The organism is Methanobrevibacter sp. (genome assembly GCF_017431965.1).
GTDB lineage: Archaea > Methanobacteriota > Methanobacteria > Methanobacteriales > Methanobacteriaceae > Methanocatella.
Genome location: NZ_JAFRKB010000039.1, coordinates 1 through 57,671, shown reverse-complemented (window position 1 = coordinate 57,671; position 57,671 = coordinate 1). Strand labels below are relative to the sequence as shown.

Genomic DNA, 57,671 nt, shown 5'->3' with positions numbered 1-57,671 from the left:
TTCTCTGAATCATTCTGACTTCAGATGGGACCGGTTCATATAGTATAACCAAATCAACTGCAGGAATGTCAATTCCCTCTTCTGCAACACTTGTTGATAAAAGCACGTCATATTCGCCCATCCTAAATGATTTGATGATAGCCTTTTGTTGTTTTTGAGTTAAACCTTTTTCACCATCTTTAGACGCCTGCCCAAAGAACTTTGCAGATTTGATTCCCTCTTTTTCAAGCTTTTGATGAATCATCTCCAATGTATCCCGATATTGGGTGAATACAATAATCTTAGATGATGCTTCATCTTCATTATCAGTGAATCTTGTTGATTGAAGTTTTGTCTGACCGTCACCAGAACCAAGTTCCTTTTTAAGAATTTTAGTAAGCTCCCTTAATTTTGGATGTTCCCATCCATGCTTTTCGGCTTCTTTAGCAAGTTTCATAGCGCGACTAAAATTATCATCCCACATCAATGATTTTGCAGCTTTGGTGTTCTTTTTTCGAAGCCTGGCAACATATTTGTTGAAAGTGGAAACACCCTGAGTTTCGATTAACTCCTGAGCATGCTGAAGATTGATGACAGCACTTAAAATTGAAACGGCTTGGAACAGGTCTTTATTAGGATTGGTTGTTCTTGCAATCTCACCCTGCACTCTTCCCCTAGCTTTTAAAATATCACTTTTGCCAACAGAAACCGTTTTAATAATGCCCATATTCTTTAAAGCTTTTAATCTAATCTTTAAAGCTTTATCAACATTGGTTTTAATCTTTTCTAATGCTTCACTCATTTTAACTCTAACCCATTCTATTTCAACTGGATTAAAGTAAGGCCTTACATCGGAATCATCTTCCGTTTTAACAACAATGCTTTGAATGTATAAATTCTGGCAAACCTCTTTGATTTTTAACTTATCTGAACCGGGCGAAGCGGTCAAACCTAAAATTAAATTGAATTTAGACTCCTGAACATATCTTGATGCAAGATAAACATAGGAATAAGATCCAACACCATGATGGCATTCATCAAAAACGACTAATGAAACACTGCTCAAATCATAGCGTCCATTAAGCAAGTCTGATTCGACAGTTTGCGGAGTTGCAGAAATGATTCTGGACTCTTCCCATCTTTTAACCCGTTCATCTGTTTTAACAGCACCTGTTATTGAAGTGCATGGAAGGTTTATGAATTCCTTAAAGCTAGCTTCATGCTGAATTGCCAAAGGTTTGGACGGGGCTAAAACAAGCACTTTAGAATTTTTTACTTTATATAACCTATCGGCAGCAACCAAAATAGCTATAATTGTTTTACCTAATGCTGTTGGTGCAACAATCATAGTATTTCCATTTTTTAGTACATCACCGGCGAGAATTTGTTGATAAAGTCTTGACTCTATTGAATTCTCCTTAATGAGTGGATGATTAATATAGCTAGCCATGATAAAAATATTGTATTTATATATTTATAAAGGTTTTAAAAGAGCATTTGAAAAGTAATATAGAAAATATGCTCGAATTTTGCTTAAGCATTTCGGTGAATTGATATAGTTACCACTGCTGTCGTGGCAAATAAATCATTGAAATTCAAATTTTAACTATTAACATAACCTTAAAAAAACATTTGAAACTAATCTTCTATATTTTTCCCTTGTTTATGTCAATGGCCCTTGATGTTAATTCTTTAAATGTTTCTAAAAAGCTAGAATCAATATCAGATAATCCTAATTCATTTTCCCATTTTTCATTAATTTCGCCCATTATTGGAATGAGCTTTTCGCCTTGCTCTGTTAAATTTAATACAAAATAACGTTTATCTTCCGGTGATTTCTCACGTGCGATATATCCATTAGATTCCAATTTCGTAATGGCTTTGGTAATAGCTCCTTTAGTTAAATATAAATCTTTAGCCAAATCTTTTTGGCTTATTCCTTTATTACCATATATTTTTATAATGCAAGATGCTTGAATTAAACTAATATTATACTTAGCAAGTTCATGATTTAGAAAGTCCTTATGGTTTTTATGGAAAACAAATAATGTATCCGCAAAATAATTTGACTCTAAAAAATTGTCCTTTTCTGATGTCATGAATATAATTTTTAGTTCAAGTATTAAAAGATTTTCGGGAAACCATTATGCCCATAATGATTGGTATAACTGCCTTTGAATTAATGACCCGAACTGATGGATTTGCCAAGGAATGTTTTATTAAGTTACTTTGAAGTAACCTGATAACTTTAAAGTTACAAAAACGATTTATATAGGCTTAATTAAACTATTACTATCAAAATAAAGGAGATATCAAAATGAGCGATGTTATAAAATTTTTAACTGAAAACCCATTAATATATTTAGCAACTAGCGGACTTGACGGAAATGCAAAAGTAAGACCAATATTATTTTACTTCGAAGAGGATGGAAAACCATACTTCTGTACTGCAAACAACAAACCAATGTATAAGGAATTAGATGCAAATCCTAATTGTGAAATCGTTACTGCAACACCTGAATTCGTATGGTTAAGAATTTCCGGTGAAGTTGAATTTACAGACAGCGTGGAACTTAAACAAAAAGTAATTGATTCAAATGACCTTGTAAAAGCTTTATACGAAACCGGTGAAAACCCAGTTTTTGAAGTATTCACCATCAACGGGAAAGCTACAATTGCAGACTTTTCAGGTGAACCGCCAAAAACCTACGAATTATAACTCGTTAACAACTGATTTGAATTTGGTAGCGGCTTCGCCAATAGCCACTATCATTTCACAATCTAAATTCAAAGCTTTTTTAATTCCCTCTCGGACATCATTTTTATTGGCTCCAAGAGTTCCTTCTTTTTCAAAATCGCTAATGTGATTTAAAAATATCCTATCATTTAATCTTGAATTTTCCTTTAATTTTTCAAGAGCTACTTTTTGGGATGCGCGAGATGCAGGAACAATGAACTTTGAAAATTTCAATACGCTATTGAAAATCTCAAGATCGCCCACATCCCCTGACTCGGATGAAACTGTAATTACAGTGGTAAAGTCTCCAAATAGCTTTTGGAATTCCTTTAATACAGTTTGAACGCCTGCAGGATTATGGGCATAATCTACAAAAACAGTTTTACCATTGATTTTCCCCACTCTTTCCATTCTTCCCTCAACACCTGTGAAAGTGGAAATGCTTTCTAAAATCTTATCATACGGCAATTTCAAAAATTCATGAGCCGCTATTATTACTCCAGTTACATTATAAACATTGTGAATTCCATCGATTGCCATTTTAACATCCAGTTTTCCTTCAGGAGTATATAAATCAAAAGTCCTATTAGCCAAATCCACGTTTGTTGCGATATAGTCCACCTGTGGAGTTGTAATGCCGCATTTACAGAAGTAGTAGCCGCAGCCTGAAATAATTTCCTTAACGGTGATTTCATTTCCGCATACACATTCTTTAATGCCAATTGAATCCGGTGTTTCATCAACTCCGAATGTAATTACCTCACCGTCATAGTTCAGCTCTCTTAAAAGACCCATGATTGTAGGGTCATGACCATTGACAATTAGTTTTTTATGATTTAATTCTTTGATGAATTCGCCTTTAACATTAGCATAATCCATGAAGCTTCCCAAATCATTTAAATGATCGGGAGTGATGTTGGTAATTAAACCGCCAGACATGTTAGTGTTTTTAGCAATTCTTCCGACAGTTCCCGGTACACCAAATGTTCCCACTTCCAAAATTCCAATATCTCCATCCAATCTTGACTGTAAAATAGGAATGAATTCTGCATTGCCTTGCATTCCTTCCAATTTATGTTCACATGGTTCAATTCCATTGTCTGAAGCAATCCTTTTAAGTAAAGTGGTGGAAGTGGTTTTACCATTGGTTCCGGTAATTCCAAATACCTCTTTTTCCGGTTGGAATATCTCTATAATATCATTTAATTCTAAAATAGGCTTATTGATTCTTTTATACATTTCAGAATCCTTAGGCAAGCTTGCAGGAGGAATTATATAATCACTTCTATTGAAAAATGCATCAGGTGTCCTGCCATAGAATACATCGAAATCATAATCTTCCAGAACGCTTGCAAACCTGCATTCACTTTTTTGTGACAAATCAGTCCCAATAACATTAAATCCTCTTTCTTTAAGTATTCTCGCTATTAAATTGCCATTAGCACCACAAACACCGATTACTCCAAATGTGGTACCTTTTTTAAAGTCGGATTCATTCATACTTTCTACTTCCTTCTTCAAGCCCTTTCATAATTTTATCTACAGTAGTCAATCTGTCGTATGCTATAAGCGGACCCATATGTAAAATAATATCTCCAGGTACGGAATATTTAAATGTAAGTTCCGCAGCCTTTTCAATTGTTTCGACAGCAACCTTTTCAATATTCGGATTGTCAATGGCATCCAATATCTCCTGTGCCGCATGCATTTCAACTTCTTGTGTGACTTCGTTAAATCCACTGGCAATAACAGCTTTCAAATCATATTGCCCAACTAATTGACCTACTTCCGATTTATCCCTTACAGATAATGTATCAAAATGATCCAAGAATAAAACAACACTGTCATCCTTAAAGTAATCCAAGGTGATTTTCATTCCATCATATAAGAATGCAGAGTCTAAAATTACCTTTCTGCCATTATATGTTCCCACATCATCCATATGAGCAGGGAGTCCTTTGAAATCAGATAATGCCTTAATGATTTCTTCTTTTTTGACTCCGTATGTGATTGCTACTGCACTGGCTGCAACTGAATTTTCAAAAAAGTAGCTCATCATATGAAATGGAGTGGTAAAAGAATCATCGGCATATTCGACAGTTAATGATTCATCACCAATGCTTCCCTTAAAATCAACATCCTCATCTAAAGCATAATATATTGCATCGCTTCTGTGAGGATTAATTATATCAAAGCATGAGCGGTTTGCAATAAATGTTTCGCTCATCTTTTCCAAAATCAGTTTTCTTTGCTGATATTTTTCAAGAGAACCCCCGAATTCGGACAAGTGGTCTTCAGCAATGTTGGTCAAAAGACCAATTTTAACGTTTAATTTATTTAAAAGACCAATTGTTCCATGAGGAAGTTCAAAAATAGCAATATCACAATTTTTAGATTTTTCAGTGACTATTCCATCAATAATAGCTTCAGATACTAAATTATTAACTAAAGATGAGCAGGACCATACATTATATCCCGCAGATTTGAAAATACTTGTTGTGATGAATGTGGTTGTAGTTTTACCCATTGTTCCAGTAATCCCAATAATATCTACCGGAATCAAATCTTGAACAATTTTGGAAAATTCTTCATTTGTGAGAATCTTAACATCAGAATCATTGATTAACTTGGCTATGGGCGCAGAATCAGGTAAAGTCGGAGGTTTATAAACAGCTTCAATGCCATCCAAACTAGGATTTTGATTATTTAAATCTAAAATAACCCCTTCACTTTCCATTTGTTTTAAACTTCTTTGAAATTCTATTTTAAAAGATGATAAATCTTTTAAATCAGTGACAATAACTTTATGGCCCAGATAATTTAACAATCTTGCAACAGGCCTACTAGCATTTCCAGCGCCAACTACCAAATAATTCATCAACAATTCCTCACAAATCCTATCAGTATAATATCTAGATTTTATTCAATTTAAAGTTTTAATTTTTTAAAAAAAAGAAATAAAGAAATCCTATTCAAACTGAATAAGATTTTCCACATCATTATAAACAACATCCAGTCCACACATTGATGGAACATAGTTAGCCGCTTTTGCTGAATTTACACCAATAACCTCAAAGCCCATGTCTTCGATAGGAGCTACAACCATACAGGTATCGCAGACAACGTTACCGCCTGCACGTTCAATAATTTCAGTATAGCCCATCCTATCGGCTGTTGCTTTTACACTTACTGATGTGCAAATCCATAATTTATTTTTAATAGTTTTGCCTTGAACAACGTTAGCCACTTTTTTAATTTCTTCAAGAGATGCATGAGGACAACCTAGACAGATTAAATCAGGTTCCCTATCGGTTGTAGACAATTCTTCACGGGTTTTTAAAATTTCTTTTTCGGAAATAAACATTATGTCCTCAACTTCTTCAACATCCACTTGTTTATGCTCAGGAGTGACATTTTCCATATGATAAAGAGCAACTGAACCTGATGAAGCTAAAGCCGCACCTAAAGTTTTTAAATCATTATTATCAGGAGTATTTTTAAGCTTGAAGTATGGAACTCCACTGCCTACAACTTTTCCAATGATATAACCCAATGCGCCGAAATCCGCTCCGTTAAGCTCGCAATTGACATTTACAACCAAGTCTGCATTTCTATTCTGATCCAAATGGAATCCATATAAAGGAGTTTTTCCCACTATTGCAGCCGCAAGCGCTGCAGGACCTCCTTCACGATTGGTTCTAGCACCAATTACAGAATTGACATATGCTACGGCAGATGATTCTGACCAGGATACATGATCGGCAAATCTTGGAACATTTCCCACCAAATAAGGGGTGCATGTACAGGTTTTAGAAATTCCCAATTTTCCATAAGCATCAACAATCTTATTTTGTTTAATGGAAAACTCTTCTGGAAAACCTAATTCTTTCCAATTATCCAAATCAGTTCCCGGAGGGTTTAAGGATGCGTTTACACTTGCAACGCCCAAACCGTCACCGGCCAAATCTTCAAGATATTCCAATCCGGCCTCTCCGATAGTTTTATAAGAAACACCGGATACCTGTGCTGAGGTGATGTCAACCAATTTAGAAGCGCCATAAATATCCCCTAATGCAACCAAGATATCCATGCTTTTCCTAATGGTTTCTCCGAACTCCCCATTGCACATTTGCTCTTCTTTTTTAGTCAAAAACATATTAATCATTACTTAATTGATATTCAACCATCTCATTAACAAGGTGTAAGAAATTATCCTTGCTTTCATAAGGAATCATGGCTCCAGCAGCAATATCGTGTCCACCACCTTGGCCTCCGAAATTGTTAGATGAATCCTGCAGGGCACGACCTAGATTTACACCTCTTGCAACCATTTCCCTTGTAGTTCTACCGGAAACCTTAATATCATTGTGAAGTCTAGATAGTCCGATTACAGGTTTGGAATTATCCAATAATTCCACAGATAGACCAATACTAGCTATTGTTCCCATTACAGATTTTAATACTTTGTCTTCAGAGTATAAATATTGAATATCGGAAAGCTGAACTGCACCTTCACGCTTAATCCATTCCAGGCCCTTAACAATTTGGTCACGGTATTGCCTTTGTAATTTTAAAGCGGCATCAAGAGCTTGGTCTTTTTCGCCAAGGGCGATGCTTAAACCTAACCCCTGCTTTTTGTTTTTACCGCATGCATCAAGAATGTAGGAATACTCCTCCAAATCGCGTAGCATTGGAACTTCTTTTGGAACTGTATAACAATCACCGAAAATATCCGGATTAATATTCATGAGTGCATCTTTTAAAAGATCCTTTTCCTCATCTTCCAAATCTGTGAACTTAATTCCGTAAGACAAATTCATTCTTTCCAAAAATTCTTGGGCACCTTCAAAATCTCCACTAATTCCCGGAAGAGGCGGTGAAAATGTATAAGCAAGAGATTTGAAAATAGGTTCGGAAGATTTTGATACAATTTTTAAATCTTCATGAATCTCCAAAACTCCGCTTTCCAAGGCATCATCAAGAATCAACTTATTTACACCGGTGAATCCGCCTTGACCTTGCATATCACCAAATGCACCAACTAAAGCAAAGTAAGCCAAATGCTTTTTCCCAAGTTCGCGAATAGCCAAATAGCTTGAACCCGCACCACATAAATCTTTACTGCCATCTATTCCAAATAGATGTGGATTTATATGAACAACGTTGCTTTCCGCTTCAGTGTCGTTAGGCTGATGGTGATCAGCGATAATCACATCATGCTTATAAGTATTGAACTCATTGACAAATGTACTGCCCATGTCTGAAAATATAAATAAATCATATTTTTCATGTCTTAGCTGATTTACAATATCTTCTTTAAGACGTGGAATAATAGTAGTGTGGAATTGAACATTTTCTTCAGCTAAAGCATTAGCTATAACTGCTGCGGATGAAATTCCATCAGCATCGTTATGAGAAATTATTCTAATAACACTGTCCTTTTCTATGTGCTCACGAAGCACATTAGTAGCTTCCTCAGCCCTATTTAACAAGGAGTGCTGCTTCTTTTGGATTGTATCTCCAACCTTCTGGTAATTTTCCTTCACTTACATAGTAAGAAGCTAATTTTCTGATTCTTGATTCGATAATAGTTAAACCTCTTTTGGAGTGTAAGTCTTTAGGATTTTCTTCCAAGTGGTCTCTGATATTAACAGCTCTTCTAATTAAGTTTAATAAGTCTTCTGGGTATTCTCCAGTTTGTCCATTTCTTTCTAAGATTTCAGTGATTCTTTCACCGGTCACATCTTTTACAGATGGAATTCCGTATTGATCTCTTAATACAATACCAATTTCAGAAGTACTTTTTCCTTCTTTGTTAAATTTTAAAATCATTTCTTCAATTTCTGCGTCAGTATAAGTTACCCATTCTGGTCTTGCCATAATATAACCTCTTTTATAAATTTTTAAATAAGTATGAAATAGCTATTCTTGATTAGAATACCATTCAATAAATTTTTTTAATGAATTTTTTCTATGTGAAAATTGGTTTTTCTCATCAGTTGTAAGTTCACCAAATGTTTTACCTTCACTAGGAACATAAAATAATGGATCGAAAGCGAATCCTAAATCTCCTCTTTCTTCAACTGCGATTTCACCTGATACCTTGCCTAAAAAAGTCTTGGGCTCAGAATTGGGGGCACAGTACCCAATAACTGACCTGAATTCGGCATAACGGTCATCAGTGTCTGCTAATAACTTCAAAATTCCCTGATTTCCTATAGTATCTTGAACAAAATGTGAATAGACTCCAGGAAAATCATTTAAAGCTTTAATGAATAAACCAGCATCTTCAACAATCACAGGTCTTCCAAGTTTACGACAAGCATATTTTGCGCCTGATATGGCCACTTCCTCAAGAGTTCCTTGAGGTTCTGTGTAACCTAAATCAATATGCTCTAACTTAATGTCATAATCTTTGAAAATATTCTCTGCTTCTTTAACTTTATGTTCGTTACCAGTTATAAATGTTATCATAAAAATAGTTTGAATAAAATTTTTTATATAGTTAACTAATGAGTATACCTGCCGCGTGATTCAATCTCAGATATCTTATTGGCGACCACATCATTATCATATCCTTTTAAAACAGCATCAAAATACTTTAATGCCAAATTATAGTCAATGCTTTGAAGTGATTTCTTTAAAACAAGCAAATCAACTGCCTTATCTTCATCCAAATCAGAATACCTGCCGAGACCGAAATCAAGGAAAACCAGCTTATCGTCCTGAAGCATTATATTTGAAGAGGTAATGTCACCATGAATAATGCCTGCACTATGAAGCCTTGAAATTTGTGAACCTATCTCAAAGGATAATTTCTCGTCGATTACATCCTTGACCATCTTACCATCAATTTCTTCCATCAATATTGACTTGTTTTCCAAATCGACATCATAAAGCACAGGTGTTTTAACCCCTGCCCTTTTGGCATCGGACAATAATTTCGCTTCCTCTTTAGTTCTTGCTTTTCTAATCTTATTGTCAATTTCAGGTGCCCTATAGTTTTTTGAAATCCTATCTTTTAGGACGGCCTTTTGGCCCAAATAGCTTGACTTTACGATATTTGACTCCGCACCCTTGGCGATCAAATCATCACTTAATTTCAGATAGGATTTGGTATTGTCAATCCATGGAATATCAACTTCGTCGGTTCTAAACTTTTGTATGATTCCGGTTTGGGACAGATCCATAGGCCCAAATTCATTATACATCAGAAGACCCAGCCATGCAATCATGACCCCATTATCACCGCACAATTTCATCTCCGGCATGTAAAATTTGGCACCGTGCTCCTCTGACATTGTCTTAAGCATTTCACGTAATCGGGAATTGGCTGAAACACCACCGCACAACATCACTTCATCCTTTTGAGTGTGAGACAATGCACGTTCAGTTACTTCAACAAGCATGGCAAAAGCTGTTTCCTGAAGTGAAAAGCAGATATCTTCCATTGGAGTGCCTTTTTGAGCCTCCCTTAAAGCGGCTGAAAGCAATCCTGAAAATGAAAAGTCCATTCCCTTTACAACATAAGGCAAATCAATATACGAACCTTTTTTGGCCAATTTTTCAACAACCGGCCCGCCAGGATGGCCAAGTCCAGTTTCACGACCGAAATGGTCAAGGCAATTTCCAATAGCTATGTCCAAAGTTTCTCCAAAAATCCTATATCTCCCACTTTCATAAGCAATTACCTGACTGTTTCCGCCACTTACATAAAGTGAAACGGGATTTACAGCTCCAGTATCAAGTTTTCCAACTTCAACATGTCCAATACAATGATTTACACCGATTATTGGTTTATCTAAAGATAAAGCCAAACTTCTGGCTGAAGTTGCAACAATTCTTAAGGCCGGACCCAACCCCGGACCCTGTGAAAATGAAACCAAATCAATGTCAGAGTAGGAAAGGCCGGACTCCTCAATAGCTTGAGGAATGAGTTTAGGAATCCAATGGGCATGATGCTCCGCAGCAATCCTCGGATGTATCCCTCCCTCTTCAGGAAACAATTGCTTTCCAGCCATGGCTATTATATTCCCATCACTGTCAACAATGCCTACACCGGTCTTTTCCGCAGTTCCTTCAATACCCAGACTTATCAAAATTATCAACTGAAAAATTTAATTAATTAGTATTTATTACTTAAAAATATAAAAATATTTTTTAAATTTAAAAAACATAAGTGAAAGTATGGGATTTTATAGTGCAAACACTCCAGAACAAAAAAGAGTTAAAAAGTTAACTGGAGACGTTAATATAAGTGATATGTTTAAAAAGGAATGTCAAACACGTGGAATTGCAATTTACAATGCATATAACATTCAAAAAAGGTTAGTCCACGAAGTAGAACAGGAACAATTAGTTGGCATAGACCAAGTGGATGAAAGATTGATGGAACTTCTAGAAGAAAGGGGAAAAGTTGAAGTACCCTACAGATACGTCGATTTGATAAGTAATGAAGACAGTGCTTCAAAGGGAGTAATACCACCAATGCCTAAAAATGAATCACTTCCTCCAAAAGACCAAATTAAAATCCCCCCAAGGGCTAGAGATGGTCAGACTTTCCCTAGCGACAATGAATTGCCTGAAAGGGAAATGCTAATCAAAATAATGAATCAGAATAAAAAAATTATTAATCAAAATAAGATTATCATAGAACAATTAAAAAAATTAGGTGACAAAGATGATTGATGGAGTTACAACATACGGATCTGATGAATTAACTAAAAAATTACAGGAATGTGATGACCCTGTATTTTTACTTACAATTGGTACAACTGAAACTTCATTGATACCTGGTCTTTCCGGTGCAGGCCCTTCAGCGGATTTAACTGAATATACTCCTGCTTCAGATGCGGAATTTATGGTTTTGGGCGATGTAAGATGCTGTGAAGCTCCAGCTGAAACCGTTGTAGGTGATGCTGCCGCACCAACTCCAGCAAGACTTACAAAAGCAGCACTCCAACTTGCAAATATCCCATTTGTTATTGTTGATGCCGGTTCTAAAATTAAGCCAGATGTCAAATATGTTAATTTAGGAAAAGAATATGGCAGAGACATCAGAACTGGAAAAGGTGTTTTAAACCCATTAGAAATATTTGAAAATGCAAAGGATTTAGGTTCCGAGTTATCAAGAAGACATGAAATGCTTATAATTGGCGAAAGTATTGCTGCCGGAACTACAACCGCTTTGGGAGTACTGAGAGCTTTGGGTTATGATGCCAATGAAAAAGTTAGTGGAAGCATGCCCCATAATCCCCATGACATGAAAACAAAAATTGTAGATGAAGGATTAAAAAATGCAGGCCTCGACCCGGAAAAAGAGGATATTGATGCAATTCAAGCCATAGCTGCAGTAGGCGACCCTACACTTCCTGCAATAGCCGGAATTGTTTTAGGTTCAGATATCCCTATCATCTTGGCAGGAGGAACCCAAATGGCTGCGGCTTGTGCGATTATAAAATCTGTGCAACCTAATTTTGATTTTTCAAGAATTAACCTCGCCACTACAGTGTTTGTTGCAGGTGATGAAACTGCAGACCTATTCGGAATTTTAAAACAAATCGATGATAACATTACCGTTAATGTTGTAGATCCCGAATTTGGGAAATCAGAACACGAAGGGCTGAAAAATTACTTGAAAGGATTTGTTAAAGAAGGTGCCGGAGCCGGAGGAGCCATGTATACAGCACTTGTTTTAGGAAATTCCGTTGAAAAACTTAGAAAAAAAATAGAAAAAGTATGTAAATAGAGATTAAACAATCTCTATAATATTATTTTTAAAATATGTGGGCAATTGAACCCATAAATACGACTATACCTACTATCCAACAGTAGTAAGCGAATATATCCAAACTTCTTTTTTGAATCAATTCAAGCATCCATTTGATGGCCGCATAACCTGCGATGAAAGCAGCAACAAAACCTAAAAATATCGGCAAAAAGTTAACATCCATTGCAGAGCCTATGTCCTTTAACTGCACCAAAAAAGCACCAAGAATAGCCGGAATGGATAATATGAAACTGAATTTTGCTGCAAATTCCTTATCCAACCCTATTACAAGACCTGCCGCTATTGTTGTACCAGAACGTGAAAGTCCAGGTAAAATCGCACATGCCTGACCTAAACCCATAAACAATGCTTCTTTTGCACCGATATTATTAAAATTAACTTCACCACTAGTCATTCTTTGAGACAAGTACAAGATAGTACCAGTTACAAACAAAAAGAATGCAGGAACATAAAGAGCACCAGCAAATAATGCTTCTACTGAATCTTCAAAAAACACTCCAACAAAACCTACAGGAATGGTTGCCAAAATCACATACCATGCAAGTCTCTTATAAGGGTCATCAATAAAACCTTGCTTAAATCTTCCCTGAAGCAAATCTCCAATGCTCAACCACCATGACTTAAGCATTTTGATAATGTCCCCACGGAAGAACCATAAAACTGCAAGCAATGATCCTAAATGAAGGAAGGTGTCAAAAGCAAGTGAGCTTTCAACCCCTAAAATATTTTGAATAAACACTAAGTGTGCTGAACTACTGACTGGTAAAAATTCAGTTAATCCTTGAACAATACCAATAATAATTCCTTGGATAATATCCATAGACTACCTCGCTTAAATGTAAGATAACCAACCGTATTTGTCTTCAACTTTTGCTTCTACAATATCAAAGAAAGCAGATTGTAATTTTTCAGAAATTGGTCCTCTTTTACCTATACCAATGGTTCTGTGGTCAATGGAACGAATCGGAGTAACTTCTGCAGCGGTTCCAGTGAAGAATACTTCATTAGCAGCGTATAGTCTTTCTCTGGAAATAACCTCTTCAACAACCTCATAACCTAAATCACGAGCAACGGTCATGATGGAATCTCTTGTAATACCTTTAAGGTTTGATGAAGACATTGCAGGAGTGAATAATTTTTCACCTTCCACAATGAAGATGTTTTCTCCACTACCCTCAGATACATGGCCTTCGTAATCAAGCATGATTGCCTCATCAAATCCATTATCAATAGCTTCCAATTTTGCTAATTGAGAGTTCATGTAATTTGCACCACATTTAGCAAGAGCAGGGAAAGTGTCCGGTGCAGGTTTTCTCCATGAGGAAACACCAATATCCACACCATTAGCCATTCCTTCTTCTCCTAAATATGATCCCCATTCCCAAGCAGCAATAACTACATTAACAGGACAGTTTAATGGGTTTACACCAAGTTCACCATATCCTCTAAACACGATTGGGCGTATGTAGCAACCATCTAAATCATTTACACGAACAGTCTCTAAAATCGCTTCTTCAATTTCTTCTTGAGTATAAGGAATATCAATCTTATAAATTTTTGCAGAATCAAATAAACGTTGTACATGTTCTTTTAGGCGAAATACTGCTACGCCTTTTTCGTTTTTATATGCACGAATTCCTTCAAAAACACTTGTACCATAATGGACAACATGAGAAAGTACATGAATGTTTGCATCTTTCCAATCTACCATGTTTCCATCTATCCATATTTTACCAGCTTTGTCATCCCAAGCCATTTTATCACTTCAATTTTTTTATTGTAATATTAATTATATATTTATTAATTAATTAACTTTACCCATAAAAATTGGAAATACCGAAATGCTTATATAATAATAAAACCATAATAATATTTGTTGGTTCCGTGGTCTAGTGGTATGATACCTCCCTTACAAGGAGGGGATCACGAGTTCGAATCTCGTCGGAACCACTCATTCTATTTTTCAAAATTTTTTAACAATAGTCAACTTTTTCATTGATTTTTTTGGGATATTTTTCATGAAAATTACCAAATTTTACATTTATTTCATTAAAGAAAATTATAGATATCCAAATGAATGTATAAACAATGTGAAATAATTTAAAATAATGAATAATGTCAATTAAAATTATTAACTGAATGATTAAAAATAATAAATAATAAAATTTAAATAGTTTTTGAATTAAAATTATAAATATCGAAAAAGGAGACTTAATTATGGTAGTTAAAATTGCTATTATTAAAAGTGGTAATATTGGTACTTCACCAGTAATTGACCTATTGTTAGACGAAAGAGCAGACAGACCAAATATCGATGTAAGAACATTTGGATCTGGAGCAAAAATGAACCCAGAACAAGTAGAAGACGTTGTTCCTAAAATAGACGCTTTCGAACCTGATTTCGCAATTTTCATTAGCCCAAACCCAGGTGCTCCTGGACCAGCTAAAGCAAGAGAATTATTATCTGAAAAAGATGTTCCTGCTATTATCATTGGTGACGCACCAGGTAAAGGTAAGAAAGATGAAATGGACGAACAAGGATTAGGTTACATTATTGTAATGTCCGACCCAATGATTGGTGCAAAAAGAGAATGGTTAGACCCAACTGAAATGGCAATCTTCAACTCCGACATCTTAAAAGTATTAGCAGAAACCGGAGCATTAAGATTAGTACAAAAAACCATTGATGCTGTAATTGCACAAGCAGACGCAGGCGAAGAAATCGAATTACCTAAACTCATTATTACTGCTGAAAAAGCTGCAGAAGCTGGTGGATTCGCAAACCCATACGCAAAAGCAAAAGCTATTGCTGCATACGAAATGGCTGGATCCGTTGCAAACTTAGACATGAAAGGTTGTTTCATGACCAAAGGTTTCGAAAACTTCATCCCATTAGTAGCTGCTGCTCACGAAATTGCTGCATGTGCTGCTAAATTAGCACAAGAAGCAAGAGAAATCGAAAAAGCAAACGACACTGTTTTAAGAACCCCTCACATGAAAGAAGGAAACCCAGGTTGTAAAACAGAGTTAATCTCAAAACCACAATAAGTAGCTTAACGCTACTTTTATTTTTTTCTTTTTTTTAACGTTTTTCAAAAACCAGCTATTTTTCCAATCCATTACTAAATTAGAAATTTAAATTTTAAAAATTAAATAAAAAAAAGATAGCTAAATTAATAGCTATAATACTCCTTTTGTAGAAGGAATTTCATCATGTTCTATTTTAATAGCTTCTTTTAAAGATTTAGCAAATGCCTTAAAGACAGCTTCAGCTTTGTGGTGGTCATTTACCCCATCAACAGTTCCATAAATATTTAATTTGGCTGAACTTGCAAATGACTCGAAAAAGTGGATTATAATATCAGAAGTCATGTCTCCGATTTTTTCATTTTTAAAATCAAGATCCATATTGCAGTAGCTGCGTCCGCTAATATCAATCGCAACGGTTGCAACAGATTCATCCATTGGAACAATAGCATGTGCCATTCTTTTAATGCCTCTCTTATCACCAATTGCTTGCAAGAAAGCTTCACCTAGCAATATTCCAACATCCTCAATGGTGTGGTGGTCATCAATTTCAATATCGCCGGAAGCAATCACATCCAAATCAATCATGCTATGCTTAGAAAATGATTCCAACATGTGATTAAAGAAATTAACACCAGTTGAGATATCATATTTACCTGTACCATCAAGATTCATCTTAATGATAATATCTGTCTCGGAAGTTTTTCTTGAAACGTTTGAATTTCTACTCATAATCTAACCCACAAAATAATTAATTTAAGCTTTAAGCATTTACACCTCTTCGCCAGGACGTATGATTTTAATGCAATCTGTAGGACATTCCATAGCGCATAGTGTGCAAACATGACAATATCTCAAATCCAATATATGTGCAACGCTGTCAACTTTCCAAATTTTAGCTGCTTTAGGACAAATATCAAAACAGTTGCCACAACCTATGCATTCCTCTTCATCAACTAAAATTTGTAACATACATTCACCTTGAAACTATAACTTTAAAGTAGCAACGGACATTGCCTTAAATCCTACATAGATTTCTTTACCTATATTAAGGTTTAATTCCTTCTCAGCAGATAAGGTAATGTCTGAATATATATTAATGCCGCCAACATCAATCCTTACACGAATAACTTCATTTTCAAGTTTCATTTCAACAATTTGACCTTTTAAGATATTGCGTATACTGGATGTCTGAGGTTCCAGCATTAAGAAAATATTATCGTAACTTATTAAAGCTAATAGTTTATCTCCGATTTCATAATTCCTATTTAATGGAGCATTAATTTCAAAGTCATTCATCTTGATTGTCATGACTCCTCTGGCTTCATTAATGTCAACGATTTCTGATTCAATCTCATTAACATCCTTATGAAGCTCCATAATAGCATTAATTTTTTTACATTCTTTCAAAATAGAATATCCTTCTTCGGTAAGTGAAGTCCCACCTCCACCACCTTTTCCCCCTTTAGTAGTATTCACAATTTTAACATTTAGTGCTGATTCAATTTTTTCAATATAATTTAATGCAGTCCTGTAAGATACCTTGATTGATTTCGCAGCTGCGGTAAGTGATCCTGTATCCAGAATATTTTCTAACAGTTGGAATTTCTTACTGTCCAACAGGAAAGAGTTTCCATCAATATTGATTTTATACTCAACACCCGCTTTTACATCGGTCATATTATAATCCCCCAATTATAATTAATAAAGTTTATATCTTTCTTATATTAATAAGTTTCTTATTTATTTCTAAATTCCACTTTTTCAACAAAGTCTAATAATTTATTAACTATTTTAGATAAAGGACCCAGTTTAGATGAATATTCTCTTAAAGTCTCAATATCTTCTTTTGTGAAAAACTTAACCAAAATCAATGCAAAGAAATAAACAATCATACAAACGATAATTCCAGGGAATAGCCATAATGCTGTTTTTGGAATAAGTAACCCGAATAAACCCATAATACCTGTTGCAGCCAATATTTTTAAAACGGGCAATTTAGGGGCTTTGGTTTCAGTTAATTTAAATACAAAGTAAATGCATGGAATCATCATTAAAAAACAAGCAATTGTTGTAGCGGCCGCACCCCCGGCAATGCCTAAAATTGGAGCAAATATCCAGCAAAGAACTGCAGTAGTGATAGAACCAAATATTAAAATATACATTGGAATTCTAGGGTTTCCAATACCTTGGATGATACTGGTTGATATTGCAAATATTGAATAAAAAGTCATACCAATAGACAGTATTGCCAAAGCAGGAGCACCGGCAACATAAGCGGGAATTTTGAAATAAAGCAACCTTAAGATAGGTGCTGAAAATAAAGCAAGGCCAACACACATCGGAACTACAAATAACAATGAAATTTTATAGGATTCTCCAACATACTTTTGAAGTGATGAAATATCTTTAAGTTTAAAAGCCTCAGATGAAGCGGGCAAAATTGTAGTCGCTACTGAAATAGAAATCATTAAAGGCAATCTAGCAATAGGATCCGCCGCTGTGAAAAATCCAATATCTGCCAATGTTAGAAATCTGCCCATAATAAGAGTACAAATGTTATAAATAAGCATTTCGGCAATTGCAGTTATGATTACAGGAATTGAAAATCTAACCAGCACGATTCCTAATTTAAGCTCATCACGCAATGAAAATTCAAAATCGCCGGTAGGTTGAGGAATATATTTCGGCATGAAAAATTTGAATATTAAAACAGAAGAAACTGCAGCAAGCGCATAACCGATGACTGTACCCCATAGAGCCCCAATAACAGAAAATCCTATTAAAACAAATGCTGTTGCAAATAAGATCATTCCCAATTGCTCAATTGCACGGGTATAAACAATATATTCCATCTTATAAACTCCCTGAAATGCGCCTCTAAATGCTCCTAAAACGACACTAAAAGGGGTAATCAAACCAATGATTTGTAACGGAACCATGACTTGAGGTTTATGCATGAAATTATTAGCCAATATTGGAGCTATGAAAAAAATCATTAAAAATCCCAATAACAATCCCAGGAAAACCATAATCTTTAATGCAGTATAAATAGTTTGCCTAGCCATGTTATGGTCATCAACGGCCTCATATTCGGCAATATATTTAGAAATAGCTGGAGGAAGACCCCCAGAAGCTAGAGTTTGAAAAATTCCTTGAACAGACATTGTTGTTCCTAAAATACCATTATTTACCGGCCCAAGCAATGTAGCCATTAAAAAACGATACAGATAACCGCCTATACGGAAAATAATGTTACCTATAAAAATTATCAAACTGCCTCTCACTAACTTATTTGCCATGATATACCTTTAAAAAATCAGTTATTATAAATATAATATTATTTTTACTATTTAAATATACTTATTTAGGAAATTTTCAAATTCAGTTAAAGTTCTATCCAAAGACTCCATTCCATATGTATCATTTTTGATATCATCTAATGAATCATTTGACCAAAATGAAGCTCCTAAATTGGAACCGAATGGCCCGCCACTTACTGGAATAATGCCATGTATCATAAAATAAGTGATATTTTTTAAGTGTGCAAAATCCTGACCGCCGGTCCTGTCTCCGCCGACTGCAATACTCATTCCAATTTTACCTCTTAACAGATTATAATCGATAGCTTCCAAAGCACGTGTCCTATCCATTATGGCTGATAAATTAGAACTTATGCCTCCGCTTTGAATCGGAGTGGCCAATATTATTCCATCCGAGTTTTGAAGACCTTCATAGACATGTTTCATATCATCATCAATAATGCATTTCTTATTTTCCAAACAATAATCACAATGCATGCATGGTTTAATGTCCTTTCCGCTGCATGTGAAAATCTCAGTTTCAAAATTGTGCTCGTTTAACTTGGATAAAGCATTTTTTAAAACATATTCTGTTGTATTGTTTCTTGGACTGGCACAAATACCAAAAACTTTCATGTTATCAAAACCTTCACTGTTGATATTAATTTATAGAATTTTAAATAAAAATATTTTAAGTTAATGATTTTTAAGAAATATTAAGATAAACTCAAAAAATGACAATATTCTAAAAATATTTATACTTTCATACACAGATATATAAATCGTTGGGATATGTTATGAAGATGGGTAAAGGTATTGTAAAAAAATATTCTAGAGAATATCACAGGACACTGAAAAATGGTGAGAGAAAAAAATACACCACAGAACAAATTCAAATAACAGTTCCTAAAAACGAAGATATATACAATAACCAGGAAGAAGTATTAATTATCCCTCACGATGAGATTGAAAATCTTAAAAGCATGGAAGAGGTAAATGAATCTTTAAAAATAGCTAATTATTTACTTGTAGAGGAAGTGAAGGTATTGAAAGAGCAGCTTAAAAATAATAATAATCCATCCACTTTAGAATATGAAAAACAAATTGAAGCACTGAAAGCTGAACTGGCTGAAAAAAATAATGCTTTAAGTAAAATTGAAGATAAATATACTTCTCTGCATGAAAATAATCTCGATAACTTGAAAAAAGAAAACGAAAACATTAAAGACAAACATTCCAAGCTAATTATCGAAAATGAAAATCTCAAAACAAAATTCGTCAACATCAAAGAGGAAAATGAAAACCTCAAAACCAAATATTCAAGCATTAAAGAAGAAAACAAAAACCTTAAAACAAAATGCTCAACCTTAAAAGAAGAACACGAAAATATTAAGGACAGTTATGCTCAAATTACTGATAAATATGACCAGCTAAAACATGAAAATCTCTCTACAAGGACTAGTTATGCGGAGATTTATGAGCTTAATGAAGGTCTAGAAAAGGACTATGATACCCTGCGCCTTGAATACAATGATTTAGTTGACAAATATAATGACCTACAAGAAGAAATCTACAATATCAAATCTACTAAAAGCCATGATGAGTTCATAGCCAACAAAGTAAAAGAATTTATCTTAAAAAGTAGAAGTTAAAGAGTTTTATAATCATCCTGGAATTCCGGATTCCATCTTTTTAATCCTGGAATGAACATTGCTGTAATGCCGGTTGCCTGAGTTTCTGGCAATCTAGGATTTTTTTCCATCATTTCTTTTGTTTTTCTTACAATCATCTCATTTAGAGTTATATCCGGTTCTGTATATTCACCGTTTTGAAAGCAGTCAATACAAAATTCATCATTTGGACTTCCATCTTTGTTTGTCCCGTAATCTTCTTTTACAATTGGTCTACCACATGAATTACAAAATCCCATAATAAAAACTCCTTTAAAAAAAATAGAAAATAAATTAGAAATTAATCTAATTTACTTGTTCGTCTTCATCCATCGCAAGTCTCATATTATCTGGATCAGGTGGGAAATGTGCTAAGAAGTCTTGAGCAGATCTTCTTACATCTCTAGAACCGATAATATATCTTCCTGCAATAATAATGTCTGCACCTTTGTCGATAGCTTCTTCAACATTATCAGGTTTAATACCACCAGCAACTGCAATTAAGCCGCCACCAATGATTTCTTTAATCTTTTTGATGTTACCCCATTCAGTCATTTCACTGGTATCTTCACCTTTTTCAGCTTTATAAGTTTCTAAATCGACATTTCTGTGTAATAATACTATATCCGGTTTTAAATCATCAGGTATTTGAGATAATTTTTCTTCGAAGTCTTTAACATTCATCATGTCAAGGATGGAGTAAATACCTTGTTTTTGAGTTTCATGTATTGCTTTTTTAATTGATTCGATAGTACCAAGACCAGAAATAGCAACTGCATCAGCAGTTTCGTCTGCAGCCATTTTGATTTCTACACGACCAACATCTAAAGTTTTTAAATCAGCAATAATAAATGCATCCGGACGTAATTCTCTGATTTTTCCAACAACTCCAACACCGAATTTTTTAACGAGTGGAGTTCCAGCTTCGAGAAGCACTCTTTCTTTGTCAGGCAAATCCTCAATGATTTTAGCCATAACATCCAAGTTGTCAAGGTCAAGTGCAACTTGTAAATATGGTGGAGACCAAAGTTTTTGTACTCTGAATCCCATAATTGGGTGAGTTCCACGATCTTTTTCTGCAAGTACTTTGTCCATAGATGGGTAACCTTCCATTGCTCTTCTAATAGCCAATTTTGTAGCTCCGTAATTGTATTGATATATTTTTCTGAAATCCTTTGCAGAAGGGTCGATAAATACACTTACATTAATAACAATGTCTTCGACAATGTCTTTTGGAATATATCCATCTTCCACTGCATCAGCTACTGCCCTTGCAACGGCAGTTTGTGCAGGTCCAAATATTTTACTAGCATCATCTAAATCTCCAACAGTTACTTTAGGAATAATTAAAGTAGCTGGTTTAGTCATTAAGTTTGGTCTGATTACACTTGTTAAAGGAGTGTGTCCAACAGATAAATTGGATAATCCATTAGCAAAAGCTTGACCAACAGGCCCGAATTTATCACCAATCAATAAATCAACGTGAGCTAATTCAGGTCCATCTCCAATAAGAGCTTCTCCTATTCTGTACATTGGGTCCATTAAATTTCCTCCGTAATATAATAACATTTAATAATTTATTTTTATTGATAAATATAATTATTGGAAGTTAATCCTTCTTGAAATATCCTTAGGCAAAGGCAATCTTCTGAAAGGTTTTCCTTCACATTTTTCTTTAATTTCAGCTATTAATTCATCAACAGTCATTTCAACCTTTTCACCGGTTTCACGAACAGTCACTTGGAATTTGCCTGATTCCATTTCATTGTCACCTACAACAAAAATATATGGAATCCATTCCTGAGATGCATTTCTGATTTTTTTACCAACACTTTCATCTCTATCATCAATGTCAACACGAATGTTAGAAGCATTGATTTTATCATAAAGTTCACTGGCAAACTCTTTGTGTGATTCTCCAACTGTTAAAATTCTTGCTTGAATTGGGCTTAGCCAAGTTGGCAACATCGGTGCTCTTTCATTTATTTCCAGTGCAGTTTTTTCAAGCATTGCGCATAAAACCCTTTCAATACTTCCAGTTGGGGAAGTGTGCAGGATTGTTGGATTGTGCTGCTCTCCATCCTCACCTAAGTATGTAATTCCAAATCTTTTTCCGCTTTCAACATCTATCTGAACAGTCGGATTTTCAATTGGACGGCCTAAAGCATCAATATTTGCAAGATCGATTTTGCATATCCAATAATGGTGTCTTTCAGGCAAGATTTCTAAAAGGATAGGTTTTTTGAATTTGCGAGCAATTTCATACATCCATTCCTCGTTTTCCTCAAAGAAGTCTTGGGTTGCTCTGAAAATCACTTCAAAGTCCAAATTCAAATCTTTACCTGTTTGCATACACATGTCAGTTTGAGCGGAAAACTCATCTAAAGATGAAGGTACATCACAACAGAATGAGTGGCAATCAGGCATGGTAAATGCCCTTAATCTTTTAAGACCAACAACTTCACCTTTTTTCTCATAACGGAAACTGTATCTGGTCAATTCGAAAATTTTTGCAGGGAAATTCTTCCAGGTTAAGTATGAATCGCTCATTAATCTAAATGCACCGAAACAAGCTGCAAACCTAAGCATTAATTTCTTTTTAGTGTCAGTACGGTATTGCCTTTCACCGAATTTGTAAGCATGTTCGTAAATAGCCTGATTATCCAAATCATAGAAAATTGGAGTTTCAACAGGCATTGCTCCACGACTTACAGTTAAATCGTAAACATAATCAGATAACAAATCTCTGATTAACTTTCCTTTAGGATACCATCTGAGGTTTCCAACATCGGATGCCGGTTCATAATCGCAGATTTCTTTTTCTCTCATTAATTTAACGTGTGGAGGTTCACCTTCATCAGATGCCCCTTGTCCGAGTTCATAATCAACGAGTTGTTTAAAAGCTTTATTTTCAAATTTAAAGTCATCAATTTGAGTGATCTTATCTCCTTCAAGAATTTGCCAGGTTGAAGGTTTCCTTTCAACCTTTTCTTCCTCAGCATCTGCAGTGATTGTTCTTGAAAGTTCACTTAATGGATGACCCTTACATGAAATCTCGAATGCCTTATACCATCCGAAAGGTACTCTTATAACATTTAAATCTTCAGCAAGCAAAGCTTCTTCTGTGTCTTTTAAAATTTGAATAGCTATTTTTGGAGAACCTAATGATGAAGATAAGTGAGCATATGGATACAATACAATATTTTCAGCTTTAACTTGTTCATTGGTCTTTTTAACTTCACTGACTAAATTTTTAACAATACCTTCTGGATTATCTTCGTCTTCTTTTTCAACACTTGTAAACACTACTAAAGAGTCATCGAAAGCTCCTTGCATTTTAGCCTCGTCAATTTCTTCAGCAACAGGTGTTTTGTTCTTTACAGTATAATTTAAATAATCAGAATGAATTAGTAAAATTCTCATTTAACCACCATATATTATGATTTAATTTATATGTTTAATATTATTTAAAATGATTTAATGATACAAAAATTGTTATATAACAAGATGCAAATTACTAAATATGAGAATAATTTTAGCAGGAACCGGTAGTGCAGTTGGAAAAACAACAATATCTACCGGGATCATGAAAGCCTTAAGTGAAAAATACAACGTTCAGCCATTCAAAGTTGGACCCGACTACATTGACCCGTCTTACCACACCTTAGCTACCAATAATGTGTCAAGAAACTTAGATTCATTTTTTATGGAATCCGGACAAGTTAGAGACTCCTATCTAAAAGCTATGGATGGAAAAGATATAGCTGTAATTGAAGGTGTTCGTGGACTTTATGAAGGAATCGACTCTGTAAATGATATTGGAAGTACTGCTTCAATAGCCAAATCATTGCAGGCACCGGTTATTTTAATTATAAATTCCCGAAGTTTAGTTAAAAGTGCCGCCGCTTTAGTTTTGGGTTTTAAAGCGCTTGATCCTGAAATAAACATTGCAGGAGTTATTTTAAACAAAGTCAAAAATAAAGCCCATTATGAAAAAACCAAAAGGTCTATAGAAGAAATAACAAAAACAGAGGTTATCGGTGGAATAATACGTGACGATTCTATATCAATAGAAGAAAGGCATTTAGGCCTTGTTCCTGCTCGTGAAAAAGAAAATTCTCTAAAATACATTGATATCTGGTCTGAAGTAATAAAAAATTCAATCGATTTGGACAGATTAGTAGAGATTGCCCGTGAAGCTCCAAAAATCACCTCAGACATTATTCCAATTTGGAATAAATTAAACAAACAGCCGGTTAAAATTGGAATAGCTTATGATGAAGTATTTAATTTCTACTATAAAGAAAATATTGAATCTCTAGAAGCAAACAATGCAAAAATTGAATACTTCTCACCGTTAAACGATGAAGAATTGCCTGATGTAGACGGACTATACATCGGCGGAGGATATCCAGAACTCTTTTCAAAACAACTTAGTGAAAATGAAAGAATGCTTAATGATATTAAGACTTTCCACCAGGAAGATAGGCCCATTTTTGCCGAATGTGGTGGTTTAATGTATCTCATGAATTCCATCCATGAAGACAAAGTTGTCAATATATATCCTTACAAAGCAATCCTAACAGATAGAGTGCAAGCTCTGAAATACACAATTGCAGAAGTGAAAGAAGACAACATCATATCCAAAAAAGGTGAAAGATTCCATGGACATGAATTCCACTATTCAAAAGTGCTGGTTGACGATGCAAACATCAAACATAAACTAGCATTTGATATTCTAAGAGGAAAAGGTTCCTATAATAATCAAGACGGTTTTATTGAAGGCAACACACTTGCAAGTTATGTTCATACCCATGTGGCGGCAATGCCTAATTTTGGAGGAAACCTGGCTATTTCTTCATATGAGCTTGGAGGATAAAAAATGAACATAGAAAAGATTGATTTCTTTCAGCCATTATTGGTTGTAGTTGCAATAATTGCATTTTTGGCTATGGGCTATGTTGGATCATTCAACTACAGATTTGAAGATTCTCTTAAGCTAGAAGTGATTTTGACAATTCTTTTTTCATGCATAATCTTTTCTGTTGGAGCAATAGCTATCAAATACAAAATAAATGTTGAAAAAACAAAAGAACTCAATTTTTTATCTGAAAGGCTATTGCTGGTTCTTGTCATTATAGCTTTAATACTGCAAACTCTAAATATGGTGTTACTTGGAGGAATTCCTCTTTTCAACAGCGTTTTAAAATCCAGTGCGACTACAAATATCTGGAGAATAGCATATCCCCTATTTTTAATAATGATTAACTTGCTGCTTGCAAAGCATTATGATAAAAAGTACTTACTGTTAGTCGTTGCCGGAGCTTTGATTTTTGGATTGAACGGATACAGAACCTCAGTTATCGGTATTTTAGGAAGTTCATTTATAACTCTTTATTATCTCAAAAAAATATCAAGAAAATTTGCTGTTGTTTTTATAGCCATAATGGTTATTGGAATGCTCGCTGTAGGATATATCGCATCTCAATCAATAGCCAATCAACACTGGACATTGAATCCCATTGAACTTATCTTTTATAGAGCAGCATTCACATTAGAAGTATTTGAAAAAATAATTCCATTAGGCGGAACAACACATGGCCATATTTTAAGTATGATTTTTTCATCAGGAAGTCCTAGAACCTTCATTGGGCAATATGTTCTTCACTACACTGTATGTTTAACATCAACACTATTTGGGCCAGTATACCTTGATTTCGGATTGCCCGGCCTAACTATACAAATGCTATTTATGGGAGCATTCTTGCAATTAGTCCACAAACTAAAAAAAGGAATAGGAGTAGCGATTTACTCCGTTATTTTAACACACACATTAATTTGGATAGAAACTGGACCAACCGATATAATGATTTGGTTCTTATATCTTTTAGGATTAATTTTAATAATAATTAATTTTAATCATATTAAATTAAACAAAAATTAATATGATTAAGATTACTAATGAAATGAAAAATACAAATGTTCCTTTTACAATGAAATCTCCATTTCTTTCTGTATATAATGACAGACCATATGATAAAATCAAGGCTGCAACCATCTCTATCAATCCTGTGATTCCTGCATCCATTTTTAAGATATTTCCTCCAAAGAATGCAAGGAAATAAGAAACTGCTACAACTAAAATAATCAAAACAATCGGATTGCTAATTAACTTAAACAATAACGGATTAGGGCTGGATTGCTGTTGATTGTAGTTATATAAATTAGTAGATGATCTGCCGCTGCTTATTGGAGAATTAACCCTATTCAATAGAGATGACAATCCTCTAGGCCTATCTTCTTCAACCTGTCTATACAATGAACTTTTATAAACGTGAGGGTTTTGATCCCGTCTTTGCATCAAATATTCCATGTCAGATGCATCATATTGATATTCAGGATATTCTTCATCAATATAAGCTGATGCCCCACCATCATAAGGAGTATTATCCAAAGTAGTTTGAGAAGTTCTATCCTGATATTTTTTAGCAAGCTCAATTAAATTATTCCTGTCCACTAGCTTAATGTTTTTTCTAAGTGCATAATTAGTTGCTTGGCTTGAAAAATAAGAGGAAGAAACAATAGTTACTTTAGACGCCTTTAAGCTTTCTCCAACTTCTTCCATCTCTTTTAAAACATCAACCCCAATTTCAAAATTCTTATCATAGTTTTTACATGCTACAACAACCCCAAAATCCCCAATTGTTGTCGGCAATATAGCATATATGTCTATAATCTTCTGTGAAGTTTTAAAATTCTTATAAACTTTGAAACCAGAGTCCTCCATCACTTTAGCTATAAAATTAATAAGTTGTGGTTTTTCCAATTTTCCACCCGCATGTGTTTTTTCTAAAAAAAATTACTAATATATTTTATACATTAAATTATTATTAAAGTTTATCATATCTATGCAAAAATATAAAATTATTTTAAGATGGTAATACCTTAATAAATATATGAAAGCATTAATAAGTAATGATGATGGAATAACTGCTTCAGGAATCCTAGCTGCTAAAAAAGCGGTGGAAAATTTATGTGATACATGTGTAATAGCACCTGAAACACAACAGAGCGGTATTGGACATGCATTAACACTTTATGAACCGTTAAGAGTGAATAAATATACTTTAAAGGATGGAAGTTTTGGGTATGGTGTAAGCGGAACTCCGACCGATGCCGTGACTATCGGACTATTTCAACTGCTTGATGAAAAACCGGACATCATGATTTCCGGAATAAATACCGGTTTTAATTTGGGACAAGCAGAACTGACAACATCAGGAACACTTGGAGCAGCCATTGAAGCGGCAAGTTTTGGAATACCTACAATAGCCATTTCACAAGAAGTGATTAGGGACGACATTAAATTTGAAAACGGTGAAATAGAAATAGATTTTGATTTTGCAGGAAAAATGCTCAATAAAATATCCAAAATTGTATTAAAGAAAGGATTGCCTGAAGGAATCGACTTATTAAATGTTAATATACCTGAAAACCCTGTAAATGAAGAATTTGAAGTGGTAAAATTAGGAAAAAGGATGTATACTCCAATAATGCACAAACGCCTTGATCCACGTGGAAAACCATATTACTGGATTGGAGGCGAACCATACGATTCAGATGTACCTGGAAGTGATGGTTATGAATTACGTAAAGCACATAAAACTACTGTAACACCTTTAAAAATAGATTTGACAAGTGATATGACTTTATTAAAAGAATGGTTAAAATAAAATACTTATAAGTTTAAATCTTTGAGTATTTTGTCTCTTTGTTCGCGAAGATCATTTAAAATCTTTTCATCGCTGCATCCATCTTTTTTTAACTGTTCAATTGTCCTTGTAATAGCTTCTAAATTTTCTTCTAATTGATTAATTGCCATGGTATAATATTAAAACATTAAAGTATATAAATATAGAATATAAACTATAATATACGATTAAAGGATTGAAAATCATGACTGACAAAGACCAAGTAAATAAACTATTCAGACAATTTAAAAATAAAAATGTGATTGTAGAATTAAGAGACAATAATCAGGCTGAAGGAAAAATAATAGCTATTGATAATTACTTAAATATCGTTTTAGAAAATGATAATGGCATTGAAACCTTAAAAGGCGGAAATATTGTATATATTAGCCTAAATGAATAACTTCACCCACAAACACCACATAACCATACGAAATACTATTTTTCTCATACACTCCTTATTAAACGGCATCAGGAGTGGCTCTGATTCTAATGACAACAAATGGAATTGCCAAAATCATCATAATTACAGATCCAAAGAAAATGTATAAAATACTGATATTGTCTATAATCAATCCACCAACCATTGTTCCGATAAATATACCTAAATTACACATCAATAAAAATATTCCATTTGCAAATTCAGGAGATTCGCTAACGGATGAAGTAACCCAATATTGTGAAACCGTATATGCAGACCCATCAAATATTCCAAAAATCAACAGGACAAAAAATTCTGTGAATGGATATTTAACGAATAATCCCAATATAAACATTATAACAGAAAACCCAATAGGATAAAAAAGAACAGTTAAACTACCCTTTTTTTCAAGTAAGTATCCGCATAAAACTGTTCCAAACATGGATGTTAAGCCCATTAAAAATAAAGTAACAAATAACATTTCACCGCTGATTTTAGTTACTTGATTTAAGAATGTTGGAATATAATTATAAGTGATACTTATACCTACAACCATGCAAAAAACATAAATTATCGAAAGTAAAAACGATTTAGATTTTGCATGACTAATCTGCAACATTATAGGCTCTTTATTACCTTCAAAATTAGGAATGAAGATTGCAGTTAAAATTAATGACACGACATTAATCAGAACAAACCACAGCATTGTAATCTGAAATCCATGAGTAAACCCCAAATAAGAAGTAATGGAAAGGCCCAATATGCTTCCAGCAGAAACCCCTAAAACTACCCTGTTTGTATAATGCGGAGCAATTTTGCCAACAATTGTTAAAGCGGAACTAACAGCAATCGGATAGAAAAATGCAGGAATTATTCTAAAAATAAGCCCAATATAATAATCTGTGACTAACAGTTCCATTGAATTAGCTATTATCGTGATTATCAATATAATGATTATGAGTCTCTTTTTCTCAAATCTTGAAAAAACTGCAGGCATTACCAAACTTGAAAATCCCAATGTTCCGGCAAATATACTTGCATACAAACTAGCATAATAAATAGAAACATTGAAATAAATCTGAATAACTGAAATAATTCCAACCATACTTAACAGCGTGGACAGCGAAAAACAAACACATGCCAACGCCCATACAGTTCTGTTTACCATCAATGATATTATGTTAAAAAAATAATATAAAGTTAATGATAACCCAAAAGAACTGAATTTTAAATATAATTAACTAAAAAAATATGGTTAGGAGGGCTTTCAATTAACATTTCGGAAAAGAAAATACTTCTTATAGTTGCCGCAACCTCACAATTAATCATGCAATTGATTGCTAATATGACCGTTGTAGCACTTCCAGACATAGCTATAGCTTTAAATTTTTCAGCTGAAGGACTACTATGGGTTAATTTAATTTATTTAATGAGTTTTGTATCTTTCAGTCTGCCCTTTGCTAAAATTATCTCGCAATATGGAATTAAAAAAAGCACTAAACTGAGTATTATTCTACTGTTCATATCAATCATGGTATCATTTCTATCCGTGAATGAATACATGTTTCTTTTATCAAGATTGCTTCAGGGGTTAACATCCGCCTCACTGGCAATCAGTATTTATGTAATAATTGTTGAAGAGTTTCAAGAGCATGAAATGGGTTCTGCATTGGGTATGGTTTCCTCAGCGGGTTATGTCGGAATGTTAATGGCTCCATCTTTTATGGGTTTTGTGATTTACTTTGCAGATTGGAAATTTGCATTTTTAATATTGATTCCTATACTTCTTGTTTTATTATATTTACTAAATAATGTTACAAAAGAATGGACTGGTGAGAAAAAACCGATTGATAATAAGGGTTCATTTTTCTATATTGTCATAATGGCTTTATTTACATATGGTCTCACAGAATTAGACGTATATGGTGCGATATTTTTAGTAATAAGCCTAATCATATTGGCAATATTTATTAAAATTGAAAAGAAAGTTGAAGAACCGATATTGAACTTTAATTTAATTAATAACACAAGATATGTAATCGGAAATTATGCAGCTATGGTAACTTATTTCACCACAACAATTGCCATTACCGCATTGTCTTTCCATTTACAATATATTTTAAATTTTGAGGAATATGTTGTCTCGATGATTCTTATTATTTCCCCTATCATAACGATTGGAATGTCAAATATTGGAGGTATGCTTTCAAACAAATTTGATCCGAGACTAATTTCCGCTACTGCAATGATATTTCTGGCCATTTCCATGGCAATATATTTCTTCGTAGACCATATACCATTTGAAATAATACTTGTCGGATGTGCTTTTCAGGGAATAGGTAACGGATTATTCTCAGCCCCAAATAACAAATATACTTTGACAATTGTGGATGAAGAGGACTTGGCTGATGCGAGTTCAATTCTATCATCAAATAAAGAATTTGGAAAAATTTTAAGTACCGGAATTTATACCTTAATCCTATCAATATTTTTCGGAAATCAAACTTTAGGACCAGAAGATTTAGATTATTTATTAGTACAATCCTCAAATCTTATGATGTTTATATGTATGATACTTTCAGTTTCTGCCGTCATACTGCTTCTTTATAGTTTCATGAAATATGAAAAAGGAATTAATAAAGGCACTGTAGAATTTTTCAAGTCAATTGCCCCAAAAAGAGTTTTGAAAAAGATAAAATATCTAATTTATTTAAGCTGAAAGAAGCATTACAGTTCAGCTTCAATTCCCAAAATATTATCTTCACCGTCATAGACGGCCTTGGCTATTTGAGCGGCACCGATTGATCCGGACTCTTTAGAAATTACTTTCAATTCATATTTATTCTTGAAATATCTATTGATTTCATCTTCAAAGTTAAAAGGTTCTGTTGCACTTCCAATTGAACCTGTTAAAACGATTCCTTCAATATCATTTTCACAAACTACATCCAGTCCAGCTATTTCCATTGCCACGGTCATGATTAAAGTATCAATAGCCAATTTCGCTTTTTCATCACCATTTTCATAGTTTTTTAAAAGTTGATCTTTCATATTGGCCACTTTGCCGTCGATTCCAGCTATTTTAATTGCACCCGCATGTGAAAAACATTCATTTGCAGTTTTTCTGCCTTCATCAATGTCACGTATCATTTCCAAATCGATTGGCCCATGCACTATGCCCATAGCACCAATGCATGCATCCATGGCCCCTTTAATCTTAGAATCTTCTATCAATATGTCAACACTGTTAGAGGATATATCCGCAACAATGAAATTTTGCCAGCCGGTTTCCTTAAGCGCATTATATGAAATGCTTACCTTCTCAGGACTGGCCTGATGAGAATAAGCTGCATTAAACAGCTCGTTTAATGAAGTAGAATTCTTGTGAAGACCAGGTATCATGATAGTTGGAATATCAGAATTTTCCAACTCTGAGAATACGGAAGTTCCTCCACCGGTAACCTTACCTGCACCATTGATTGATAAAATTCCTCTATCTTCAACCTTATCAATCGGTAAAATCTTATTGAAGCCGTCACCCATTGCATAAGTAATAGCCATCAATTTAACAGAGCTTAAATCAACACGTTTAGATAATTCCTCAATGGCCGATATCTTGCCGCTTTTAGAATCTTCCCTATCAATCTTAAAGATATCAATTATTTCTCCATTATGAGACATTATACAAAAAGAGATACCAGTAGTTCCATGGTCCATGCCAATAAATACCATGCTTACCACACTATAAAATTAATAAAAAAAGTAAAAAGGATAAAAAGACTTAATCGTCTTTTTGTAATCCACAAGCTTTTCTTAATCTTTCACCAACAATTTCAATTTCTTTTTGACCTTCAGCAGCTCTCATTTCTTTTAAGTTAGCTCCGTCAGTAGCGTTTTCATCAGCCCATTGTTTTTTGAAGGTGCCATCTTGGATTTCTTTTAAAACTGCTTTCATGCCGTCTTTAGCTTCTTGAGTAATAATTCTATTACCTCTGGTTAAACCACCATATTCAGCAGTGTTACTTACATCAGTCCACATTCCGGCAAAACCTTTTTCGTAGATTAAATCGACAATGAGTTTTACTTCGTGACAGGTTTCAAAGTAAGCGATTTCAGGTTGGTATCCAGCTTCAACTAAAGTAGTGAAACCAGCATTGATTAATTCAGTGATACCCCCGCATAAAACGGTTTGTTCGCCGAATAAGTCAGTTTCAGTTTCTTCTTGGAAAGTAGTTTCTAAAACGCCCGCTTTGGTTAAACCGCAAGCTTTTGCCATGCCCAATGCAAGTTGCAATGCATCACCGGTTGCATCTTGCTCGACTGCCACTAAACCAGGAATACCGAATCCTTCTTCATAAGTTCTTCTTACCATGGATCCAGGTCCTTTTGGTGCAAACATTACGATGTTTACATCTTCATCAGGTTTGATTAAACCAAAGTGGATGTTGTAACCGTGAGAGAATGAAATGGTGTTTCCGGATTCAACATACTCTGAAATTTGTGTGTTGTAGACTTTTTCTTGAATTTCATCAGGAAGCAAAATGTGAATGATATCAGCTTCTTTTGCTGCATCTTCAATAGTTTTTACAGTCATTCCATCTTCTTTTGCTAGGTTCCATGAGCTACCGTTTTCTCTTAATCCAACAATTACGTTAGCTCCACTGTCAGCCATATTTCTAGATTGTGCTCTACCTTGTGAACCATAACCGATTACGGCAATGGTTTTACCTTCTAAAGCATCTGTATTTACATCGTCGTCGTAATACATTTTCATAATAATCACTCGTAAAAATTAAGATATAATAAAATATCACATAATAGGTTTGAATTTCACCATTTATAAAAGTAACCTAATTTCAAATTTTCGCCAAATTATTTGAAACCATGAGTTTTTAGTACTCAATTGTCCATATTATATGCATCCCAATATATGATTTCAATATCATCTACAAATTTTTTAAAATCAGGCGTGTGAAAATATCAAACAGATGATAAAATAAAAAAAATAGAAATAGATGATTAGTAACCATCTACTAAAACTTTTAGCTCACCAGTTACAATATCGATTATAAGACCATGTACCGGCACATCCGGAATTAACGGGTGGTTTTTAATTTTTTCAACAACGTTTTTGACATTTTCTTCCTCATCATCAAATCCACCAATCCATTCAGCCAAATCATATTTGGCAATGTCTTCTTCTGAAATGCCTCTTGCAATCATTTTTTCCTTTAAGGCATCAGCATCGGCTCCTGCCATACCACATTCAGTGTGACCTACAACCAATACTTCTTCACAGCCTAAATTGTAAAGGGCTGCTCCAATGGATCTGATTGCATCTTCACCAACAATTGAGTTTCCGGCATTTCTAACTATTTTTGCATCGCCCCTTTCAAGTCCTAATGCAGGTTCAAAAAAGTCTATTAGTCTGCAGTCCATGCAAGTTAAAATAGCTAACTTCTTTTGAGCATGGTGAGACATTTCTTCACCTTCAAAGTTTTCAACAAATTTCTTATTATCTTCCAAAACATTTTCTAATATAGTCATTTTATACTCCCCTTGCCATGGCCGTAAGGCCAGTGCGTGAAATCTTTTTGATTCCGTAACCTTTTAATAAAGATATAAATGCATCAATTTTTTCTTTATCCCCAGTTAACTCAATTATTAACGTTTCTTCAGTAACATCAACAATTTTTGCTCTGAAAATATTAGAATATTGCATTATTTCTGCTCTTGCTTTTTCATTAGGGATATTGACTTTAACAAGACATAATTCCCTTTTAACAGCATTTTTAGTAATATCTTTAATCTTGATAACATCAACTAACTTATTTAATTGTTTTGTGACTTGTTCCAAACCCTTTTTATCGGCATGAACTGAAATTACCATACGGGATAATCCTTCAACTTCAGATTCCCCTACAGTAATACTGTCAATATTGAATCCTCTCCTATTGAATAAGCCAGCAACTTTTTGTAAAACCCCCGGTCTGTCTTCAACTAATGTGGAAATAACATGATACTCAAATGTCACTTAAATCACATCCTTCTCAAGTTTGTATTCACCAATCATCTCATTAATTCCCGCTCCAGGCGGAAGCATCGGCAGGGCTTCCTCGGAATCGATTACAATATCTAATAAAATTGATTCGTTATCTTTAATCGCTGAAGTTAATACCTCTTTAGTTTCACCAGGCTTTGTAATCCTTTCAGCATTTATCTTGAAACTTTCAGCCAATTTAACAAAGTCAGGACTGTCCTTAAACTCTGTTTGTGAATGCCTACTATTATATAATAATGTTTGCCATTGATATACCATTCCTAAAGTCCTATTTTCCAATACAACAGCAATAACCGGCAAATCATAATCATGAACAGTAGCCAATTCCTGACAGACCATTAAAAATCCGCCATCCCCATTTATGGAAACAACAGGATCATCCGGACATGCTACCTTAGCGCCAATAGCTGACGGGAATCCGAATCCCATGGTTCCAAGTCCACCGGAAGATATGAATTTGCGTGGCTTTTGGGTATCATAGAAATGAGCCGCCCACATTTGATTTTGACCTACATCTGTTGTTAAAATTGATTCCGGTGTTAATACCTCAGCAATCTCTTTTATAACTGTTTGCGGCTTTAACGGAACATCACTATAAGTGACTCTTGGAAGCAATTCCTGTTTTTTCTCCTTAATCATATTTGCCCAAGATTTAACATCACCGGATACTTCATGACCTTTTAAGGATTTGTTAAGAGATGACAATACATTTTTAGCATCCCCTGCAATCGGCAAATCGACATCCACATTTTTACCTATTTCCGCTGGATCTATATCAATATGAATAACTTTGGTATCCGGAACAAAACTGTCCAGTCTTCCGGTTGTCCTATCTGAAAATCTAATTCCGATAGCTATCAACAAATCGGATTCATTAATATAATCATTTGAAACTTTTCTTCCATGCATACCAAGCATTCCTAATGCCAAATCACTGGTTTCATCAATAGCTCCCTTACCTAAAAGTGAAGTCATTACAGGAGCATTAATGGTGTCTGAAAGTTCCTTTAACTCACAGCATGCATTAGATATAATTACACCAGCGCCTGCCAATATCATAGGCTTTTTAGCTTGCTTTATTAAATCACAGGCTTTTTTAATTTGTCTAATATTACCTTTAGTATTTGGATTATAACCCGGAGTACTAATTAAAGAATCATCAAATTTTGTCAGTTCACCTTCTTGAACTTCCTTTGGAACATCAATCACGATAGGACCTGGTCTTCCGCTTGCAGCTATTTCAAAAGAAGATTTAATCATTGAAGGTATTAAATCAGGGTCTTTTGGTTGAAAACTATGTTTGGTAATTGGCATTGTAATTCCAATAATGTCAGCTTCTTGAAATGCATCATTACCTATTAAATGAGTAGGAACTTGTCCAGTAATAGCAATTATTGGAGAGGAATCCATATATGCAGTAGCAATACCAGTTACAAGATTGGTTGCTCCCGGACCTGAAGTTGCCAAACACACACCCACTTTACCAGAAGCTCTTGCATATCCATCCGCTGCATGAGCTGCGCATTGTTCGTGTCTAACTAATATATGTTCCATGTCTGAATCATATAACATGTCGTAAAATGGTATGGTCTGTCCGCCAGGATAACCAAATATTGTTTTAACCCCCATATTTTTGAGGGATTCAATTATCGCTTCTCCGCCTCTCATTGTAAAAACCTTTTTATTTATTATACCACTAAATTTGTATGAAAAAATATATATAATTATCTTAAAAAAAATTAATGTTAATAGCTAATGTTTAAAAGTGAAGAAAAATGAATTATTTAAATTTAATTTGTCATAGAAAACCTGAAAGAAGCTTTTTCATTAAAGGACATCAATTTCCAGTCTGTGCAAGGTGTACTGGATTTTATACAGGGTTATTAATTTTTCTATTGTATACTTTTTTTTCTACAATAGAATATACATCCACCCTATTAATTCTTTCAATAATTCTTTTAATACCTGTTTCAATTGATGGATTTACACAATTTTTTGGTTTAAGGCAAAGCAATAATACATTACGCTTTATAACAGGTTTTATTGGTGGAATTGGTTTAATAATCTTTTTAAAAATAGTAATTAAGTGGTGCTTAACATTAATTTTTTAAAAAAAATGATTAAAGATTAATCATCTTTTAAATAATAATACAATACAGCCTTTTGAGCATGCATTCTGTTTTCGGCTTCATCATATATTACAGATTGCGGTCCGTCAATGACATCTGAAGTTACTTCCTGACCTCTAATTGCAGGCAGGCAATGCATAAAAATAGCTCCATCATTAGCTATACTCATTAAATCAGAATTTACTTGGAAAGGAGCCAAATCAATTTCTCTTTGTTTTGCTTCAGCTTCATCACCCATACTTACCCAGACGTCAGTATATACCACATCAACATTATCCAATGCAACATTAATATCATCACTAACAGTTATTTCAGTATTGTTTTCATTGGCATATTCTTGAGCAGTTTTTAAAATTTCTTCATTTGGTTCATAACCTTTAGGACATGCAACGGACATATCCATGCCTAAAAGAGGAGCAATTAATAAAAGGGAATTGCAAACATTGTTTCCATCACCGGCAAAGCAGATCTTTTTACCTTCCCAATTGCCTAAATGTTCTTTGATTGTTAACATATCTGCAAGCGCCTGGCAAGGGTGTTCTAAATTGGTCAATCCACTTATAACCGGGACATCTGAGTATTTAGCTAGTTCAATCACATCGTCATGTTCAATGGCGCGAATCATTATTCCGTCAACGAAACGGCTTAAAACTTTCGCAGTATCAGAAATAGGTTCACCTCTTCCCATCTGTAAATCATTGGAAGACAAGAAAATTGCTCTTCCACCTAACTGATACATTCCAACATCAAAAGAAACTCTGGTTCTTGTAGAAGACTTTTGAAAAATCATCGCTAATGTTTTACCTTCAAGAGGTTTATCTTCTACATCCCCTGCTTTAATTTTACTAGCCAAATCAAGAATATATTTTACATCCTCTTTAATATCACAAACAGATAATAAACTACCCATTTTAATTCCCCTTCCTATTATAAAAAAGAATATATGTAAAAGATATATATTAAATGTTTCTATACTGCACTATATCCCTGATTGTTGTTATAACAGGTACGAGTAAGAATAAATAAATGAAATTGCCCGAAACATTAAAGTCTAAGAGATTTACAATAACTGTGAATCCCATAATAATGATAAATGTATTAATTACATACCTCTTTTCCTTTTTAGACGGTTTTTTTTCAAGGAAGTTTTTACTATCCGCATAAAGGTAGACTAGCAAAAAGGTTAGTATTGTTAAAAAAATATTCACCCCAAATAAATTTTCAGCCAAAAAGAAATGGGAGTAATGTCCGATTAAGGAAGTTGTAAACGGAATGAATGAAATACAAATTAAGAAAAATATATTCAACCATAAATACGGCATATTCAAAGTTTTAATTTTTATGAATTCATGGTGATATATCCAGAAAGAACTAATAAACACAAAACTAACAATTGTCACTCCTACTGTAGGGAGTAACGTTGTAATAAATGATATGAAATCAGCGTAAGTGGCTATCTGTAATTCTGGAAGGGCAATACCGAAAACCAATAATGTCATTACCATTCCAAAAATACCATCCGTCAATCCCAACAATCTGCCGGGATCAATATCCAAATCCCTTTCCAAACCTTCTAAAAAACGTTCATAAAAGGTTAACTTTTTATCTAATTTTTTTAGCTCTTTTCTTTCTTTTCTAGTGTCTTTAAACTCATTGGTTTTATGCAACTCATCAGATAACTGATTAATTTTTTTGATATATTCATCATCGGAAGAATGCTCTTTTAAAACTTCCAATTTATTATGAATATCCTCTCTTAACTCTTCGACTTCTTCCGAACTGTATTTTTTAATTTAAATCACCTGAAAAGAAAAAAAAGAAATTTAATTTAAAATTTCCTTCATATGTTCCACACGTTTGTTAACAAGCTCAGTTGTACCTACATCCCTTCTGTGGTAAACATTACCTTTAACAAAATCACATGCCTTTTCAGCTATTTTTTCAGCTTCTTCTATGGATTCGCCACTGGCTACAATACCCAATGCCCTAGAACCGGACAAGTGAATTCCATCATCTTCCTGTGATACGGCAGCATAGAATACTTTAGCGCCCATATCTTCAATGGTTTCCTCATCGACTTCGATTAGTTCACCGGCATGTTCTGTTTCAGGATATCCGTCAGGTACAATATATTTGCATACACTGGCCTTGTCTTCAAATTCTGCCTTATCCAATGTTCCGTCAACAATAGCTTGACAGATATCAGCTAATGGAGTTTTTAAAAGCGGCAACACATTCATTGCTTCCGGATCACCGAATCTTGCATTGTATTCAATGAGTCTTGGTCCGTCTGCAGTCAACATGAATTGACCATATAAGATTCCTTTGTATGGTTCGGCCTCCTCAGCAATAGCTTTTAAAGTAGCTTGCATAATTTCTACGGCCTTATCATAATCATCCTGAGTCAAGAACGGTAATAATCCCCCAACATCAGAATATGATCCCATACCACCAGTTATTGCACCGACATCCCCTTCAAATGCGTGAGGATGGTCCTGTGCTGCAGGCATTGGGGCCAAGTGCTCTCCATCACAGAATGCCTGGATAGTGAATTCCTCACCAATCAATCTTTCTTCAATAATTACTTGAGCAAATCCACCCATTACATTATCGATGACTTCACAGGAGTATTCTTTAGCCTCTTCATTATCCTTTAAGTGGTCACCTACAATTTTAACCCCTTTACCGCCTGTTAAACCTACCGGCTTAACAACAACATCACGGTCAAACTCATCCAAGAATTTGGAAACGTCTTCAGAGTTATCAAACACTTTGTAGACAAGTGATCCTTCGATTTCATAGTCTTCAAATAGCTTTCTCATAAATGATTTGTCAGTTTCAATTCTAGCAGCGCTTTGGGTTGGTCCGACACATTTGATTCCATTCTTTTGAAGCTCATCCACAATTCCTTTTCCAAGTGGAGCTTCAGGACCAATGAATGCAATGTCTATATCATTTTCAACTGCATATTCAGCTACTTTTTCAACTTCCCCTTCATCACCTTGCTTGAACTCAGCAATTTTACTCATTCCAGGGTTTATTTTACTCATATAACAATATAATTCCACATCATCTTTAAGTGCATCAGCAATAGCATGTTCACGAGCACCAGTACCAACAACTAAAACTTTCATGATTGATTCTCCTATTAGTTAAAACTATATTCTTAAGAATATTTAACATTAACTTTAAATACTAACACTTGCATATACAAGAGTACAGTTGCATATGCAAGAGAGGTAAATTATGGAAAAAAATTCAAATATAGAAATGATTACAGGAGACCCAAAAACTGCTATTAACAAATTAGCACTCCCCATCATAGGAAGTATGTTCTTAATTTTTGCAAATAACATTATAGACAGTATTTGGGTTGCCGGACTTGGGGCAGAGCCATTGGCTGCACTCGGATACATCACACCATTATTCATGATTCTGGTAGGATTCGGGAACGGAATCGGAGCTGGTGGTAATTCACTTATTTCACGTTATATCGGTGCTGAAGATAGAAATTCTGCAAACAATGCAGCAATACACAACCTTATCTTAAGTTTTATTATTTCGATTATAATTTCAGTGATATTTCTTACATTCATGGAACCTATGCTCAATATGATGGGCGCAAGCAGTGTTATAAACTATGCAATGGACTACGGTTTTATCATTTTTGCATGGACATTTGCACTATTGATGCCTCCAATTGTAGGTGGAGCATTTAGATCAGAGGGAGACATAAAAAGAGCAACACTGCCGATAGCATTAGCCGCAATAATCAACATGGTTTTAGACCCAATTTTCATCTACACATTGAATTTAGGAATCAAAGGGGCAGCTTGGGCAACAGTTTTAGGACCGCTGATAAGCTTATTTTTAATGTTTTACTGGATATTTGTCAAAAAGGACACATACCTCTCATACAACTTTAAGGATTTCCACAACGATTTTGGAATGTATAAAGACATTCTGGTAGTCGGTATCCCTGCCAGTTTAGAACAGCTAGTACTCTCAGTTTTAACAATATTTATAAATTTCATGCTTACATTAGTATCCGGACCGGTAGCTGTAGCCGTTTATACTGCTGGTTGGAGAATAGTAAACATTGGAATGCTTCCGGCAATTGGTGTTGGAACAGCGGCAATATCAGTTGCAGGAGTGGCATACGGAGCACGCAAATATGAAAACCTTAGGGTTACAGCAAGGTATGCTGTTAAGATAGCTTTGATAGCTTCCATTATTGTGTGTATAATTTTGAATGTATTTGCCAATCAAATCGCATTTATTTTCTCATATTCAGAAAACAGCGCGCAATTAGAACCATTGATTGCTAGCTTCCTGCAGATAATGTGCTTATTTATATTATATGTTCCATTTGGAGCAAGCGCTGGAAATGTGTTCCAAGGGGTTGGAAAAGGAACAATATCCTTTGTTTTGACAACCTTCAGGGAATTCATTTTAGTCTTAATCTTTGCATACCTTTTAGGTTTCACATTCCATATGGGAGAATTCGGAATATACTGCGGAATGCTTCTGGGTGGTGGAATAGGTTCTTTAATATGTTATGCATGTATCGAATGGTATATCAGCAGATTGATAAGGAGTAATCAAAATGTTTGATGAAAATATTCCAACTGTTCCATTTATCTCTATACTCTACAGGGAACATGCAAAATACTTGAATGAAAAAGTTAAGGATGAAGATTTGAGTTTTGGACTTTATCCCTTGCTGATTAAAATATACAATAATGAAGGAATAATTCAAGAGCAACTAGCTCAAAACTTTCATTTAAATGAAAGTACAATAACAAGAAACCTTAAAAAGCTTGAAGATAAAGGATTTATTGAAAGAATTCCTGAAAAAAGAACTAAAAGAATTGAAATTACTGACAAAGGAGCAGAAACTGCTCAAAAGGTAATGGATTACGATGAGGAATGGGATAGCAAAATCAAGGAAATCATCGGTCCAAAAGAATATGATAATTTCAAAAATGCCCTTAGAAAAATTTCAGAGGAGTTAATATGAACCAGACAATACATGATTTAAAAACAAGAAGAAGCATTAGAAAATTCAAAAATGAACAGATTTCAGATGAAGATTTAAAAACAATTCTGGAAACCGGAACATATGCCCCAACAGGCAGAGGCGCGCAATCCCCAAAGATTGTTGTAATTCAGGATGAAGAAAAAATCAAAGAATTGTCTGCATGGAACAGAAGCTTTTTCCCAGTGCCTGTTCCTGAAGATATGGATCCATTCTATGGTGCTAAGACTCTTTTAATTGTATTGGCCGACAGTGAAATGCCTACTTGGGTGGAAGATGGCGCTAGTGTATTAGCGGTTTTAGTTAATGCGGCACATGCCGTCGGTGTTGGAAGCTGCTGGATTCACCGTGCAAGAGATGAATTTGCCTCCCCTGAAGGAAAAGCATTATTAAAAGAATGGGGAATACCAGAAAGATATGAAGGAATCGGCCATGTAGTTTTAGGCTATCCCGATATGGACGCGCCGGAACCATTGCCTAGAAAAGAAGACTACATCCATTTTGTGGATTAAAAAAAGAAATTAAAGATGAGTTAAACTTACTCATCTACATTTTTTCAGGTGCGCTAACACCTAAAATATCCAAAGCGTTTTTAATGGTTGTTTTAGCTCTATCAACTAAAATAAGTCTTGTATCTTCAACATCAGAACCAATAACCTGTTCTGATTTGTAGAACTTATTGAATGAACTGGCTAAATCCTGTGAGTATTGTGTAATATTGTGAACTCTCTTTTTATTGGCACAATCTTCAACAACCTGTGGGAATTTAGCAATTTGTCTTACCAAATCCTGTTCAGCTTCATCGGGAACCCAATCATCACTGACAGTTAATGAGCTAATGTCCTTGCCTGATTTGGCAAGCAATTTACATGCTCTTGCATGTGCATATTGGATTGAAGCGCAGCCTCTCTCAAAGCTCAATGCCTCATCCCATTTGAATGTCAAGTGTTTTTCAGGTGATAACTTAGCAATGAAGAATCTTACAGCCCCTATACCTATTTCTTCAGCCATTGGAGCAATTTCCTCTTCAGATAAATCAGGATTTCTTGATTTTATTTCATCATGTGCCCTCAATACTGCTTCATCAATCAATTCATCGACAGATACGAATTTACCCCTTCTTGTAGACATTGACCCTTCAGGAAGAGTGATGAATTCATAAAATATTACTTCAGGAGCTTTTTGCCTTAATATTTCTTCAAAAATAACCTTGATCTGTTTGGCTGCCAATTTATGGTCTGAACCTAAAATGTCAAGTACAGTATCTCCCAAAGTGGCTTTGTACTTGTGATAGGCCAAATCCCTTGTTGAATAAAGTGAAGTTCCATTTGACCTTCTTAAAACAAACTCTTTTTCAATGTTAAAGTCTGTTAAATCGATGTATAACACTTCATCTTCACGGGTAAATCCTTCCCTTTGGATGTAGTGAACTAAATCGTCAACATCGCCATTTCTTACAAATTGGCCTTCCCATACAAAGTCATCATGTTTAATGTTAATTCTTTGAAGAGATTCCTTCATTCCAGAAATACATTTTGAAACGACATCTTCAAAGACTTTATTTAGTTCCTCATCAGAGCCTTCCTCATACTTTTGAATCAATTCATCGACTTTGGCATTCAATGCCTCATCCTCTTCAACTGCCTTATTCGCATCAAAGTATAATTTTCCAATCTTGTGGTCTATCTTGTCTCCTTCATAATCGTCGATGTTCAAGCCGCATTCGGTTATACCGCATACGATAATAGCTATCTGTCTTCCCATATCATTAACATAATATTGGGTAACTACATCTCTACCAGCTAATTTCAACAATCTTGCAAGAGAATCTCCAAAAATTGAGTTTCTGATGTGTCCGATATGAAGCGGCCCATTAGGGTTTGCGGAAGTATGTTCCAAAACAATCTTTTCACCGTATTGTGGAAGCTGACCGTAATTGTCATCCACCTTATCTAAAAGCAATTTTGAAAATTTGGAATAATCAATGAAGAAATTAACGTAAGGTCCGAAGTTTTGAACTTTGGAAAAAATTTCCGGAACTTCTATTTTTTCAACCAAATCTGCTGCAACTTCCGGAGGAGAAGTTCTTAATTTTTTAGTTAAAGAAAATGCAATAGTACTGGCCAGGTCTCCTAAATCTGGATTTGGTGGAAACTCTAACTTAAAATTCCTATCTACTTCTACATCATATTGATCTAATGCCTTGTTAATAGCTTCAATAGCCTGTTTTTCAATCTCAAAATACATTAACTCACCTTAATAATTATAAACCTCTTAACCAAAGGGAAAGATAACCGATTTTTGGAATTACAACTAAATTATCCCCAAATGTTACAACTTTTGATTGGATTTGGTCTCGTGTAACAAAGTATGGGTCCGAAGCATTATTATTATCTCCCTTAATTTCATAAACTACAGTTCCGTTAATTTGTGCAATATTTATCACTCTATGAATTACTGGTTGATTAAACCATTTTGCATCATAAACAACAACATCGCCTTTTTGGATATCGTTTACATCAAATTCATGAATTCCGAGGAAATCGGCTTTTTCAACTAAAACAATATCTCCTCTGTAAAATGCAGGTTCCATACTTCCTGAAACAACTACATTCAAATGCTGTGCAGCAATTAAAACAATTACTAGAATAACTGCATATGTTGCTATCTCTTTCCAATCTGTCACGAAAACACCTTATTTATTTTTTTTAAAAGCGACCTCTAAAGCGATTTCAATAGCTTCAACAGTATTTTGAATATCTTCCATAGTGTGTGCTTTTGAAATAAAATTACATTCAAACTGACTTGGAGGTATGAAAACGCCTTCTTTCAATAATGCTCTAAAGTATCTTAAAAACCTGTCAGAATCACTGGCTTTGGCATCAGTGTAATTATAAACTTCTGCAGGATTGAAATATATCTGAAACATTGACGCGATTCCCACAGGTTGAATATTGTATTGTTCCTCATCAATGATGGATGCTATATTGCTTCTTAAAAAATCGCCTTTATTTTTTAAATTCTTATAAAATGCATCATCTAGTTGAGTTAAAGTGGAAATTCCTGCTTGAACTGATATCGGATTTCCTGAAAAAGTACCTGCCTGATAAACCGGGCCACTAGGTGCAATTAACTCCATTATTTCTCTTTTTCCACAGAAAGCACCCATTGGAAGACCTCCACCAACAATCTTACCAAGTGTTGTCAAGTCAGGAGTTACCCCATAATATTCCTGAGCCCCACCGCGGGAAGCTCTAAAACCGGTGATGACCTCATCAAAAATAAGAACAATTCCATTTTCTTCGGTAATTTTTCTTACAAATTCCAAAAATCCCGGTTTAGGTTCAATGCATCCAACATTGCCCATAACAACTTCCATTATAAGACAGGCAATGTTTTCTCCTTCCTTTTCAATTAACTCTGTTAATGCTTCTTCATCATTAAATGGGACAGACAAAGTATTTTTAGTGGTATCAACTGGAATTCCCGCAGAATCAGGTAAACATGCGGCTCCAGAACCGCCTTTAACCAATACATAGTCATGAGCACCGTGATAAGCTCCTTCAAATTTAATAATCTTATCTCTACCTGTGAATCCACGAGCTACACGTATAGCGCTCATGGTAGCTTCAGTTCCACTATTTGCAAATCTTACCATTTCAGCAGAAGGAATCCTATCAACAACTTCTTTAGCAAGTTTGATTTCATTTTCGGTTGGAGCCCCATAAGCGCTTCCAACAGCTAGCTGAGCGGACACTTCCCTTACAACTTTTGGGTCTGCATGACCTAAAATCAAAGGTCCATATGCAAGACAATAATCAATATATGAATTTTTATCAACATCGACTATTTTACATCCTCCCGCCCTTTCAACGAAAAATGGATAAGGTTTAAAAGCACGAACAGGAGAGTTTACTCCACCAGGAAAATAATTTTTAGATTCATTGAACAATTCTTCTGAATACATTTAATCACCTATAAATGTTGAATTAATGAATTTACACAAGCTACGGCAATAGGTGTTCCTCCTTTAGGACCTTCCACAATAATATTTGGAATATCGGAATTCCTTAAAGCCTCTTTTGAATCTGCAGCGCCTACAAAACCTACAGGAACTCCTACAATAGCTTTAAGATTCATCTCACCTTTTTGGTATAAATCCATAGCTTCAAAAACAGCTGTTGGAGCATTACCGCTTACAACTATTCCTTCAAACCCGTTTTGAGCAGCATAACGCATAGCTGCAGCAGCCCTTGTAATTTGATGCTCTTTAGCTATTTTTTTAACCTCTTCATTCTTGATATAACATTCAACTTCTCCATCATAGCTAGTGATACCATATTTAACCATATTGATATCGGTTAAAATAGTTTCTTTATTTCTAAGAGAAGCCATAGCCACATCTACAAAGTCTGAACTCATATGTACAAGTTTTGCATACTCGGGATCTGCTGTTGAGTGAACAATCCTTTCTACAATATCCCTTTCAGCAGGATTTAAATCTTTGACATCATCACCAATAAGGCCACGAATAATTTCTCTACTTTTATTAGCAATATCCAAACCTTGTTTAGTTGATGCGCCCATGAACATTTTGTCTGTCATAATATAATTATATGTTAAAAAATGTTTTAAATATTTTATTAAAAATCAAATTATTTCAGACTTTCAAGAGAAAAAAATTTTAATAAAAAAACATATAATAGTTATTCGGAAGGCGATTTTATGAGAAATATTGTTATAGTAGACCCAGTATCAACCGGATATAACTATGTGCAGGATGTAATAAGCCGTGGCTATAATCCCATTGTACTCCAGTCAACAATTGACGAATCAACTGAGGAAGGGAAGGAATTTAAAAAAATGGTGGAAGAAGAAATCGAATCGATTGAACACGATTTTGAATGGATTCACGAAGAGGACACATATGAAAAAACTCTTGAAATCATTAAAGGCTACGAACCTCTTTTAGTTATTCCAGGCACAGAACAGGGCGTTATTCTTGCAACAAAATTGGCGAATGATTTAGATTTATTGTGCAATCCTATAGAAAACCTTGATGCAATGACACTAAAGCATGAAATGCACAATAGATTAGCCAAGCATAACCTCAGACATATAAGGGGGCAAGTAATAACCTCCGTGGAAGAAGCTGTGAAATTCTATGATGAAGAAAATCTCAATGAAGTTGTCGTGAAGCCCATCTACAGTGCCGGTTCAGCAGGCGTGCGCATATGTTTAAATAAAGAGGAAATGATTAATTCAATAAAAGAATTATCAACAAAAACCAATCTGTATGGAAACAGACTTTCAGAACTATTAGTCCAGGAGCGCATTAACGGTGAGGAATATTTTGTAAATACCGTATCATGTGACGGAAATCATCGCGTGACTTTGATTTGGAAATACCGCAAAGTAAAAACAGCAGAGGGAGGAATGATTTACGACACCATAGAAACCGTGAATGAGTTAAATCTTGGTGAAGCAGAAATGGTGGAATATGCATACAAGGTAGCTGATGCAATAGGAATAAGATACGGTCCTGTGCATGGGGAATACATGATAGATGATGACGGTCCTGTATTAATAGAAGTCAACTGCCGTCCGAGCGGATGTCATATGGATGCAGATTATCTTGACAGAATTTCAGGCCAACACGAAACAGACAGTGTCCTGGACTCATATTTAAAACCTGAACGCTTCCATGAAGAGAAGAAAAAGAGATATAGGTTATATGCACATGGTGCTCTTAAATTATTAATAACTCCAAAGAATTTGCTGGCCGATTCCGCACCGTTGAGAAACATAAGCATCAAATTAAAAAGCCATTATAAAACAGCTTTAGATGATACATTCGATACAAAGGAATTCATCAAAACTGAAGATCTGGAGTCTAGCTCCGGAATCATTTATCTGGTAAATGAAGATTATTTTGAATTAACCAAAGACATTGAATTTTTACGTAAAGTTGAAAAAATGGCATTTGATTTGGTTTTAAGTGAAAAAAGTATAGATAAAATAGAAATAGATGAAACTGAATGCATAAGCGAAACAAAATCATTAATGTCTAAAATTGAAAACTATGGAACTACACTTCTTGTAACAGATCAGAAACTAGACGATGCTCATGTACAAGTCAATTTAGGTGAACTTGAGGGCATTCAAGGAAAATATGATTGTGTTGTAGTCAATTTAAACAAGAGCCTTGTTGAAATAAAAGAGGATGAGATTGCAAGAATATTTTTAGAAGTCTTCACTAAAGTCAAGGTTGGAGGATTAATATTCATACCTGAATCCACCTATCAAAACATTAAAAGTAAAAGAAGAGGAATGGAAGCACTGCTTAAAACACTGAATCTGAGATTAGAATTGCCCCCTCAAGGTGTGGACGGCATAATAATCGCATCAAAAACATGAAAATATAATTTAATCCTTGCTTGCGGATAGTCCTGCCAGATATCCTGTTGAAAAAGCAATCTTTAAATTATAACCGCCGGTCGGTCCGTGGAGGTTTAATATCTCTCCAGCGAAATACAGGTTCGGAATTAAAGTGGATTCCATTGTTTTGGGGTTGATATTTTTCAAATCCACACCTCCGACTGTCACTTTAGACAATTCATTATTGAAACCTGTTATTTCAAAATTAAAGCTTTTCAAATTTTCAATCAATCTGTTTTTACTTTTCTTATCGATTCTTGAAAGCTGAGTTTCACCATCCAAAGCAATTTCATCCAAAAAGAAATCGATGAACCTATTTGTCAAAAAAAGTTTCAAATAATTTTTTATCATTGTTTTTCCCTTATTTTGAAAATCTGTAGTGAACTTCTCTTTCAGGTCTTCCCTATTAAAATCAGGACATAAGTCAATAGCTATCCTTTCACTCAGTTCAACATTTTCATCTTCAAGAACATTATAGATTACATCTTTTGAAATCTCATTGCTGAGGTTTATGATTCCGGGACCGGTCAGGCCAACATGGGAAATCAGAACATTTCCTTTTATTTTAATCTTATTATAACTTATAATAACATCATATAATGTTACACCGGCAATATCAGACAGGTCTTTTTTGGTAATTAATGGAACCAGACCGTATTTAATGTCAGTTATCGGCTGGGAAGTTAAAAAATAGTTATCCGGGCTGCATCCGGTTTGCGGGTAAGTTATACCACCAGTAGCCATTATGACTTTGCTTGCCTTAATTTCATCATTTATCACAAAATTATCTACAATAGATTTTACTTGACAATTATACCTTATAGTTACATCATCAAGATAATCCTTTAAAATGTTTAAGATATCCGAAGATCTTTCCGTTTCGGGAAAAATTCTATTGTCATCCTCTTCAATGAAAGTTAGGCCTTTATCTTCAAATAGCGACAGTAATTTTTCATTGGTTAATGTATAAAAAGAGTGTTTTAAAAAATTTTTATCATCAAAAGAATTCAATAGCTTTTTTATTGGTTTGTTGTTGGTTATATTGCATCTTCCACCGCCGGTAAGCAATAGCTTATTTCCCAACGATGAATTTTTCTCAAGCAATATGACTTTAGAAGTCTTGCCGGCAGCTATTGCAGCCATCATCCCAGCAGGACCTCCACCAATAACAGCTATATCATATTCTTTCATATTATCTTAAAAAAAAATAAAAGAAATTAAGGGGTTAATCTGTGTCTGTCCCTTGGGAAGAGTACACATTCACGGATGTTTTCAGCACCGGTAAGTACCATAGTCAACCTATCAGCACCCAGACCCCAACCTGCGTGAGGAGGCATACCATATTCAAATGCCTTAAGATAGCTTCCAAATCCAGCAGGGTTTAATCCTCTTTCTTCGATTTGTTTTACCAAAAGATCATATTGGTGTACACGGGTAGCACCTGAAGATAACTCTAAATTGTTATACATTAAATCAAATGCATGAGAGTATTGCTCTTCACCATCAACAGGCATTACATAGAACGGTTTGATAGCTGACGGCCATCTGGTTAAGAAATAGAATCCTCCCATGGTGTCGCCTAACGCCTTTTCAGCTTCACGGGACAAGTCTTCTCCCCATTCCATTTCAACATCTTTGGAGTTTACGATGTCTACCGCTTCATCATAGGTTACAACCGGGAAATCACCGGCTGGAACTTCCAATTCATGACCTAATATTTCCAATTCGTCTGCACAGTTTTCGTTGATATCCTTTAAAACATTGATGAGCATGTCATTTAATATTTTCATTACCTCTTCATCATCTGCAAATGAAACTTCAGCATCAATGGAAACGGCTTCATTCAAGTGTCTTAAGGTATCATGCTCTTCTGCTCTGAAGATTTGACCAATTTCAAATACCTTATCCATACCTGCTCCCATCATCATTTGCTTATACAGTTGAGGGGATTGACCTAGAAATGCTTCCTTTTCAAAGTAAGTGATCGGGAATAATTCTGTTCCTCCTTCGGTAGCTGATGCTACGAGTTTAGGAGTGTTGATTTCATAAAATCCATTATCATAGAAGAAATCTCTTATAGTATGGAACATTTGTCCTTTGATTTTGAAAATTGCAGAAACGTTTTCTTTTCTGATGTCCAAGAATCTTGAATCTAATCTGGTGTCAATTCCTGCTTTAACTTTTTCAGTTGGATCCATCGGTAAAGGCTGGTTAGCCAAGTTTAATACTTTAACTTCTTTAGGTAAAATTTCAACGCCGTTAGGAGCTTTTGGAGCTTCTTGCGCTAGACCTTTAATTGCTACAACAGATTCCTTTCTAAATTCTCTTAATTGTTCTAATATTTCTTCGCCTACTTTTTTACTTGGAGCTGTGATTTGAACTCTGCCTGTTACATCACGGATGATAACGAACATTATTCCACCGAAATCACGGATTTCGTGAACCCATCCCATGATGGTAACATCACTGCCTGCTATTTCAGGAGTGCATTGATTAGCATAATTAGTTCTTCTCCAATCATTTAATAAACCTTGCAAATTATTCACCTCGGTTATAAAAATAAAAATAATAATGATAAATTTTCATTATAGTTTTAGTTTAGTTTTAATCTTTAATAAAAGTATGTAAATTCTAATTGTTTCAGAGTTAAAAATTTATTTTAATATAAAAAAATGATTTATAACAGTTAAATTGACTTTAAAAATAACTAACCAACTTAAATATTAAAAAAACGATAATTTACTCTATGATTAAAATTAAACAAATTATTAATGTTTTAATAAACTTTTTAAGTATAAATAAAAAAATAAAATTAACAAAAAGAGAGTATAGACAATGATAAACAATAAAAAACCATCAAATTTTGTGTATTTACAAAGAGATAAAATTGAAAAATACCCCGATTCTGATGAAAAACTAAAACAAATACTAATTAAATTAAACAATCCAAAATTAAAAACCTGGGAAGATATCCTCACTTATCAAAACAAAAAAATTAGAAATTAAATAAAAAATATAAAAAAAGATAAATTTAATCTTCAAACTTATCCTTATCCAAGGTTTTTACAACCTTTGCAGGAATTCCAACTGCAACCTCATAGTCACCTACATCCTTAGTTACAATGGCCCCTGCGCCAACAATTGAATATTTACCGAGGGTAACACCTGGAAGAATTGAAGCGCCCGCACCAATCCAGGCCCCCTTTTTAATATGAATTGGTTTACAGGTTAAAACCTGCCTGTCATATTCATCATGATTATTGGAAAGCAGCTGGACATTGGCGGCAAGCATTACATCATCTTCGATTGTAATTCCGCCACGAGCCATCAAAAGAGAATTAGAATTGATAAAAACGTTGCTGCCAATTTTGATTCTATCAAATGCTGCTCCTGCAATAGGCGCCATGACCTGACTGTTTTCGCCCAAATTTTCACCAAATAACTCTTTTAATAAAGCATTATACTCTTCTGTATTTGGCATTGTATGATTAAGCTTGAAAACTATCTCTGCCATCTTCAAAGCATCAGTCATTTCCTCTTCAGTGATTTCTCTCATGTCAACCCGCTCAAAATCCATTCTAATCATCCCTTAATCTTGTTTTGAAAGAATTTGCATGTGCAAAGAATCCTTCATATTCAGCAATAGGAACTGAAGTTTTTGAAAGCTCATTAAGACCGTCTTTTGATAATCTCTGAACAGTAGGCTTTTTGATGAATGCTTCAGTGGACAATCCTGAATACATCTTTGCTCCACCGCCTGTAGGCAGAACATGATTGGTTCCAGATCCGTAATCGCCTGCAGCAACCGGTGAGTATGCACCTAAAAATATTGAACCCGCATTATTAATGTGTGATAATGTTTCATCATCATCTTTAGTGGATATGATTAAATGCTCTGGAGCATATTCATTTGTAACATGAATCGCTTCTTTTAAAGTGTCAGTGATAATGATTTTTCCACTTTTTGATAATGATTCCTCTATAATCTCTCGCCTTGGAGCCTCTTCAGTCAATTTAGCAACAAATTCATTGGTTTTATTGGCCAAATCTTTTGAATCAGTTACCAAAAAGCATGATGCATTAGGATCATGCTCCGCCTGAGCTAAAATATCAGTTGCTAAAAATTCTGGATTTGCAGTTTCATCGGCCAATATTAAAACTTCAGAAGGGCCTGCAGGAAACTCAATGTCTACTTGACCATAGACCAATTTCTTTGCAGCTGTAACGAAAATGTTTCCAGGACCAACAATTTTCTCTACACGAGGTATTGATTCTGTCCCATATGCAAGTCCTGCAATTGCCTGTGCACCACCGACTTTATAGATTTCGTCAGCTCCTGCAATATCGGCCGCTACCAAGATAGCATCCAAAATTTTACCATCCTTTTGAGGAGGTGTTACACAGACTACCTTTTTAACACCTGCAATTTTAGCCGGGATTACAGTCATTAGAATTGATGAAGGATAAGCCGCTCTTCCTCCAGGTATATAACAGCCGGCAGAATTGATAGGCCTTACAATCTGTCCTGCAACAACTCCAGGATTCACTTCTATTTCCCATTCTGATGGAATTTGCATCTTATGAAATTTCTCAATGTTTGATGCAGCTTGCTTTAAAGCAACAAGCAAGGAATCATCCAATGTCTCATAAGCCTCATCGATTTCATCTTTGGATACTTTCAAATTTTCTATTGTAACCTGATCAAATTTTTCTGTATATTCACGAATTGCCTTATCCTTATTGTTTTTAACGTTATCTAAAATATCGGATACAATGTCCAGAACCTTGTTTACATCCTCTTCTGATCTCTTAATGGTTTGGGCCAGGTCAATTTCAGAATAATTTAAAATTTCCATTTTAACTACCTCATAATGGCTCCGGTATCGGCAGAATGAACCAACTTTTGATATATGGCAAGCCATCCATCCACATCACTTTCAGGATGCTTTACATCCTTTAATCTTTGTGCTATTTCTTCATCGCTTAATTCCACATGGATTAATCTGTTGTTAATGTCAATTTCAATTATATCGCCATTCTGAATAGCCGCAATCGGTCCGTCTTCCCTTGCTTCTGGAGATACGTGTCCGATACAAGGACCCCTTGTTCCACCGGAGAACCTTCCATCAGTTATTAATCCTACATCCTTGATGTTCATTCCTGCAAGGGCTGAAGTAGGATTCAGCATTTCTCTCATTCCAGGACCTCCTTTAGGACCCTCATACCTGATTACAACGATGTCTCCTTCTTCAATCTCATGGTTAAATATTGCTTTTGTAACATCCTCTTCAGAATTATAAACTTTAGCAGGACCTTTAAGATGCATCAAGTGATCTGCAACAGCACCTTTTTTAACTACACTGCCATTAGGTGCCAAATTACCTTTCAATATGGCAATTCCGCCATCTTCATGTACAGGATTGTCCAATGTATGAATAACATCAGTGTTTTTGTTTTCAAAGTTTTCAAGGTTCTCTTCAATGGTTTTTCCGGTAACTGTCAACTGTTTTGTATCGATTTTATCTCCCAATGTCTTCAATACCGCCTGAATACCGCCCGCCAAATGCAAATCCATCATTGAATCTTCACCTGCAGGGGAGATTAATGCAATGTGAGGAACATTTCTTGAAATTTCATCGAATAACTCCAAATCAACCTTTATTCCTTCAACCTCACTGGCAATGGCAGGAATATGAAGCGCGGTATTGGATGAACCTCCTAACGCCATGTCAACAGCTATTGCATTGTTGAAGGCTTCCTGAGTTAAGATATCTGACGGTTTGATATCATCTTCAACAAGGCTTACAATTTGCTTTCCTGATTCGAATGCAATATTGTTGTTTTCTTCAGTTCTTGCATGAGTAGTTGCACATGTTGGAAGTGACAATCCGAATGTTTCAGTAATGCATGCCATTGTATTTGCTGTAAACAATCCTGAACAGCTCCCCGCTCCAGGACAGGCACATCTTTCAAGTTCATTGACTTCCTCTTCAGTCATTTTGCCGGCTGAATAAGCACCGACCGCTTCAAAAACTGTAATCAAATCGGCAGGTTTTCCTTTATATTCGCCTGATTGCATTGGCCCGCCGGTGACTACAATGGATGGGACATTCACCCTTGCCGCACCCATAATCATTCCAGGAACCACCTTATCACAGCTTGGAATTAAAACCAATCCATCGAATGCATGTCCCTTTGTCATGCTTTCAACGGTTGCGGCAATAATTTCTCTTGAAGGAAGGGAATATTTCATTCCTTCGTGGTTCATGCTGATACCATCACAAACCGCCATGGTATCAAATTCAAATGGTATTCCACCAGCAGCAATAATTCCTTCCTTTACAAACTCAACAAGCTCTTTTAAATGGATATGGCCGGGCACAATGTCTGTGAAACTGTTTGCAATTCCAATGAATGGTTTTTTAAAGTCTTCATCATCAAGACCACAAGCCCTTAAAAGAGACCTGTGAGGAGCTCTTTGAATTCCTTTTTTAACATTATCACTTTTCATTTAATCACACAATTTAATCGAATCATTATTATATATTTCATTAATAACTTTTATAATATTTGAAATTTGTTGAAAATGATAAAATTCAGTGAGTGCATTAGATTGCCCGATTGATTTTAGAAAAAGCAGGTTATAAAATTGATTTATTGAAAAATTGCTTTAATAAAAATAATATATTAATAAAAATTTAATAAAATAATCAGCCGAAATTTTAATTAAATTGAAGTAAAAAATTGAGCAAAAAAATAAAAAAATATGGGAAAAATTAATTTCCCATAACGTGTTTAAATTCTTCTTCTAATGTCGATACAAACAATTGCGAACAATGCTAAAAGCATCATTGCAAACGGATTACCTGTAGCATACATTGCTGTAGGTTCTTGAACATCTGCAGGAGGTTCATCTTGAGTATCATTTGTCTCAACGATTATGTCAGTAGTGTCATTGTTGTTAGAATAACTGCTTTCACCTGAATCACATTCGGTGTATACATCTACAACAAGTTTGCCGCTTACTAATGTTTGGGTGTAAAGTAAAAGGGTTACTTCATCGCCAATATTTAAATCTCCCATGTCCCAAATTGCATTATCTGAATCATAAGTTCCATTTAATGGTTCAAAACCTAAAAGCTTTAATCCTGATGGCAATTTAATAAATGCACGACTGTTAAGTGCGGAATCAGGTCCCCGATTAGCCACAGTTACAGTGAATGTAACTTTATCTCCAACACTCATTTTGCGAACGTTTGGTTCTACAGTAATGAGCAAATCAGCTATAGGAGAAACGGTAGTTGAATTATTGCATTTATTGTTAGTTTCGTTAGGATCATATGTATCAGAAGTAATATTTGCTATGTTTTGTATTGTAGCATTAGTAGTATTGACCAAGGTTACAATATTTAAAGTTGCAGATTGTCCGCAAGCAAGATCTCCCACTTTCCAAATGCCGGAATCAGGATCATAAGCTCCTTTTGAATCATCTGAAATATAAACTAACCCATTAACTAGTTTATCGATAACAACTGTATTTACAGCAGTATCACCACCATTGTTAGTAACAATAATGGTCCAAGTGATTTTGTCGCCCCTACGGGTAGCATTATCAGAAACTAATTTAATAATCTCTAAATCTGCCTCAGGGTCGACAGGTAGGGAACTATTATCTTGATTATTCTCTTCTTTTGGATCGTAGGTATCTGAAGAGACAACCACATCATTAACGATTGTAACGTTTGAAGCGTTCACTAAGCTTACAATATTCAATTGTGCGGATGCGCCAATGGAGAGATTGCCCATTTTCCAAATACCTGTTTCAGGGTCATATGCTCCGTTAGAGTCATCAGAAACATAAATCAGACCAGCAGGTAAAACGTCACTTGCAATTGCATTTACAGCGTCATCAGGCCCATTGTTGACAACTGTAATTGTCCAAGTAACAGTATCTCCATTGTGACAAATTCCATCACAATCATTTGTTTTAATTACTTCCAAATCGGCTTCAGGAGGAACAACAACAGTATCATTGTTCTTATTGTTAGCCATATTCGGATCATAAGTATCAGAAGTCACATTAACAGGATTGGTAATATTGACATCAGTAGCATTAACAACAGTACTAATGACTAAACCTAAAGCAACACCACTTTCAATTCTATCAATAGACCAAACATTACCATCAAATGTACCCTCATCAACATTTACAACACTAACATCAACCAACTCACCAGGCAACACATCAGTGACAACCACATTCTCAGCAGCATCAGGACCATTATTATAAACAATAATCAGCCAGGTCACAGCATCACCTTTATGAGCAGTTCTATTTAAAGCAATTTTAACAACACCAACATCAGCTTCAGGAGGAACAATAACAACATCAGAATCATTGTTATTCCTCAATTCAGGATCAAAAGTCTCACTGGAAACATTAACCGCATTAATAACAGACATATTAGTAGTATTAACAATAGTTCTGATAACCAAAATACCGGCTTGATCAACAGCCATATTGCCAATAGTCCAAATCCTACCGTCAGCAGACAAATTGCCAACAGTAATTCTTACAGTGTCATTGTAAATCAATTCAGCAGGTAAAAGATCCTCAAGAACTACATTAACAGCAGCATCAGGACCATAATTCCTAACCATAATAAACCAGTCCACAATTTCACCATTATGAGCAGTTAAATTAAGTACACCTTTAATAACCTCTAAATCAGCCTCAGGAGGGATAACAACAGTATCATTATCCACATTATTAGTCAAATCAGGATCATAAGTATCAGAAGTAACATTAGCAACATTAGTAATATTGACATCAGACTTAGCAACAGTAGTGTTAATAACTAACATTAAACTACCGCGATTTTCAATCCTATCAATAGACCAAACATTACCGTCAAATGTACCATTATCAATACTTACAACAACAACATCAACTAACTCTGAAGGAACAACATCAGTGACTGTGACATTCTCAGCAGCATCAGGACCCATATTAATAACAATAATAGCCCATTCAACTAGATCACCAACATGAGCCTCAGTCACATTAGCAACCTTAAGAACAGTCAAGTCAGCCTCAGGAGGAACCTCAACAGTACTATTATCCTCATTATTAGTCAAATCAGGGTCATAAGTATCAGAAGTCACATTAGCAACATTAGTAATATTGACATTTGAAGCATTGACAGTAGTATTAATAATTAAATATGACATGTCTCCACTTTCGATTATATCAATAGACCAAACATTGCCGTCAAGTGTACCATTAGATACTTTTACAACAGTGACATCAACTAACTCACTAGGCCAT

At 34.8% G+C, this 57,671-nt stretch carries 55 protein-coding genes and 1 tRNA gene (1 of these 56 running past the window's edge); 16 read left to right on the top strand and 40 right to left on the bottom strand.

The genetic code is table 11. The annotated features are described in order from the left end of the window. Both IJI93_RS05615 and IJI93_RS05610 read right to left on the bottom strand, forming a co-directional pair. Positions 1–1,429 carry the 5' portion of a DEAD/DEAH box helicase gene (locus tag IJI93_RS05615; RefSeq protein WP_292821079.1) on the bottom strand. Its footprint begins 893 nt before the window's first position, so the window shows 1,429 of its 2,322 coding nt (coding positions 1–1,429); it begins with the start codon at positions 1,427–1,429; its stop codon lies beyond the left edge, outside the window. A gap of 196 nt (positions 1,430–1,625) precedes the next feature. Next, a complete protein-coding gene (locus IJI93_RS05610; RefSeq protein WP_292821077.1) occupies positions 1,626–2,078 on the bottom strand; it encodes a MarR family winged helix-turn-helix transcriptional regulator in 453 nt (150 codons plus the stop codon). 218 nt (positions 2,079–2,296) lie between these two features. Here IJI93_RS05610 and IJI93_RS05605 point away from each other — a divergent pair, with 218 nt between their 5' ends. Then, the gene (locus tag IJI93_RS05605; RefSeq protein WP_292821075.1) at positions 2,297–2,698 is read left to right on the top strand and encodes a pyridoxamine 5'-phosphate oxidase family protein; all 402 of its coding nucleotides are present in this window, start codon (positions 2,297–2,299) and stop codon (positions 2,696–2,698) included. On the opposite strand, the gene IJI93_RS05600 is transcribed toward IJI93_RS05605, so the two are convergent. From IJI93_RS05600 to IJI93_RS05570, 7 genes are all read right to left on the bottom strand, one after another. Further along, positions 2,693–4,237, bottom strand: coding sequence for a Mur ligase family protein (locus IJI93_RS05600; RefSeq protein ID WP_292821073.1), 1,545 nt, complete (start codon positions 4,235–4,237; stop codon positions 2,693–2,695). The two genes, IJI93_RS05605 and IJI93_RS05600, sit on opposite strands and share 6 nt — an antisense overlap. Next, positions 4,209–5,594: a Mur ligase family protein gene (locus IJI93_RS05595; RefSeq protein WP_292821071.1), complete on the bottom strand. Its 1,386-nt coding sequence runs from the start codon at positions 5,592–5,594 to the stop codon at positions 4,209–4,211. The genes IJI93_RS05600 and IJI93_RS05595 overlap by 29 nt, the downstream gene beginning before the upstream one ends. Before the next feature lie 90 nt (positions 5,595–5,684). Further along, entirely contained in the window at positions 5,685–6,872 is a 1,188-nt protein-coding gene (locus IJI93_RS05590; protein WP_292821243.1) for an aconitase X catalytic domain-containing protein, read from the bottom strand. Position 6,873: 1 nt separating this feature from the next. Beyond that, positions 6,874–8,208 carry a DHH family phosphoesterase gene (locus IJI93_RS05585; RefSeq protein WP_292821069.1) on the bottom strand — a complete coding sequence of 445 codons (1,335 nt, stop codon included), beginning with the start codon at positions 8,206–8,208 and terminating at the stop codon, positions 6,874–6,876. Further along, a complete protein-coding gene (locus IJI93_RS05580; RefSeq protein WP_292821067.1) occupies positions 8,198–8,596 on the bottom strand; it encodes a 30S ribosomal protein S15 in 399 nt (132 codons plus the stop codon). The genes IJI93_RS05585 and IJI93_RS05580 overlap by 11 nt, the downstream gene beginning before the upstream one ends. A 42-nt stretch (positions 8,597–8,638) precedes the next feature. Then, entirely contained in the window at positions 8,639–9,190 is a 552-nt protein-coding gene (locus IJI93_RS05575; protein ID WP_292821065.1) for an XTP/dITP diphosphatase, read from the bottom strand. A 35-nt stretch (positions 9,191–9,225) separates the two neighbouring features. Continuing rightward, positions 9,226–10,824 carry a bifunctional N(6)-L-threonylcarbamoyladenine synthase/serine/threonine protein kinase gene (locus IJI93_RS05570; RefSeq protein ID WP_292821064.1) on the bottom strand — a complete coding sequence of 533 codons (1,599 nt, stop codon included), beginning with the start codon at positions 10,822–10,824 and terminating at the stop codon, positions 9,226–9,228. 79 nt (positions 10,825–10,903) lie between these two features. Between IJI93_RS05570 and IJI93_RS05565 the strand changes: the two genes are divergently transcribed. Next, positions 10,904–11,404: a hypothetical protein gene (locus IJI93_RS05565; RefSeq protein ID WP_292821063.1), complete on the top strand. Its 501-nt coding sequence runs from the start codon at positions 10,904–10,906 to the stop codon at positions 11,402–11,404. Further along, positions 11,397–12,464, top strand: coding sequence for a nicotinate mononucleotide-dependent phosphoribosyltransferase CobT (cobT, locus tag IJI93_RS05560; RefSeq protein ID WP_292821062.1), 1,068 nt, complete (start codon positions 11,397–11,399; stop codon positions 12,462–12,464). The genes IJI93_RS05565 and cobT overlap by 8 nt, the downstream gene beginning before the upstream one ends. A 28-nt stretch (positions 12,465–12,492) precedes the next feature. On the opposite strand, the gene uppP is transcribed toward cobT, so the two are convergent. Both uppP and IJI93_RS05550 read right to left on the bottom strand, forming a co-directional pair. After that, positions 12,493–13,326, bottom strand: coding sequence for an undecaprenyl-diphosphatase UppP (uppP, locus tag IJI93_RS05555; RefSeq protein WP_292821060.1), 834 nt, complete (start codon positions 13,324–13,326; stop codon positions 12,493–12,495). Positions 13,327–13,338: 12 nt separating this feature from the next. Then, positions 13,339–14,262: a branched-chain amino acid transaminase gene (locus tag IJI93_RS05550; protein ID WP_292821058.1), complete on the bottom strand. Its 924-nt coding sequence runs from the start codon at positions 14,260–14,262 to the stop codon at positions 13,339–13,341. Between the two features lie 122 nt (positions 14,263–14,384). Here IJI93_RS05550 and IJI93_RS05545 point away from each other — a divergent pair. Together IJI93_RS05545 and IJI93_RS05540 are read left to right on the top strand one after the other, a co-directional pair. Further along, positions 14,385–14,456 (top strand) — tRNA-Val (locus IJI93_RS05545). A 267-nt stretch (positions 14,457–14,723) separates the two neighbouring features. Further along, on the top strand, positions 14,724–15,554 hold the full coding sequence (locus IJI93_RS05540) for a F420-dependent methylenetetrahydromethanopterin dehydrogenase (protein WP_292821056.1): 831 nt from the start codon (positions 14,724–14,726) through the stop codon (positions 15,552–15,554). Positions 15,555–15,686: 132 nt separating this feature from the next. On the opposite strand, the gene hisB is transcribed toward IJI93_RS05540, so the two are convergent. Genes hisB through IJI93_RS05515 form a run of 5 tightly spaced genes read right to left on the bottom strand, consistent with a single transcriptional unit; the run spans position 15,687 to position 19,471 of the window. After that, on the bottom strand, positions 15,687–16,265 hold the full coding sequence (gene hisB, locus IJI93_RS05535) for an imidazoleglycerol-phosphate dehydratase HisB (RefSeq protein ID WP_292821054.1): 579 nt from the start codon (positions 16,263–16,265) through the stop codon (positions 15,687–15,689). 39 nt (positions 16,266–16,304) lie between these two features. Further along, positions 16,305–16,505, bottom strand: coding sequence for a 4Fe-4S binding protein (locus tag IJI93_RS05530; protein ID WP_292821051.1), 201 nt, complete (start codon positions 16,503–16,505; stop codon positions 16,305–16,307). A 15-nt stretch (positions 16,506–16,520) separates the two neighbouring features. Continuing rightward, positions 16,521–17,213 carry a TOBE domain-containing protein gene (locus IJI93_RS05525; RefSeq protein WP_292821049.1) on the bottom strand — a complete coding sequence of 231 codons (693 nt, stop codon included), beginning with the start codon at positions 17,211–17,213 and terminating at the stop codon, positions 16,521–16,523. Positions 17,214–17,272: 59 nt separating this feature from the next. Then, positions 17,273–18,835 carry a flippase gene (locus IJI93_RS05520; protein ID WP_292821047.1) on the bottom strand — a complete coding sequence of 521 codons (1,563 nt, stop codon included), beginning with the start codon at positions 18,833–18,835 and terminating at the stop codon, positions 17,273–17,275. 51 nt (positions 18,836–18,886) lie between these two features. After that, on the bottom strand, positions 18,887–19,471 hold the full coding sequence (locus IJI93_RS05515) for a flavodoxin family protein (RefSeq protein ID WP_292821045.1): 585 nt from the start codon (positions 19,469–19,471) through the stop codon (positions 18,887–18,889). 161 nt (positions 19,472–19,632) lie between these two features. Between IJI93_RS05515 and IJI93_RS05510 the strand changes: the two genes are divergently transcribed. Then, positions 19,633–20,487 carry a phosphoserine phosphatase gene (locus IJI93_RS05510; protein ID WP_292821043.1) on the top strand — a complete coding sequence of 285 codons (855 nt, stop codon included), beginning with the start codon at positions 19,633–19,635 and terminating at the stop codon, positions 20,485–20,487. On the opposite strand, the gene IJI93_RS05505 is transcribed toward IJI93_RS05510, so the two are convergent. The 3 genes from IJI93_RS05505 to IJI93_RS05495 all read right to left on the bottom strand — a co-directional run bounded on the left by IJI93_RS05505 (position 20,484) and on the right by IJI93_RS05495 (position 23,928). Next, positions 20,484–20,765 (bottom strand): zinc ribbon domain-containing protein, encoded by a 282-nt coding sequence (locus tag IJI93_RS05505; RefSeq protein WP_292821041.1) that lies wholly within the window; start codon positions 20,763–20,765, stop codon positions 20,484–20,486. The two genes, IJI93_RS05510 and IJI93_RS05505, sit on opposite strands and share 4 nt — an antisense overlap. 46 nt (positions 20,766–20,811) lie before the next feature. Then, positions 20,812–22,038: a bifunctional 5,6,7,8-tetrahydromethanopterin hydro-lyase/3-hexulose-6-phosphate synthase gene (locus tag IJI93_RS05500; RefSeq protein WP_292821241.1), complete on the bottom strand. Its 1,227-nt coding sequence runs from the start codon at positions 22,036–22,038 to the stop codon at positions 20,812–20,814. 66 nt (positions 22,039–22,104) lie between these two features. After that, positions 22,105–23,928, bottom strand: a complete 1,824-nt coding sequence (locus tag IJI93_RS05495; RefSeq protein ID WP_292821039.1) for a threonine--tRNA ligase — start codon at positions 23,926–23,928, stop codon at positions 22,105–22,107. 100 nt (positions 23,929–24,028) lie between these two features. Between IJI93_RS05495 and cfbB the strand changes: the two genes are divergently transcribed. Together cfbB and IJI93_RS05485 are read left to right on the top strand one after the other, a co-directional pair. Continuing rightward, positions 24,029–25,384 carry a Ni-sirohydrochlorin a,c-diamide synthase gene (gene cfbB, locus IJI93_RS05490; RefSeq protein ID WP_292821037.1) on the top strand — a complete coding sequence of 452 codons (1,356 nt, stop codon included), beginning with the start codon at positions 24,029–24,031 and terminating at the stop codon, positions 25,382–25,384. Positions 25,385–25,387: 3 nt separating this feature from the next. Further along, the gene (locus tag IJI93_RS05485) at positions 25,388–26,449 is read left to right on the top strand and encodes an oligosaccharide repeat unit polymerase family protein (protein ID WP_292821035.1); all 1,062 of its coding nucleotides are present in this window, start codon (positions 25,388–25,390) and stop codon (positions 26,447–26,449) included. Here the strand turns inward: IJI93_RS05485 and IJI93_RS05480 are convergent. After that, positions 26,435–27,331 (bottom strand): restriction endonuclease, encoded by an 897-nt coding sequence (locus IJI93_RS05480; RefSeq protein WP_292821033.1) that lies wholly within the window; start codon positions 27,329–27,331, stop codon positions 26,435–26,437. The genes IJI93_RS05485 and IJI93_RS05480 overlap by 15 nt on opposite strands. Before the next feature lie 130 nt (positions 27,332–27,461). On the opposite strand from IJI93_RS05480, the gene surE reads away from it, so the two are divergent. Next, positions 27,462–28,238: a 5'/3'-nucleotidase SurE gene (gene surE / locus IJI93_RS05475; protein ID WP_292821031.1), complete on the top strand. Its 777-nt coding sequence runs from the start codon at positions 27,462–27,464 to the stop codon at positions 28,236–28,238. Between the two features lie 5 nt (positions 28,239–28,243). On the opposite strand, the gene IJI93_RS05470 is transcribed toward surE, so the two are convergent. Next, entirely contained in the window at positions 28,244–28,387 is a 144-nt protein-coding gene (locus tag IJI93_RS05470) for a hypothetical protein (protein WP_292821029.1), read from the bottom strand. Between the two features lie 74 nt (positions 28,388–28,461). On the opposite strand from IJI93_RS05470, the gene IJI93_RS05465 reads away from it, so the two are divergent. Continuing rightward, on the top strand, positions 28,462–28,659 hold the full coding sequence (locus tag IJI93_RS05465; RefSeq protein WP_292821027.1) for an LSM domain-containing protein: 198 nt from the start codon (positions 28,462–28,464) through the stop codon (positions 28,657–28,659). Positions 28,660–28,717: 58 nt separating this feature from the next. Here the strand turns inward: IJI93_RS05465 and IJI93_RS05460 are convergent, their stop codons facing one another. Further along, positions 28,718–29,845 carry an MFS transporter gene (locus IJI93_RS05460; protein ID WP_292821025.1) on the bottom strand — a complete coding sequence of 376 codons (1,128 nt, stop codon included), beginning with the start codon at positions 29,843–29,845 and terminating at the stop codon, positions 28,718–28,720. 81 nt (positions 29,846–29,926) lie between these two features. On the opposite strand from IJI93_RS05460, the gene IJI93_RS05455 reads away from it, so the two are divergent. Further along, complete coding sequence (locus IJI93_RS05455) at positions 29,927–31,396, top strand: MFS transporter (RefSeq protein ID WP_366513284.1); 1,470 nt, start codon at positions 29,927–29,929, stop codon at positions 31,394–31,396. An 8-nt stretch (positions 31,397–31,404) separates the two neighbouring features. Here the strand turns inward: IJI93_RS05455 and IJI93_RS05450 are convergent, their stop codons facing one another. The 5 genes from IJI93_RS05450 to IJI93_RS05430 form a co-directional block, all read right to left on the bottom strand. After that, on the bottom strand, positions 31,405–32,409 hold the full coding sequence (locus IJI93_RS05450) for a methanogenesis marker 12 protein (RefSeq protein WP_292821021.1): 1,005 nt from the start codon (positions 32,407–32,409) through the stop codon (positions 31,405–31,407). 49 nt (positions 32,410–32,458) lie between these two features. Beyond that, positions 32,459–33,451 carry a ketol-acid reductoisomerase gene (ilvC, locus tag IJI93_RS05445; RefSeq protein ID WP_292821019.1) on the bottom strand — a complete coding sequence of 331 codons (993 nt, stop codon included), beginning with the start codon at positions 33,449–33,451 and terminating at the stop codon, positions 32,459–32,461. Between the two features lie 245 nt (positions 33,452–33,696). Then, positions 33,697–34,224: a carbonic anhydrase gene (locus IJI93_RS05440; RefSeq protein ID WP_292821017.1), complete on the bottom strand. Its 528-nt coding sequence runs from the start codon at positions 34,222–34,224 to the stop codon at positions 33,697–33,699. Between the two features lies 1 nt (position 34,225). Next, positions 34,226–34,711 carry an acetolactate synthase small subunit gene (gene ilvN / locus IJI93_RS05435; protein WP_292821015.1) on the bottom strand — a complete coding sequence of 162 codons (486 nt, stop codon included), beginning with the start codon at positions 34,709–34,711 and terminating at the stop codon, positions 34,226–34,228. Then, the gene (locus tag IJI93_RS05430; RefSeq protein ID WP_292821013.1) at positions 34,712–36,406 is read right to left on the bottom strand and encodes an acetolactate synthase large subunit; all 1,695 of its coding nucleotides are present in this window, start codon (positions 36,404–36,406) and stop codon (positions 34,712–34,714) included. A 107-nt stretch (positions 36,407–36,513) separates the two neighbouring features. Between IJI93_RS05430 and IJI93_RS05425 the strand changes: the two genes are divergently transcribed. Further along, positions 36,514–36,849 (top strand): DUF2085 domain-containing protein, encoded by a 336-nt coding sequence (locus tag IJI93_RS05425; RefSeq protein WP_292821011.1) that lies wholly within the window; start codon positions 36,514–36,516, stop codon positions 36,847–36,849. Between the two features lie 16 nt (positions 36,850–36,865). Here the strand turns inward: IJI93_RS05425 and argF are convergent, their stop codons facing one another. The 3 genes from argF to purD all read right to left on the bottom strand — a co-directional run bounded on the left by argF (position 36,866) and on the right by purD (position 40,001). After that, on the bottom strand, positions 36,866–37,777 hold the full coding sequence (argF, locus tag IJI93_RS05420) for an ornithine carbamoyltransferase (RefSeq protein WP_292821009.1): 912 nt from the start codon (positions 37,775–37,777) through the stop codon (positions 36,866–36,868). Between the two features lie 49 nt (positions 37,778–37,826). Further along, on the bottom strand, positions 37,827–38,603 hold the full coding sequence (locus tag IJI93_RS05415) for a TMEM175 family protein (RefSeq protein WP_292821006.1): 777 nt from the start codon (positions 38,601–38,603) through the stop codon (positions 37,827–37,829). A gap of 87 nt (positions 38,604–38,690) precedes the next feature. Further along, on the bottom strand, positions 38,691–40,001 hold the full coding sequence (gene purD, locus IJI93_RS05410; RefSeq protein ID WP_292821004.1) for a phosphoribosylamine--glycine ligase: 1,311 nt from the start codon (positions 39,999–40,001) through the stop codon (positions 38,691–38,693). 112 nt (positions 40,002–40,113) lie between these two features. On the opposite strand from purD, the gene IJI93_RS05405 reads away from it, so the two are divergent. Genes IJI93_RS05405 through IJI93_RS05395 form a run of 3 tightly spaced genes read left to right on the top strand, consistent with a single transcriptional unit; the run spans position 40,114 to position 42,417 of the window. Further along, positions 40,114–41,481, top strand: coding sequence for an MATE family efflux transporter (locus IJI93_RS05405; protein WP_292821002.1), 1,368 nt, complete (start codon positions 40,114–40,116; stop codon positions 41,479–41,481). Next, entirely contained in the window at positions 41,474–41,887 is a 414-nt protein-coding gene (locus tag IJI93_RS05400; RefSeq protein WP_292821000.1) for a MarR family winged helix-turn-helix transcriptional regulator, read from the top strand. The genes IJI93_RS05405 and IJI93_RS05400 overlap by 8 nt, the downstream gene beginning before the upstream one ends. Then, entirely contained in the window at positions 41,884–42,417 is a 534-nt protein-coding gene (locus IJI93_RS05395) for a nitroreductase (protein ID WP_292820998.1), read from the top strand. The genes IJI93_RS05400 and IJI93_RS05395 overlap by 4 nt, the downstream gene beginning before the upstream one ends. Positions 42,418–42,451: 34 nt before the next feature. Here the strand turns inward: IJI93_RS05395 and argS are convergent, their stop codons facing one another. From argS to IJI93_RS05375, 4 genes are read right to left on the bottom strand one after another with little or no spacing between them, the layout of a single operon-like run. Next, the gene (gene argS, locus IJI93_RS05390) at positions 42,452–44,152 is read right to left on the bottom strand and encodes an arginine--tRNA ligase (protein ID WP_292820996.1); all 1,701 of its coding nucleotides are present in this window, start codon (positions 44,150–44,152) and stop codon (positions 42,452–42,454) included. 16 nt (positions 44,153–44,168) lie between these two features. Beyond that, on the bottom strand, positions 44,169–44,591 hold the full coding sequence (locus IJI93_RS05385) for a signal peptidase I (protein ID WP_292820994.1): 423 nt from the start codon (positions 44,589–44,591) through the stop codon (positions 44,169–44,171). Positions 44,592–44,600: 9 nt separating this feature from the next. Further along, on the bottom strand, positions 44,601–45,872 hold the full coding sequence (hemL, locus tag IJI93_RS05380) for a glutamate-1-semialdehyde 2,1-aminomutase (RefSeq protein ID WP_292820992.1): 1,272 nt from the start codon (positions 45,870–45,872) through the stop codon (positions 44,601–44,603). A gap of 8 nt (positions 45,873–45,880) precedes the next feature. Beyond that, positions 45,881–46,510 (bottom strand): cobalt-precorrin-8 methylmutase, encoded by a 630-nt coding sequence (locus IJI93_RS05375; protein ID WP_292820990.1) that lies wholly within the window; start codon positions 46,508–46,510, stop codon positions 45,881–45,883. A 120-nt stretch (positions 46,511–46,630) separates the two neighbouring features. Here IJI93_RS05375 and IJI93_RS05370 point away from each other — a divergent pair, with 120 nt between their 5' ends. Beyond that, entirely contained in the window at positions 46,631–48,322 is a 1,692-nt protein-coding gene (locus tag IJI93_RS05370; protein ID WP_292820988.1) for an ATP-grasp domain-containing protein, read from the top strand. Between the two features lie 9 nt (positions 48,323–48,331). Here the strand turns inward: IJI93_RS05370 and IJI93_RS05365 are convergent, their stop codons facing one another. The 6 genes from IJI93_RS05365 to IJI93_RS05340 form a co-directional block, all read right to left on the bottom strand. Further along, on the bottom strand, positions 48,332–49,534 hold the full coding sequence (locus IJI93_RS05365) for an aminoacetone oxidase family FAD-binding enzyme (RefSeq protein WP_292820986.1): 1,203 nt from the start codon (positions 49,532–49,534) through the stop codon (positions 48,332–48,334). Positions 49,535–49,560: 26 nt separating this feature from the next. Beyond that, a complete protein-coding gene (aspS, locus tag IJI93_RS05360) occupies positions 49,561–50,880 on the bottom strand; it encodes an aspartate--tRNA(Asn) ligase (protein WP_292820984.1) in 1,320 nt (439 codons plus the stop codon). Between the two features lie 494 nt (positions 50,881–51,374). Then, positions 51,375–51,920: a DapH/DapD/GlmU-related protein gene (locus IJI93_RS05355; RefSeq protein WP_292820982.1), complete on the bottom strand. Its 546-nt coding sequence runs from the start codon at positions 51,918–51,920 to the stop codon at positions 51,375–51,377. A gap of 1 nt (position 51,921) precedes the next feature. Then, positions 51,922–53,199 (bottom strand): histidinol dehydrogenase, encoded by a 1,278-nt coding sequence (gene hisD / locus IJI93_RS05350; protein ID WP_292820980.1) that lies wholly within the window; start codon positions 53,197–53,199, stop codon positions 51,922–51,924. 5 nt (positions 53,200–53,204) lie between these two features. Then, entirely contained in the window at positions 53,205–54,854 is a 1,650-nt protein-coding gene (gene ilvD / locus IJI93_RS05345; protein WP_292820978.1) for a dihydroxy-acid dehydratase, read from the bottom strand. Between the two features lie 284 nt (positions 54,855–55,138). Beyond that, the coding region (locus tag IJI93_RS05340) for a DUF11 domain-containing protein (RefSeq protein ID WP_292820976.1) at positions 55,139–57,671 on the bottom strand (2,533 nt) is incomplete at its 5' end.

What these genes read in the sequence shown, in the direction of transcription:
- IJI93_RS05590 (WP_292821243.1), bottom strand. Translation starts at nt 6,872, where the DNA reads ATGTTTTTGACTAAAAAAGAAGAGCAAATGTGCAATGGGGAGTTCGGA.
- uppP (WP_292821060.1), bottom strand. Translation starts at nt 13,326, where the DNA reads ATGGATATTATCCAAGGAATTATTATTGGTATTGTTCAAGGATTAACT.
- hisB (WP_292821054.1), bottom strand. Translation starts at nt 16,265, where the DNA reads ATGAGTAGAAATTCAAACGTTTCAAGAAAAACTTCCGAGACAGATATT.
- IJI93_RS05355 (WP_292820982.1), bottom strand. Translation starts at nt 51,920, where the DNA reads ATGGATTTTGAGCGGGTTGACATGAGAGAAATCACTGAAGAGGAAATG.
- IJI93_RS05595 (WP_292821071.1), bottom strand. Translation starts at nt 5,594, where the DNA reads ATGAATTATTTGGTAGTTGGCGCTGGAAATGCTAGTAGGCCTGTTGCA.
- ilvD (WP_292820978.1), bottom strand. Translation starts at nt 54,854, where the DNA reads ATGAAAAGTGATAATGTTAAAAAAGGAATTCAAAGAGCTCCTCACAGG.
- IJI93_RS05365 (WP_292820986.1), bottom strand. Translation starts at nt 49,534, where the DNA reads ATGAAAGAATATGATATAGCTGTTATTGGTGGAGGTCCTGCTGGGATG.
- IJI93_RS05485 (WP_292821035.1), top strand. Translation starts at nt 25,388, where the DNA reads ATGAACATAGAAAAGATTGATTTCTTTCAGCCATTATTGGTTGTAGTT.
- IJI93_RS05510 (WP_292821043.1), top strand. Translation starts at nt 19,633, where the DNA reads ATGAAGATGGGTAAAGGTATTGTAAAAAAATATTCTAGAGAATATCAC.
- IJI93_RS05540 (WP_292821056.1), top strand. Translation starts at nt 14,724, where the DNA reads ATGGTAGTTAAAATTGCTATTATTAAAAGTGGTAATATTGGTACTTCA.
- IJI93_RS05530 (WP_292821051.1), bottom strand. Translation starts at nt 16,505, where the DNA reads ATGTTACAAATTTTAGTTGATGAAGAGGAATGCATAGGTTGTGGCAAC.
- surE (WP_292821031.1), top strand. Translation starts at nt 27,462, where the DNA reads ATGAAAGCATTAATAAGTAATGATGATGGAATAACTGCTTCAGGAATC.
- IJI93_RS05395 (WP_292820998.1), top strand. Translation starts at nt 41,884, where the DNA reads ATGAACCAGACAATACATGATTTAAAAACAAGAAGAAGCATTAGAAAA.
- IJI93_RS05580 (WP_292821067.1), bottom strand. Translation starts at nt 8,596, where the DNA reads ATGGCAAGACCAGAATGGGTAACTTATACTGACGCAGAAATTGAAGAA.
- IJI93_RS05505 (WP_292821041.1), bottom strand. Translation starts at nt 20,765, where the DNA reads ATGGGATTTTGTAATTCATGTGGTAGACCAATTGTAAAAGAAGATTAC.
- IJI93_RS05525 (WP_292821049.1), bottom strand. Translation starts at nt 17,213, where the DNA reads ATGACCGATGTAAAAGCGGGTGTTGAGTATAAAATCAATATTGATGGA.
- IJI93_RS05375 (WP_292820990.1), bottom strand. Translation starts at nt 46,510, where the DNA reads ATGACAGACAAAATGTTCATGGGCGCATCAACTAAACAAGGTTTGGAT.
- hisD (WP_292820980.1), bottom strand. Translation starts at nt 53,199, where the DNA reads ATGGAAATTTTAAATTATTCTGAAATTGACCTGGCCCAAACCATTAAG.
- IJI93_RS05610 (WP_292821077.1), bottom strand. Translation starts at nt 2,078, where the DNA reads ATGACATCAGAAAAGGACAATTTTTTAGAGTCAAATTATTTTGCGGAT.
- IJI93_RS05470 (WP_292821029.1), bottom strand. Translation starts at nt 28,387, where the DNA reads ATGGCAATTAATCAATTAGAAGAAAATTTAGAAGCTATTACAAGGACA.
- purD (WP_292821004.1), bottom strand. Translation starts at nt 40,001, where the DNA reads ATGAAAGTTTTAGTTGTTGGTACTGGTGCTCGTGAACATGCTATTGCT.
- IJI93_RS05515 (WP_292821045.1), bottom strand. Translation starts at nt 19,471, where the DNA reads ATGAAAGTTTTTGGTATTTGTGCCAGTCCAAGAAACAATACAACAGAA.
- IJI93_RS05370 (WP_292820988.1), top strand. Translation starts at nt 46,631, where the DNA reads ATGAGAAATATTGTTATAGTAGACCCAGTATCAACCGGATATAACTAT.
- cobT (WP_292821062.1), top strand. Translation starts at nt 11,397, where the DNA reads ATGATTGATGGAGTTACAACATACGGATCTGATGAATTAACTAAAAAA.
- argF (WP_292821009.1), bottom strand. Translation starts at nt 37,777, where the DNA reads ATGGGTAGTTTATTATCTGTTTGTGATATTAAAGAGGATGTAAAATAT.
- IJI93_RS05430 (WP_292821013.1), bottom strand. Translation starts at nt 36,406, where the DNA reads ATGAGAGGCGGAGAAGCGATAATTGAATCCCTCAAAAATATGGGGGTT.
- IJI93_RS05450 (WP_292821021.1), bottom strand. Translation starts at nt 32,409, where the DNA reads ATGGTATTTATTGGCATGGACCATGGAACTACTGGTATCTCTTTTTGT.
- IJI93_RS05520 (WP_292821047.1), bottom strand. Translation starts at nt 18,835, where the DNA reads ATGGCAAATAAGTTAGTGAGAGGCAGTTTGATAATTTTTATAGGTAAC.
- IJI93_RS05605 (WP_292821075.1), top strand. Translation starts at nt 2,297, where the DNA reads ATGAGCGATGTTATAAAATTTTTAACTGAAAACCCATTAATATATTTA.
- IJI93_RS05500 (WP_292821241.1), bottom strand. Translation starts at nt 22,038, where the DNA reads ATGTACAGAATAGGAGAAGCTCTTATTGGAGATGGACCTGAATTAGCT.
- ilvC (WP_292821019.1), bottom strand. Translation starts at nt 33,451, where the DNA reads ATGAAAATGTATTACGACGACGATGTAAATACAGATGCTTTAGAAGGT.
- IJI93_RS05495 (WP_292821039.1), bottom strand. Translation starts at nt 23,928, where the DNA reads ATGAGAATTTTACTAATTCATTCTGATTATTTAAATTATACTGTAAAG.
- hemL (WP_292820992.1), bottom strand. Translation starts at nt 45,872, where the DNA reads ATGTATTCAGAAGAATTGTTCAATGAATCTAAAAATTATTTTCCTGGT.
- IJI93_RS05440 (WP_292821017.1), bottom strand. Translation starts at nt 34,224, where the DNA reads ATGACTATATTAGAAAATGTTTTGGAAGATAATAAGAAATTTGTTGAA.
- IJI93_RS05565 (WP_292821063.1), top strand. Translation starts at nt 10,904, where the DNA reads ATGGGATTTTATAGTGCAAACACTCCAGAACAAAAAAGAGTTAAAAAG.
- cfbB (WP_292821037.1), top strand. Translation starts at nt 24,029, where the DNA reads ATGAGAATAATTTTAGCAGGAACCGGTAGTGCAGTTGGAAAAACAACA.
- IJI93_RS05400 (WP_292821000.1), top strand. Translation starts at nt 41,474, where the DNA reads ATGTTTGATGAAAATATTCCAACTGTTCCATTTATCTCTATACTCTAC.
- IJI93_RS05465 (WP_292821027.1), top strand. Translation starts at nt 28,462, where the DNA reads ATGACTGACAAAGACCAAGTAAATAAACTATTCAGACAATTTAAAAAT.
- IJI93_RS05405 (WP_292821002.1), top strand. Translation starts at nt 40,114, where the DNA reads ATGGAAAAAAATTCAAATATAGAAATGATTACAGGAGACCCAAAAACT.
- argS (WP_292820996.1), bottom strand. Translation starts at nt 44,152, where the DNA reads ATGTATTTTGAGATTGAAAAACAGGCTATTGAAGCTATTAACAAGGCA.
- IJI93_RS05425 (WP_292821011.1), top strand. Translation starts at nt 36,514, where the DNA reads ATGAATTATTTAAATTTAATTTGTCATAGAAAACCTGAAAGAAGCTTT.
- IJI93_RS05575 (WP_292821065.1), bottom strand. Translation starts at nt 9,190, where the DNA reads ATGATAACATTTATAACTGGTAACGAACATAAAGTTAAAGAAGCAGAG.
- IJI93_RS05460 (WP_292821025.1), bottom strand. Translation starts at nt 29,845, where the DNA reads ATGGTAAACAGAACTGTATGGGCGTTGGCATGTGTTTGTTTTTCGCTG.
- IJI93_RS05550 (WP_292821058.1), bottom strand. Translation starts at nt 14,262, where the DNA reads ATGGCTTGGGATGACAAAGCTGGTAAAATATGGATAGATGGAAACATG.